The organism is Cognatishimia coralii (assembly GCF_037478305.1).
GTDB classification, from domain to species: domain Bacteria; phylum Pseudomonadota; class Alphaproteobacteria; order Rhodobacterales; family Rhodobacteraceae; genus Cognatishimia; species Cognatishimia coralii.
The window spans coordinates 164,007-221,677 of the sequence record NZ_JBBGAZ010000005.1; the positions used below are offsets into that span (position 1 = coordinate 164,007).

A 57,671-nucleotide genomic window follows, 5' to 3' on the forward strand; every position below is an offset into this window, starting at 1 on the left:
GGCCGCACCACAACCCAACGTTTGTCTTGCTCGGGTTGATAGCTGTCTTCCACCAGTTCGAACCCCAGAACGTCAACGTAGAAGGCAATCGCCTCATTATAGTCGCGAACCACCAATGAAATATGGGCCAGAGTCTGCATAAAGCTGCTATTATCACGAAACGCGCCCGGGCACAGGGCCCGGGCGATGTGTCACCAAGGGAAGTGGCCAACTTTTGGGGAGCGGCCGGGTGACACAGGGGAAGGCCGTGTCTCGGGGACAGGTTGAACACGGCCCGCTTTCTGCTCGAGGTCGGGTCTCGTTCCCGTTGCTGTATGGGAGTGATACGGGCGACGCGACGCGTTCCGTCGCACGATTGAAAAAAATTTCAAAAAAAGAAAAGGCGCCCTGAAACGAGCGCCTTTCAATAATTCTACCAGCGAGCGTTAAACGCCTGCGTCGACGATCGCTTTCGCCAAAATCGGCACAGATTTGTCATTCAGGCCCGCGATATTCATGCGGCTGTCGCTGACCATATAGATCGCGCTGTCCACGCGCATCTTTTCCACCAACTCTGGCGTTGTGCCGATCTGACTGAACATACCACGGTGCTGCGCGATAAAGCCAAAACGATCAGAACCGGAACGCTCCCGCAGCTCCTCGGCCAGTTGCTCCCGCAGCCCCAGCATCGAGAGGCGCACCTCTTCGAGTTCGGCAGCCCAATCGGCACGCAGCTCTGGATCCGTCAGAATGGTGGTGACTACACGCGCACCGTGATCCGGTGGGAAGGAATAGTTCTGACGGTTCAGGAAATTCAGGTTCTGTTGCACGATTGGCGTTTCAGCGTCAGCCGAGATTGCCATCAGAATGCCGGTACGTTCACGATAGATGCCGAAGTTCTTGGAACAGCTGCCCGCGATCAGAACATTCGCCACGGAGGAGGCCACAAGGCGCACAGCCTGAGCATCTTCTTCCAGACCGTCGCCGAAACCCTGATAGGCAATATCGACCATCGCCAGCAGCTTTTTCTCGTTGATCAGATCCACAACCTTCTGCCACTGCGTCAGGTTCAGGTTCGCGCCGGTTGGGTTGTGGCAACAGCCATGCAGCAGAACGACATCGCCCTCGGCGGCCTTGCCGAGATCCTCAAGCATGCCCTCGAAATCAACACCGCGTGTTTCCGTATCAAAATAGCGATACGGAACCGCCTCGATGCCCACATACTTCAGGATCGACACGTGGTTTGGCCAGGTTGGGTTGGACACGTGCACTTTAGCGGCAGGATTTGCGATTTTGATCAGCTCAAATGCCTGACGCACCGCGCCCGTGCCACCCGGAGTGGCCACCGCTGCGATGGAGTCGCGCGCGACGCTCTCGCCCAGGATCAGGCCGATCATCGCATCCGCATATGCAGGGTCGCCCGCCAGAGCCACATAGCTCTTGCTTTCCTGTGTCTCCACCAGACGGCGCTCTGCTTCTTTCACAGCCCGCATAACAGGCGTCACGCCCTCTGCGTTTTTGTAGACGCCAACGCCCAGATCCACTTTGGCAGGACGCGGATCTTCGCGATAGGCCGCCATCAGGGTCAGGATTTTGTCTGCCGGTTGTGCTTTGAGGTTGCTCAGCATTATGCGTCTCCAGTCGCAATAGGAACTGTGGGGAAGGCGCCCCATTCAGTCCAAGATCCGTCGTAAAGGGAATGATCAGTCTTGCCAAAGCGCTCCATGGCAAGACAGAGCACCGCGGCTGTCACACCAGAGCCGCAAGAAGTGATTGCGGGTTTTGCCAGATCAACCCCGGCTGCTTCGAAGATTTCTTTCAAAGCCTCGGGGTCTTTCATGGTTTTGTCAGCGTTCAACAGAGTGCTGAACGGCACATTGCGCGCGTTCGGGATATGACCTGCGCGCATGCCCGGACGCGGCTCGGCTGCCTCGCCTTTGAACCGATCAGCGGCGCGGGCATCGATGATCACATAGTCCATCAACTTAGAGGCTCGGCTGACCTCGGTCACATCCTTAACCATCTCATAACGCGGACGCGCAAACATGTGGCGATCTCGGATTACAGGAGGCTCGTTGGTTACTGGCCGTCCCTCGGCGGTCCATTTCGGCAAGCCGCCGTCAAGCACCGCGATATTGTCGTGCCCCATCAGCTTGAAAAGCCACCATACACGCGCAGCGGAAAACAACCCCGCGCCGTCATAGACAACGATCTGGTGCCCATCGCCCACGCCCAACTCACGGATGCGCGACAGAAACTTTTCCACCGGTGGCACCATATGGGGCAGGTTCGAGCGGTGGTCAGAGATATCTTCGATGTCAAAGAACCGCGCGCCTGGAATGTGGCTTGCGTCAAATTCCGCTTTCGGATCCCGAGACTCGGTCGGCAAATACCAAGAGGCATCCAGAATACGAAGATCTGGGTCCTTAAGATTGGCGTTCAACCAAGCCGTCGAGACAATCGTTTTTGGATCATCCTGTGCCATGCTGCACCTTTTGAGGAAATCTGGCTTTGCCTACTACCAGAGGGCTAGAGTCGCAAGGGAACTCCTCAAATTTCCCCGTTCAGCGCGTGCAAATTAGAATCACTGGGTGAAGACCACACGCAAATACAACCTTTACGTGTTATTCAACACAGGTGGTTTTCGACACCAATAATTGGCCCCGGGTTCAATGATTGGGAACAATGAGATCGCCTATCGTCGTCTAAGACCGACTAAGTGCTTTTGTGCGCTTTGTTTTTCAGATATTTAAAGCGTATTGATCTATACAATAGCTTTTCAACGGCACAAGGAATCTCAAGAAACCTGTTTCCAAGTTACTGATTAAAGGCTAAAATTATAGGGTAAGACGCGGTAAGATTGTTTTTATGCCGTTGCGTGCGCGCTTAATCATATGAATTATATGGCAAAAAGCGCCCCAGAATCTCAGGAATTCCGCCTTTGATGCGGACCGTAATACGAGTGCCAGGGAGTTACGAGTACCCCCATGCTGCCCCGCGCAGCATGGGGATTTTCATTTCTGGCGCCTCATATGCGTAAATTTCTATCTTTGTGTTGCTCAACTCTGGACGCGCTTACGCTACGTCAGGATTGCTGGATGGATTTTGGATCTAACCCCGTCCGAGATTAGTCACCGTGCCGCAATAGACGCTGCTTCTGACGGCCCCAATCGCGCTTCGCCTCGGTCGCACGCTTGTCGTGCAGCTTTTTACCTTTGGCGATGCCGACCTTCAGCTTCACATAGCCCTTGTGATTGAAATACATAACAATCGGCACAATGGTCATGCCTTTACGCTGGGTCTCATTCCACAAGCGCGCAAGTTCGCGTTTGCTTACCAAGAGCTTGCGGCGGCGTCGTTCCAGATGAGCAAACATCGCCCGATCATAGGGCGCGATATAAGAGTTCACGAGCCAAAGCTCACCGTCTTTCACCTCGGCATAGCTCTCGGCAATGTTAGAGCCGCCGTTGCGCAGGCTTTTAACCTCTGATCCCATCAGCACGACACCGCATTCGATGTCATCCTCAATGGCATAGTCAAACCGCGCCCGCCGGTTCTCGGCGATCACTTTGTAGTTCGGGTCTGATTTAGGTTTCTTAGCCATGGTCGGGATTGCTTACATCTGCAGCTTTGGGCTGTCCATCGGATTCCCCATATGGGGACCGGGCTGGGGCAATCAACCTTCATCTTGCCCTAAATACTCATTCCGAGCCCGCCACATCCACCGGCGTCAACTGGTCCCGCAACAGAGCCACCGGATGGGCCTTGAGGCTCAACCGCATAGACACGTAATCCTCCACCACCTGCTCGCCCAAGGTCATTGCAGGCAGATTGGCAGGCGCCTCAAAGATCGCCTCGCCATCCATATCCGCCTCAAACAGCGGCAGAGGCTTGTCCGACCGGATCGCCTTGGCCTCCCACAGGGCCTCGCGGCGCACGAAACCAAGCCCTGCGAATACATCTGCCTCAGCCAGCCGTGTGATGACCGCAGGGCCTATCCCTGCCCGCCGCCAGACCTCTTCAACGCTCAGATAGCCATTGCCGCGCGCCGCTGTGATCCAGGCGGCGTCCTCTTCGCGAATGCCTTTGATCTGGCGAAAGCCCAGCCGCAAGGCCAGACCGCCCTGCCCGTCAGGCTCCATGACGTTGTCCCAGAAACTCTCGTTGATATCGACGGGCCTGACCGTCACCCCATGTTCCCGTGCATCGCGCACGATCTGGGCGGGGGCATAAAACCCCATGGGCTGGGAATTGAGCAGCGCACAGGCAAAGATCCCGGGATGATGGCATTTGATCCAGGCGCTGGCGTAAACCAGCAAGGCAAAGCTGGCGGCATGGCTTTCGGGGAAGCCATAGGATCCAAAGCCCTCGATCTGGGAAAAACAGCGGGCGGCGAAGTCTTCGTCATAGCCGTTCTTTTTCATCCCGCGCATGAACCGTGTGCGGAATTCGCTGACGTTGCCATGTTTCTTGAAGGTCGCGAGGGAGCGCCTCAGACGATCCGCCTCTTCCGGTGAAAACCCCGCACCGATGATGGCGATCTGCATCGCCTGTTCCTGAAACAGCGGCACACCGAGTGTTTTGCCCAGCACTTCGCCCAACTCATCTGAAGGAAACTCGACCTTCTCCTCGCCATTCCGACGCCGGATATAGGGATGCACCATGTCGCCCTGAATGGGGCCCGGTCGGATGATGGCGACCTCGATCACCAGATCATAGAAATGGCGCGGGCGCATGCGCGGCAGAAAGTTCATCTGGGCACGGCTTTCCACCTGAAACACGCCGATGGAGTCCGCCGCGCAGAGCATGTCATAGACCTTTGGATCCTCCTGCGGCAGGCTTGAGAGCGTGTAGGTCTGACCATGATGCCGTGTCATCAGATCAAAGGCTTTGCGGATACAGGTCAGCATCCCGAGGCTGAGCACATCGACCTTCAGGATGCCAAGGCTTTCAATATCATCCTTGTCCCAACAGATGACCGTGCGGTCCTCCATCGTGGCGTTTTCAATCGGGACCAACTCATCGAGCCGCCCCTCGGTGACGATGAAGCCGCCGACATGTTGGGAGAGGTGCCGTGGAAAGCCGATAACTTCATAGACCAGCGCCATGGTTTGGAGAAGGCGTTTGTCGCCCGGATCAAGCCCGATCTCGCGCATGCGGTGTTCTTCCAGCCCATTGGCCGAGAAAAAGCCCCAGAGCTGCGAACTCAGCGCGGAAATCGTGTCCTCGGTCAGCCCCATGGCACGGCCGACCTCTCGGATGGCACGTTTGCCGCGATAGTGAACGACCGTGGCACAGAGCCCCGCGCGGTGGCGGCCATAGCGTTCATAGATCCACTGGATGACCTCTTCGCGCCGTTCGTGCTCGAAATCGACGTCGATATCAGGCGGCTCGTCTCGGGCCTCAGAGACAAAGCGCTCAAACACCATCGTGCCGATTTCGGGGCTGACCGAGGTGATGCCGAGGCAGTAACAGACCACCGAGTTGGCCGCAGACCCCCGCCCCTGACACAGGATATCGCGGGAGCGGGCGAAATGGACGATATCGCGAACAGTCAGGAAATAAGGCTCGTAGTTAAGCTTCGCGATCAAGGCGAGCTCATGTTCGAGCATGCCCCGCACCCTTTCAGGCGCACCGTATTTATAGCGCCACTTGAGGCCCTCGTAGGCGAGCCGTTTCAGGCGTTCGGTCGCGCTTTCCCCCTGTGCCACTTCCGAGGGGTATTCATAGCGCAGCTCTCCCAGCGAGAAGGTGAGCGAGCCCGCGAGCGTGTCCGCCCGAGCGAGCGCCTCGGGGTGGTCCCGAAAGATCCGCGCCATATCCCGCGCGCTGCGCAGGCGGTGTTCTGAATGGGCTAAGGCTTCACGTCCCAGGGCTTCGACCTTGCACCCCGAGCGCACCGCCGCCAGCACATCCGCCAGCTTGCGACGACGCCCGTGGTGCATGCGCGGGGTGCAAGACGCCACTGTCGGCAACCCCAGATGCGTGGCACGTTCCACGATGGCCGCAAACCGTGGCGCATCCTGCCCGTCATATCGGGGACTGAGCATCACATCGATACGCCCTGCAAAGCGGCGCGTCAGGCGTTTGGCTTGCTGCTCCCAAGTGGACGCGCCGCGGGGCTGATGATGCGCATCCGGCGCGGGTTGCAGGATCAGGTGGAGGCCGTCGTGATGACTCGTAAGGTCCTCAAGCCTGAGAATGCAGCTGCCTTTTTCAGCCCGAAGCCGTCCGAGAGAGAGGATACGACAGAGGCTCCCCCAGCCTTTACGATTGATCGGCAGGGCCACCACTGGACCCGCGTCCTCAAACAGCAGCCGCGCGGCGGGAATGAGGCGCGGGACATCGTAGATCGGGAAGGACTGCGGATCGGGAAGGTCTAAGGGTTTGGGGGGCCCAATGAGCCCATGTTCATCGTCAAAGCGCTGCCGCTCTTTGACCCGCCGCGCGATATCTTTGGCCTCGGTATAGGCGCGCACGATGCCGGCCACGGAATTGTCATCGGCGATAGCGATGGCACTGAGGCCGACCTCGAGCGCACGTCGCATGTACTCCTCGGGGTGAGAGGCCCCGGTGAGGAAAGTAAAATTGGACATGGCGCAGAGTTCGACCGGCATGCCCTATTATATGTTCTTATTTTGTTCTTTTTGGAGTCGAAAAATTAGTGCCGTTGGATTCTGAGTATTTTTTGCAAGATGAACTCAGACGAAGGGGGTAAATTCCGCGACGACCTGCTCGTAAACTTCACGTTTAAACGGCACGATATTGGCAACCAGTTGATCCACCGGCAGCCATCGCCACTCAGAAAATTCCTGATGGTCGACCTCGATATTGATCTGGTCGTCCGTGCCGTGGAAGCGATAAAGGAACCATTTCTGTTCCTGCCCCTTGAAGCGGCCCTTCCAGATTTTTGGCACGATGTCGTGGGGCAGATCATAAGCGATCCAGCCCTTGGACTCAGCCAACAATGTGACCAGATCCGGCGAGACACCCGTTTCTTCCTCAAGCTCGCGCAGGGCTGCCGCGGCAGGCGTTTCACCCTTGTCGATCCCCCCTTGGGGCATTTGCCAAGCCGCGACTTCGCTGTCCAAACGTTGGCCGACAAAGGCCTCGCCCGCCGCATTGACCAGCATCACGCCGACATTCTGGCGATAGGGGAGTTTGGCGATCTCTTCGGGGGTCATGTGGGGCTCCTGTGTCTGGTGGCTTTAAAGCCCATGGGCGAAACGGGAGCAAGGGCGCAAAGAAAAACGCCCCGCGAAGTGCGGGGCGTTGGACTTGTGTTTTGAGGCTTATTCCTGCGGTCCCAGCGCGCTGAGACCCTTCAGGATGTCGATCGCATAGGCGAGCTGATAGTCATCCTCGCGAAGTTGCGCAGAGGCCTCGGCCACGGCTCGATCCTCTTCAATCTGACGGATTTCGTCTTCGCTGAGGCTGTCGTTTCCAAGGCTGCCGCGTAGATCCGCCTCGGAACGTGTGCGACGCTCTTCCTCTTCCTCGGTCTGAGGCTGGCGGCGTGGCTGTTCCACGATGATATCTGGCGACACGCCCAGCGCCTGGATCGAGCGGCCCGACGGCGTGTAATAGCGCGCTGTGGTCAGACGCATCGCGCCTTCGCCGCGCAGAGGCATGACGGTTTGAACCGAGCCTTTGCCGAAGCTCTTGGTGCCAACGACAATCGCGCGACGGTGGTCTTTCAGCGCACCTGCGACGATTTCAGAAGCCGAAGCAGAGCCACCGTTGATCAGAACCACAATAGGCTTGCCTTGCATCAGATCGCCCGGGGTTGCGTTGAAACGCTCGCCATCTTCGACAAAGCGGCCACGGGTCGAGACGATTTCGCCCTTTTCCAAGAACGCATCCGAAACACGGATCGCTTGGGTCAAAAGGCCACCCGGGTTGTTGCGCAGGTCCAGCACGAGGCCGTTGATATTGTCGATGCCGCCCGCCGCGTCGATCTGTTCGGCGATACCTTCTTCCAGGTTCGGCGTGGTTTGATCGTTAAAGGTGGTCACGCGAAGAACGATGCTGTCGCCTTCGGTGCGCGAGCGTACAGCCGTCAGTTTGATCGTGTCGCGGATGATGGAGACATCAAACGGTTCGGTCTCGCCTTCACGCGCGATGGTGATGATGATTTCAGAGCCAACGGGGCCGCGCATCATGTCGACGGCTTCGTCCAGAGTCAGGCCCAAGACGCTTTCGCCATCCACATGGGTGATGAAGTCGCCCGCTTCGATGCCCGCTTCTGAGGCTGGCGTGCCATCAATCGGAGACACGACTTTCACAAAGCCCTCTTCTTGGGTGACTTCGATACCAAGGCCACCAAATTCACCACGGGTTTGCAGACGCATCTGGGCCGCGTCATCTGGCGACAGATAGCTGGAGTGCGGATCCAGCGACGTCAGCATGCCATTGATGGCCGCCTCAATCAGATCGCCTTCGTCGACTTCTTCGACATATTGGCTGCGGATGCGTTCAAAGATATCGCCGAAAAGGTCCAGCTGTTCGTAAACACTTGCGTTATCCGCGCTGTCTTGGGCTAGCAGAGGGCCAGCAATCTGGGTCGTCGCCAGAATTCCGGCCAAAGTACCGCCCAGCGCGGCCACGACGAATCTTCTCATACTCATCTATCCTTGTTGATGTTGAACCACTCTGAGGGATCAACAGGGGTCTTGCCATCTCTGACTTCTATATAGAGCGTTTCTGTGCGGTCCTGACCAGAGCCCTCACCAGACTGTGACAGAATGGCATCGATTTTCGGATCATTTCCGCCCATCAAGCCAAGCGGTGCGCCGGTGGGGATGACTTCGCCGACCTCGCCAAAAACGGCACCAAGGCCCGCGAAGACAAAAAGCAGGCCGGGCTGAGGTTCCAGCACCATGACATTGTCTAAATCCAGAAGCGGGCCACGATAGCGTATGGTGGCAGCAACAGGGCTTGAGACCAGCGTATTTGCGCGGGTGGCCAGCGTGATGCCCGGGCGGGTGACGCCGCTGGCATCGGTCTCATCGGGGTAAAGCAGGATCTCGGCCTCAAGCGGCAGATCAAGCTTACCGCGGCGGTGGGAAATGTCTGGCAGCGGCGCGAGGCCTTCGGGTTCGGGCGACATATCCGTGAGGCCACTGGCGAAACCTTCGAGCGTTTCGGTGGCAGCGATCAGCAACGCGGTTTGCACCGGATCTTCGATGAAGCGTTTCGGTGGGTCGGTGCGATCCGAGATGGCTTTGGACAGTGCGGTACGGGCGGCTTGCGCGCCGTCGAGGCCGGATTGAAGGGTGTCGGCCGCACCAAGCTGCAACTCGCGGAGGATGCGGACTTCTTGCAGAGCGTCTCGCAGCTCGGCAGCTTCGGCGTTGAGCGCGGGCATCACATCGGCCAGCATCATACCGGCGCGAGCAGTACCTGTCGGGCCTTGCGGGTGCAGAAAGAGCGTCGGGCTGTTGTTGTTGCCTAGCGTTTGTAGTACGCCGATCAGTCGCGCGATTTCGGCTTCTTGCTGCACCAATTGTGCCTCGAGGCGCTGTTGACGGATCACCGCGCGGCGGAGGCCTTCGCGTAGGGCGGCCAAGCCATCCTCATAGGATTGCACGACCTGCGTAAGCGCTTTGATCCGGTTGCGAGAGCTTTCTGCCTGTTGCAAAGCCACGGCCGCTTCTTCCAGATCCCGCGCTGCGTCACGTGCCTCGCTGGCCGCATCGCTTTGGGCGATGGCCGCAGAGGCTGTGAGAGACAGCGAAAGAAGAAGCGCGGTCAGTTTCATCGCTGAATAAGGCTCTCTCCGGTCATTTCCTCGGGCTGAGGCAGGCCCATCAGATCCAGCAGGCTCGGTGCGAGGTCCGCCAGACGACCCGCTTTCAACGTCGCGCCTTCGGGGCCATTGACCAAAATGACGGGTACGAGGTTGGTGGTATGCGCGGTGTGCGGGCCTTTGGAGACAGGGTCGATCATGACTTCGCAATTGCCGTGATCCGCGGTCACGATCATGGTGCCGCCTGCTTTGATGAGCGCCTCTTGGACGGCTTTCAGACCGGTGTCGACCGCATTACATGCGGCCATCGCAGCATTCAGGTCGCCAGTGTGACCAACCATATCGGGGTTGGCGTAGTTGGTGACGATCAGGTCGTAGCCTGCTTCGATTGCGTCCACGAACTTCTCGGTCACTTCGGCCGAGGACATTTCGGGTTGCAAGTCATAGGTCGCGACTTTGGGCGACTTGGGCATATAGCGATCTTCGCCCTCAGACGGGGTTTCTTCGCCGCCATTCAGGAAGAAGGTCACATGTGGGTATTTCTCGGTTTCCGCGAGACGAAACTGGGTTTTGCCCTGTTTCGCGACCCACTCACCAAGCGTATTAACGATCTCTTTCTTGGGATAAGCCGAAGTCATATAGGTTTTGTGGTCGTCGGAATAGTCGACCATGCCCAACATGGTGAGGTTGGGTCGCGTGCCGATGTCGAAATCGGCAAAACCGGGTTTACCCATCGCTGCCAAGATTTCGCGCGCGCGGTCTGCGCGGAAGTTCAGACAGAAAATGCCGTCACCGTCTTTCGCGCCGGCATAGCCACCCAGAACGGTCGCCTGAATGAACTCGTCGCTTTGGTCACGGTCGTAGGCTTCGCTGATGGCTGTTTCGATACTAGCCGCCGAGAGACCCTGGCCGTGGATCATGGCGTCATAGGCTTTGGACACACGCTCCCAGCGATTGTCGCGGTCCATTGCGAAATAGCGGCCAGTGAGCGTGCCAATACGCGCGCTTTCGGGCAGCCCCGCATGTAGCGCGGACAGATAGCTTTCAATCGACTGTGGGGCCACATCGCGGCCGTCGGCAATCGCGTGCAGCACGACGGGCACGCCTTGATCCGTCAGTGCTTTGATCGCGGCGAGGATATGGGTGATGTGGCCGTGAACGCCTCCGTCAGAGATCAGGCCCAAGAGATGTGCCGTGCCGCCGGTGGCTTTCAGCTGGGCAGCAAAATCAAGGATCGCTTGGTTTTCAAAGAATGAGCCATCCTCAATCGCGAGATCAATTTGCCCCAGATCCATCGCCACAACCCGTCCCGCGCCGATATTGGTATGCCCGACTTCGGAATTGCCCATCTGACCACTCGGCAAGCCCACGTCCGGTCCATGGGTGATCAATGTGGCAGAGGGGCAGTTCGCCAGCATTGCGTCCATCGTTGGCGTATCCGCCAAAAGAGGGGCGTTGCCCTCGTTGCTGTCGCTAAGGCCCCAGCCATCCAGAATGCAGAGAACAACGGGTTTGGGGGCAGTCATTGGATAGGCTCCTCAGCTTGGAATTATCAGGGTCTTACCCTGTCACGCCGATGGTTTGAACCGTTATTTCCCTTGGTGTTCGAGCAATCGATTTCTTTGAAAGAAATCGGCGTCGGAAACTTTCAAAGTTTCCGGCACGTCGTCAGAAATCAACTGCGGCCTTCGCGCAGCCAACCTCCGACAACCAAAGCCGAAATGATCAACAAAACCAGCCAGGCGGGCATCAAAGACATCCGCGCAACGCTTTGCACCTCATAGGCCTCGCGCGGCACGATTCCGATCCAGTTTCGGCCACTCGCCGGACGACCCAGACGCACATTGCGAATACCCGGAACGCCGTCTTCCAACCGATGCACGCCACCGCGCAGCTGATCCACAGCGGGTTGCACAATGGCAGAGGTCGCGATCACCTGAGCAAACTCGCGGGGTGCCGCAGGTCCAAGCCCGATGACGGACTCCTGATCTCCGTTGCGCAAGCGATAGAGGCCAATCTCTGAACCTTCAAAACGCGCTTCAAACCGCCCGGGTTCCTGTTCTGTCAGCGCCAAAACCTCAGTTTCGCCAGAGGGGGTTATCACCTCGACCTCGCCGACAGAGTCCTGCAGCGACCGCCTTATAATGCGCATGCTCTGGCCATTGGCCTGCGCCGACAGGGATTCCTCTTCAAGCTCGGGCTCGCCCATCATCCAATGCGCCAAGCGCCGCAAAAGTTCGAGCTGAGGCCCGCCACCGTCATACCCACGCGCCCAGAGCCACGCCTGATCAGAGGCTAAAAGCGCGATACGCCCCTCTCCTTTACGGTCCAAAACCAGCAGGGGACGGTCGCCTGCCCCTGTCATCACAACATGCCCGCTTTCTGGTGCAACATCGACGAGGCGCAACCATTCACCCCAGCCACCCGCATTGGGCAATCCCGCCGTCACCGGATGGCGCGCGCCCACGTCGCTGATCAGCGGCACATAAGGCTCTTCGACCACCAGCGCTGTCGGTCCTGCAGGTAAAATCCGCGCCAAAGGAGAACGGTATATACTGTCAGCCGAGGCGAAATCCGGCCCCGCCGCCACAAGAACCGCACCGCCCTCTTCCACATAGCGCACCACATTGTCCAAATAGGCCGAGGGCAAGATCCCGCGTCGCTTGTAGCGATCAAAGATGATCAGATCGAAATCTTCGATTTTTTGCAGGAACAACTCTCTGGTCGGAAAGGCGATCAGGGACAGTTCATCCACAGGCACGCCATCCTGTTTTGAAGGAGGTCTCAGGATCGTGAAATGCACCAGATCAACCGAGCTGTCTGATTTCAACAGATTGCGCCAGGTACGCCCGCCGGGATGAGGCTCACCGCTGACCAAAAGAACACGCAGCCGGTCCCGCACGCCGTTCATCTGGATCAACGCGGTATTGTTGCGATCCGTCAGTTCATTCTCGGCACTCGGCACCGTGAATTGGATCACATTGCGCCCGCCATGCGTGAGGGTCAAAGGCACGTCGATGTCTTCGCCAATCGGAATGGTGAAATCCAAAGGCGGCGCGCCGTCGACCGAGATCTGAAGTGGCGCAAAGTCGTCAATTGGCGCAGCACCGCTGTCCTCTACGCGCAAGGTCAGAGTAATCGGCTCGCCCAAAATGCCAAAGGCAGGCGCGTTGCGAACAATGATGCGGCGATCCCAGTCCGATGCCTCTCCGGTTTGCAAAACATGCAGGGGGGCTGGCAACGTCGGTGCTGCGTCCATGTCATGCACCACCCCATCTGACACAGCGATGATGCCCGCAACCCGACCGGCAGGCTCTTTTGCAAGCGCCTGAGAGATCGCGCCCATCAGTTCCGTGCCAGCATCGCCATCGCCGTCATTTAGTTTGATCCTGCGAATTTCCGTGTTGCGACGTGCTGCCAAACGCTGCTCCAACACCGCCAAAGCCTCTGCGGTTTGCCCCCCGCGATCTCCCAGCGACTGGCTGGCCGTTGCATCTTCCACGAGTAGAATGACATCAGACAAAGGCGCCCGGTCCTCGCGGTGCAGAACCGGACCGGACAGAGCCACCAATATCACCAATGCGCCCAGCCCACGCAGCAACCAGCCCGAAAGACCCCGCCAAGCGGCAAAGCCCGTGGTCAGCGCAAAGACTGCGGCCAAGATATAGAGGATTTGCCAAGAGATCAGCGGCTCAAACAGGACGGAATTGCTCATTGGCCCAACCGATCCAGCAGAGCAGGCACGTGGACCTGATCGGACTTATAGTTTCCAGTCAGAACATGCATGATGAGGTTTACTCCGAAGCGGTAGGCAATCTCGCGTTGTCGCTCGCCTTGCAGGCCGCGCCCGACGGGGTTGAGATAAACACCAAACTCATTCGTCGCCCAGGCCGAGGCCCAATCATTGCCGCCGATCACCACCGGTGTCACACCATCGTTCAGGTTGCGAAACGGCATGCCCTCGACTTGCGCGGCATCTGCCGGGGCCGCTTCGACCCAGACTTCGCGGCTTGCGTAGCGGCCCGGAAAATCCTGCAAAAGATAGAAGGTGCGCGTCAGGACATGGTCCTTGGGCACCACCTCTAATTGAGGAATGTCCAAAGGCTGCGCCAAGGCCTGCAATTTACGCCCGTTCGGGCTGCCGGAACCTAGTCGCGCGACGTCGGCGTCGCGGGTGTCAAAGAGGATCATGCCGCCGGATCGCAGATACTGGTTCAACTTGGCATAGGCCTCGCCCGATGGCACCGGCTGATCGGGGCTGATCGGCCAATATAGGAATGGAAAGAAAGCAAGCTCTGATGTTTCCAGATCGACCGCTTCGGGCGGAACAGGCTCGATGGATGTGCGGCTGAACAAGACGTTGCTAAGCCCATAAAGCCCGGCGTATGACATATCGTCGATGCGCTGATCTCCGGTCATCACATAGCCCAATGCGATCTCATCCGTGAGGCTCGGAGCCTCTTGCGCCCCAAGGTCCGTCGATGTCGCACCAAGAAGCGCCAGCGCAGCGAGCGCCGAGGGGGCCGCGCGCAGGCCAGACAAACGGCCAGACAACATCAGAGACAAAATCGTATCAATCGCCAACAACGCCAAAGCGGCAATCAGGAACCACGAGGTCAGATCGCGGGTCACATCCTGTTCAAGCCCCTCGATTGTGACAGAGGCAGGCCAGTCAAATGCCCTAAGGTCGTCATCTGGCGCAAAGACATTGCGCGCAAAGACCTCTTCGCCATTTTGATAAAGTCCGGGCAGCACATCCGGCCCGAGGGCCTCTTGTGAAATCACCTCTCCGGCAATCCCTGACAGGGTCTTGGCGTCGGACAAGCGCCCAAGCCCATCCATAACCTGCAACGGCTGCCAAATCGTGCCCTCCATCACATCCGCCGCGCTGCCGCTTTTGGCCGACAGGACCGCCAGCCGATCAAGCATCTGCACAAAGAGCCCCGATAGTGGCAGCCCCGACCACTCTGCATTTGCCGAGACGTGAAACAGCACCACCTGACCTTGCCCTACCGCTTTGCGCGTCACCAAAGGCGTGCCGTCCGAGAGTTCTGCCAATACGCGATCCGCAAGGCTTGGGTCGGGTTGTGCAACCACTTGCGCTGTGACGCGGACATCCTCTGGCAAAGGCAGGCCAAAGAACGGGCTGTCCTCGGTAAAGGGCGCGAGGGTTTTTGGCTCGCCCCAGCTCATCGCACCACCGACACTGCGCCCGCCTGCACGCAGACGCACGGGCATCAACGGGTGCTCCTCGGACCGGCTTAGATCGCTTGCCGCCATTTGAGGCCCCGCGAACCGCAACAGCAAGCCGCCGTCTTGGATCCATTCGATCAGAGCTTCTTCTTCGGCAGGCGCAAGCGTCGCAATATCGGCCAGAATTATGACGTCTGGATTGGCTGGAATGACGACAGGAATTGCAGCTTCGATCAGCTCGGTTGTCTCGACCAAGGCCTGCCGCAGATAGTGGCTAGGCGAGAGCAGTTCCAAACCCTCACGGTCGTCGCGGGTCGAGATGATCGCAACCTCGCGCCGCTTTAGCGCATCGTCGGTCAGGTAAACCGCACCTGCAGACCGCAGCCCCTCGATTGCAAATTGCGTGATCCGTCCACGCAGTTCCGAGGGCAGGGAAAAACTGACATCCGTCTGTAGATCCGCGCCATCAAATCGCAGAGCCGCGCGCGCCAGAGTACGGTCGACTCCGTTGGGATCCAGACCTTTCACCTCAATCTGACGCTCGACAGAGGCCACTGGCACCGACCGGCGCACGGTTGCCGTCAGGATCCCGTCATCAAAGCCAACGGACTGAATCGCCAAAACCGGATCAGAGCTTTGGACCACGCGCAACTGCCCTGCCGCCTGCAAGGCCGTGCGCAGCCGGTCACGGCCCTCAAAGTCCAATCCATCCGAGAACCAAACAGTATCAAAGGCACGGCCTTCAATCTCTGCCAAGACGGACTGAACATCTGCTTCATCGGGCAACCAAGCGAGGGGCGCGGTGTCGGGAATACGCCTGACCAAAGCTCCGGCTGGCAGAAATTCTACAGCTTGGGGATCTGTGAGGCGCAGCAAAGCGGCGTCTCGTCCAGATCGGTCGGCCTCCCTAAGCGTGCTTTCCAAAAGCTCACTCTGCTCTGCCCAAGCAGGACCAGAAGCCCAGCCGCCGTCCAGCACAACCAGCAAGGGCGCATCGCTATTGGACCGTTCTTCGGGGTTCAAAACAGGGCCCGCCAAACCAAGGATCAGCGCCGCAATCAAGAGCATGCGCAGCAGCAAGAGCCACCACGGCGTGCGATCCATAACGCTTTCGTCGTCTTGCAGCCCCAACAGCAAGGCCACGCCTGGAAACCGCAGCCGGATCGGCGCCGGGGGCACGGCCCGCAACAAAATCCACAGCACAGGAAGCATAACCAAGGCGGACAAAAGCCAGGGCGTGGTGAAGGCGAGCGGCAGACCGAACATCAGCGCTCTCCTTCCATGGCGCGATAGAGCCACAACAGCGCTTGCTGCACAGGGGCGTCGGTCAGATGCGTGGCGAATTGCCAACCCGTGACTTTGGCGAGGTGTTCCAGTGTTTCACGCCGTTCGGAAAGGCGCTCAAGATACCGGTCGCGCAGGTCGTTCGCCTTGCGCGTTTCGTGCTCCAACGTCGCGCCCATGCTTTCGAAGATGGCGCGCCCTTGAAAAGGAAAGGCTTCTTCGATCGGGTCCAGAATTTGCAGCAAAACGCCCCGCACGCCGCGATCTGCGGCTTTGGCGAGCGCTTGCTGCACAGCCGCGATGTCCCCCATGAAATCGGACACAAACAAAGCGCGCGTCCGTGGGATCATCGCGCGCGCTTCGGGCGTGCCATAGTCGCCCTCGCCCTGCGCCAAAAGCGCCTCACAAAGGCGCCAGATCTGACCATCCCCTCGACGGGGTGGCAGATCGGTTCCCGCCAGCCCCACACGTTCTCCGGCACGGATCAGCAGGATCGACAGGGCCAGAGCCAAGACCTGAGCCCGGTCCGATTTCGGCGCAAGATCTTTGCTTGATGTATAGGACATAGAGGCCGACCCATCGACCCACAGGCTGACTGACTGGGCAATTTGCCATTCCTTTTGCCGCACAAACTGCGCATCAGATTTGGCCGAGCGCCGCCAGTCGATCATGCGAAAGCTGTCGCCGTCCTGAAGCGGGCGATACTGCCAGAAATCATCTCCTGATCCAGAACGCCGCCGCCCATGGTCCCCCAGCAAAACGGTATTCGCCAGATGCTCTGCCCGCGCCAAAAGCGGCGGCAGTTTGGCAGCCGCAGCTTCGGCCCGCCGTCTGAGCTGGGGCTGCGAACTCACGCAGCGGCCTCTTTCCGGTCTGCGGTTTCAACCACGCTTTGGATTACATTGGTGATGTCTTCACCGCGCGCGCGGGCCGCGAAGGTCAGCGCCATGCGGTGTTTCAGAACCGGACCCGCCAGAGCCATGACATCCTCGGCCGACGGCGCAAGACGCCCATCCAGCAAGGCCCAGGCCCGCGCCATCATCATAAAGGCCTGCGCTGCCCGAGGACCTGGCCCCCAGGCCACAACATCGCGGATATGAGCGCTGCTGCTGTCGTCATCCGGACGGCAGGCGCGCACCACATCAAGGATCAACTCCATCACGCTTTCACCCACCGGCATTTGCCGCAACAGGTTCTGTGCGGCGATCAGTTCTTCGCCGGAAAATACCGCCTCAGCCTCGGCCTCTTCGGCCCCTGTAGTCGCCAAAAGGATATCCCGTTCGGTATCTCGGTCGGGATAAGGCACATCGATCTGCACGAGGAAGCGGTCAAGCTGGGCCTCTGGCAACGGATAGGTGCCCTCTTGTTCAATCGGGTTTTGCGTCGCGAGCACGTGGAAGGGCGCGTCCAGGGCGCGATCTTCGCCCGCGACCGTCACTTTGCGCTCTTGCATTGCCTGCAACAGCGCCGATTGCGTCCGAGGGCTTGCGCGGTTGATTTCATCCGCCATCAAAAGCTGACAAAAGATCGGGCCCGGCACGAATTTAAACGCTTTGGAGCCGTCCTTGCCGGTCTCAAGCACTTCGGAGCCCAGAATATCCGCGGGCATCAAATCCGGCGTGAACTGCACGCGATTGCCGTTCAGCCCCATCACGGTGGACAGCGTGTCCACCAATCGTGTTTTACCCAAGCCCGGCAAACCGATCAGCAAGGCATGGCCACCGCACAGCAAAGAGGCCAGGGTGAGATCAACGACCTTCTCTTGTCCGATGAAACGCCGCGAGATGATAGATTTCGCCTGCCCGAGCCTTTCGCCCAGCGCCTCGATGTCGCGCAGCATTTCCTTGGGGTCGGACATGACAAGTCTCCTGAAAAACAGTTATCTACCTGAAAGTGTATCGCGCGCAGCGCAAATGGCAAAAAGAATGACGTCACAAATGAGTGTAAATCTGTCTAAAGGCGGGCTGGAGCAGGTGCAAAACGCGGCAACCGGCAAAGACTTGCCACCGGTGCATCTGTGGAACCCGCCGTTTTGCGGCGATCTGGATATGCAGATCAAACGTGACGGAACTTGGATTCATGAAGGCGGCCCGATCAATCGCCCGGAAATGGTCCGGATGTTCTCTTCGATCCTAAAGAAAGAAGGCGCCGATTACTTTCTCGTGACCCCTGTTGAGAAAGTGGGGATCACCGTTGAGGATGCCCCGTTTGTCGCCGTAGACATCGATGCGTCCGAGAGCGGCGGCACGCAATCGCTGAGTTTCACAACCCATGTCGGAGACGTGGTCACGGCGGACGAGAGCCACCCCATCCGCTTCACCAGCGATCCCGCAACACAAGAGCCATCGGTCTATGTCATGGTGCGTGCAGGTCTTGAAGCACGCCTGGACCGCAAGACATTCTACCGTTTGGTCGAACTGGGCCACGAACAGAAGGTCGACGCGACGGTGATGTTTGGGGTCACGTCAATGGACGCCTTTTTTCCCATGATGCCCGCTGAGGACCTTGATTAGGACTGAACCACGCACCCGCGGCGGCGCAATTGGGCGACAACCACACCAAGAATCACAATTGAGGCTCCGATTGCGGCTGGCCAATCCCATGAGGCCCCGAGAAACAGCATCAGGATCATGACATAAAACGGTGTCGCATTGATATGGAACGAGGCAAGCGCGACGCCGATCTGGCCGACAGCCGCCACCCACAACAGCTGTGAAATCGCGAGGCCCGCGAGGGCGTAGATCACCAGCCAAACGATCTCGGTCGAGCTGATATGATGTCGTGGGATCACATCGAGACCATAGGCAATCATGCCAATATAGATCGTTGCCGTTACAATCAGCCCTCCCACAAGGGGTAACACAGTATGGCCGAGCGGTGTCACTTCGGGGAAATTTCGAACGGCCAGATAACTTCCAACCGCAAAAAGGACCACGGACCCCAGCATTGCCAATGCGCCCCACCCAAGCGAGACTGCTTCAATCTGCCCAGTGGCGACAATCGCGCCAACTACAGAAAGCGCCAGGCCCAGAACGAAAGTGATGCGCAACTTGCGTTCTCCGGTAACTACTTCGAGCAATGTGCTTACAATCGGAAGGGTCGAGGCCAGAATGGCCGCCGTAATCGCAGAGGTCAGATCTTGGGACACCAGCAGCAGATATGGCGCGATGCCAAAGGTCGGGCCTCCGATCAGAATGCCACGCAGCCATGGGGCGCTACGCACCTTTTGCCAGCCTTCGATCATGATCCAGATCGGGATCAGAAAAAGGACCGAAAGCACGAAACGAAACAAGGTCAGCGCCATTGGGTCCCAGGACTTGAGTAGGATGTCAGCGGCCGGAAATGCCATCGACCAGATCAGCATCGAGGACAGCCCCAAGGCGTTCCCGCGCAGCATCAGTGCGGGGCTCAGTTCGTAGTGATGATGTGCAACGGCCATGCGAATCTCCCAAATCGCAACGCGCCGAGTGTCGTTCCAATTCGCGAGGCCGTCTGTTCCATTTTCGACCAGGAGTCGTTTTCAGGCCGCGGATCCTTTGAAAGGATCCGACGTCGATTTCTTTTAAAGAAATCGGGATATTCTAATGTGCTTCGGCCCAGTTGTCGCCTATGCCGGCATCCACGACCAACGGCACATCGAGTTTGATCGCTGGTTCTGCTGCGCCCTGCATGATGTCGCGCGCCACCGAAATCGTGTCTTCGACGGCGTCCTCGGACACTTCGAAAATCAATTCGTCATGTACCTGCAAGAGCATCTTGGCCGGCAGGTCCTTGATCGCCTCAGGCATGCGCACCATGGCGCGGCGAATGATATCGGCAGCTGTCCCTTGGATCGGCGCATTGATCGCCGCGCGCTGTGCAAATCCCGCATGCGGGCCCTTGGCATTGATCTGCGGCATATGGATTTTGCGCCCAAAGAGCGTCTGCACGTAGAGGTTTTCTTTCGCGAACGCCTTGGTGTCGTCCATATAGGTGCGGATGCCCGGGAAACGCTCAAAGTAGCGGTTGATAAAGTCCTGTGCCTCACCCCGCGGGATCCGCAGATTGCGCGCCAGACCAAAGGCCGAGATCCCATAGATGACGCCAAAGTTGATTGCCTTGGCCTGACGGCGCACATCAGGGGTCATCTGATCGAGCGGCACGTCAAACATCTCAGACGCGGTCATTGCGTGGATGTCATGCCCATCGCGGAAGGCCTGTTTCAGCGTGTCGATACCAGCAATATGCGCGAGGATGCGCAGTTCGATCTGGCTATAGTCGAGGCTGATCAGCTTGTTGCCCTCAGCGGCCACGAACGCTTCACGAATGCGACGGCCCTCCTCGGTGCGCACGGGGATGTTTTGCAAGTTCGGATCGTTGGACGAGAAGCGGCCCGTGTTCGCGCCGGTCTGAGAGTAAGACGTGTGCACGCGGCCCGTGTCTGGGTCGATGTGGTCCTGCAAGGCGTCCGTGTAGGTGGATTTCAGCTTTTGTAGCTGGCGATAATCCAAAACACGTGCGGGGAAATCATGCGTGGCCGCGAGGTCTTCGAGCACATCGGCTGGGGTGGACCATTGGCCGGTCTTGGTTTTCTTGCCGCCCTCAAGCGCCATGTCTTCAAAGAGGATCTGCCCGACCTGCGCGGGGCTTTGTACGTTGAAAGGCTTGCCCGCCATCTCATGCAGTTCGGCCTCAAATCCCGCCATTTTTTGAGCAAAGGAATTGGACATGCGGCTGAGCGTGTCTCGGTCGACCAGCACACCGTGCATCTCCATTTCAGACAGAACCGGAACCAATGGGCGCTCAAGCGTTTCGTAAACCGTCGTGACTTGCTTTTGGTGTAGTTGCGGCTTGAACTTCTGCCATAGACGCAGGGTGATGTCGGCGTCCTCCGCCGCATATTTCACAGCGTCCTCAAGCGGCACCTTGTCAAAGGTGATTGCGGATTTCCCGGTGCCCAAAAGCGTCTTGATCGAGATCGGGTTGTGGCTGAGATAACGTTCACTGAGCACGTCCATACCGTGGTTATGCTCGCCTGCATTCATCGCGTAAGACATCAGCATCGTGTCATCGATCGGAGCGACCGAGACTCCATAGCGCTTGAAGATCTTGCAGTCGTATTTGGCGTTCTGGAAGATCTTGATGATGGCGGGATCTTCGAGCATCGGCTTCAGGATATCCAGCGCCTCATTCAGGCCCATCTGTCCCTCGGCCAGATCATCGCTGCCAAAGAGGTCGTCGCTCGCGCCTTTTTTATGGGTGAGCGGGATGTAGCAGGCCTCGCCTGCCTCGACACAAAGCGAGATCCCGACCAGATCCACCTGCATTTCATTGAGGCCCGTGGTTTCAGTATCCACAGCGATCCAGCCCCGCTTGTGAGCCTTGGCGACCCATTCGTTCAAGGCGGCGGCATCCGAGACACAGGTATAGCTATCGACGTCAAACGGCAGCTCATCCGGCGCTGCCGCTTCCGTTTTCGCGGGCGCCGCCTCGGCAATCACAGGCGCCTCGACACCGAGCTGTTCAGCAATGCGTTTAGTGAGGGTGCGGAACTCCATATCTGCGAGGAAATGCATCAGAGTTTCTGGGTCTGGATCCTGTACTTCAAGGCTTTCCAGACTGAAATCCAGCTCCATCTCGCAATCAAGTTGCACGAGCTGGCGCGACAGTTCGATCTGGGCTCGATTGTCGATCAGGGTCTGGCGGCGTTTGGGCTGTTTGATTTCCTCGGCGCGATCCAAGAGGCTGGTGAGATCGCCGTATTCGTTGATCAGAAGCGCTGCGGTTTTCACACCGATCCCGGGCGCGCCGGGCACATTGTCGACGCTGTCGCCGGCCAGGGCCTGTACGTCCACAACGCGGTCCGGGCCAACTCCGAATTTCTCGACCACGCCGTCGCTGTCGATGCGTTTGTTTTTCATTGCGTCGAGCATTTCGACACCATCGCCGACAAGCTGCATGAGATCTTTATCAGAGCTGATAATGGTACAGCGCCCGCCCGCATCGCGCGCCTGACAGGCAAGGGTCGCGATGATGTCGTCGGCCTCAAAGCCTTCGATCTCTTTGCAGGCGATGTTGAAGGCGCGGGTGGCGTCGCGGGTCAGCGGGAATTGAGGGCGCAGATCCTCGGGCGCGGGAGGGCGATTGGCTTTGTATTGATCATAAAGGTCGTTGCGAAAGCTCTTGCCAGAATGGTCAAAGATCACCGCCACATGGGTTGGCGCATCCGGCCCCGTGTTACCCTCAACATAGCGGTGCAGCATGTTGCAAAAGCCAGCCACGGCGCCAATTGGCAGGCCATCAGATTTTCGCGTCAACGGCGGCAATGCGTGATAGGCGCGAAAGATAAAGGCCGAGCCGTCGATCAGATGCAGATGACACCCTTTGCCGAATTTCGCCTGTTCACCCATGTCGCGCCTCCTTGCCGTCCTCATGTCTTTTGCCACGGGGCCGCCCCCTTAGAAAGGGTCGAAATTACGGCTCCTGCCGAAAGCGGGTGTTTGAGTATTTTTGGCAAGATGAAGACGACGGCTCTGTACAGTCGCAACCTTGGAGTTAGAGTGCGATCTGGGCAATGCGAATAGGAGAGCCTGTCATGGCGCATATCTGGCTGAGGGCAGAGCAACGGGACAACGAAAAAAGGGTCGGGCTTACGCCTGAGGGTGCGAAATCCCTGATCGCGCGCGGCATTCACGTCACCGTCGAAGATAGCCCGACGCGGGTCATCCCACTGGAGCATTATGTGCAAGCAGGCTGTGACGTGGCCGATTTTGCCTCTTGGCCGTCGGCCCCGTCTGATGCTGTGATCTTTGGGCTCAAAGAGCTGCCTGAAGACGGTACACCCTTGACCCATAAACATATTCTTTTTGGACATGCCTATAAGGGTCAGGCCTCGGGTCGTATTCTGCTGGAGCGGTTTAGGGCAGGCGGTGGCACACTCTTCGATCTGGAAAGTCTTGTAGATGAGACAGGGCGGCGCGTGGCGGCCTTTGGCTATTGGGCAGGCTATGCAGGAGCCGCTGTCAGCGTGATGGCATGGATAAGCCAACAGACCGGCGATATTTGCGGGCCAGTTTCGGCCTATGAAAACAAAGATGCCTTGCTGGCAGACCTGAACGCGCGATTGGCAGATGTCGGTGATGCGCGGCCCAACTCAATCGTAATAGGCGCCAAAGGGCGTGTTGGCAGTGGGGCCAGCGATCTGCTTGCGGCGCTCGGATGTGATGTCACGCCTTGGGACATCGAAGAGACCGCCCACGGTGGGCCATTCCCCGAAATTCTGGCGCATGATATTTTTGTAAATTCGATCTTCGCCCGAGAAGGGACGCCGGTTTTCGTACCGCATGATGCTTTGACCGCTCAGAGGCAATTGAGCGTCATTGGCGATGTGGCTTGCGATCCTGACAGTGCTTTCAATCCAATACCGATCTACGACCGAGCCACCACTTGGAGCGCACCGGTTTTGCGCGTCGCGCAAACGCCTGTCCTGGACGTTATGGCCATCGACAATCTGCCGTCGCTTTTGCCTCTTGAAAGTTCTGAGGACTATGCCGCACAGCTACTGCCAACCTTGCAAACGGTGGGTGACTTGAGCGGGCCTGTCTGGACCCGCGCCTTGGCGGAATTTAACAAGCACATCAACGTGCTTTAGGGTTTCCCAAAGGTCTAGCTCGTTCCAATCCCAGCCAAGAAAGCAAAAGAGTGATCCAAACCGCCCCTCTTCCCTCAGCTCAACTTCGGCACATTGTGTCGGAAGTTGTGCCTTGGACTGCAGATGGGCAATGGTCAGTGCTGTTTGGTGGCCGAACCAACACGACATGGCAAGTGTCTGGTGGCGATCAATGTCTGGTGCTGAAGCTCTATCGCGCGGCAAGTGGCAATCCGCTTTTTCCCAACGATGCCCAGGCCGAAGGTGTGATGCTGCGGCATCTCGCAGGTCTTGGCATCGCACCGGAATTGGTCACGGAGTTCGATGCACCCGAGGGATACTGTACGCTCTATCACGCAATTCCGGGCGATCCTTGGCGTGAGAGCGTCGCAGAGGTCGCCGACATGATGCAGAAACTTCATGCGCAGCCAGTGCCTTCTGGGCTCAGGCGGATCCCAAACGGGAGTGCCGAGATCCTGGAGCATGCGGATCACATCCTCAGCCGGTGTCACCAACACACCGAACTCTCTGAATTACGGCCCCTTTTGGATGTGCCCCCGACGGATGAAACCGTGTTGCTTCATTGCGACATGGTGCCGGGGAATTTGATCACGAATGAAGCAGGCCTGTATTTGATCGACTGGCAATGCCCCGGCGTTGGAGACCCTTGCGAGGACATGGCGATCTTTGTGTCTCCGGCGATGCAGGGCCTCTATCGTGGCTCTGTCTTGAGCGCGGATGAACTGGATGGGTTTCTCGCCTGTATACCGCAGCATGAAGCGCGATATCGATCACTCGCGCCCGCCTATCACTACCGAATGGCTGCCTATTGTGCCTGGAAAGTCGAACAAGGCACGCCTGACTATGCAGCGGGCTATGAGGCCGAAGTCGCTGCGTTGAAGGGATGAGCGCGGGTAATACCTTAGCGCATGCCCTTTAACAAGTTGAACGACGCATAGCCGTCTGGCACAAATCCCCGCCCGAGCTGATAGGACCGCACCGCGTCAATCGTAATCGGACCGATCAGGCCATCGACTTTCAGATTACCATGTCCGCGTTGGTTCAATCGACGTTGCAGCTCTTTGCGCTCATCAAAGGTCAGGGCTCGGTCGCCATAAGGCCAGCCAGATTTAAACGCCCCCCCGCCAGTGATGCGATCGCTGAGGTGACCGACGCCAATCACATAGGCATCCGCGGTGTTGTATTTTTCAATGGCTGCGAAATTGTCAAAGACCAGAAGAGCCACGCCTTGATGCCCTCCGGGTAAGAGAACAGCGGCCTCTCCGAAATTACGCACGGGCTTTCCGTCCAGCCCGACAACTCCCAAACGCGCCCATTCACTTGGCGCTTTGGTGATCTTTCGATTGGCAAGCTTGTAGTCAAACGACGTTGGCAGCTTGACCTCTACGCCCCAGGGTTGGCCTTTGGTCCAGCCCGAGCGTTTCAAATAGGCTGCCGTCGACGCCAAAGCATCAGAAGGGTCATCAGACCAGATATCTCGACGTCCATCTCCGGTGAAATCAACGGCAAAGGACTGAAAGGACGTTGGGATAAACTGAGTATGCCCCATCGCGCCGGCCCAACTGCCTTTCATGTTGGCGGGGCTGGTGTGGCCATCCTGAAGGATCTCCAAAGCGGCCAAAAGCTGTGCTTCAAAGAATTTGCCTCGGCGGCCATCAAAGGCCAGAGTCGCGAGCGCTTCGATCACGGGGATATCGCCCTTGAATGTCCCGTAGGCGCTTTCAAGGCCCCAGACCGCGACCACGACTTCTTTCTCGACGCCATATTTGCGTTCAATCGCATCCAGCTTTTGGCGATGATCCCGCAGAGCCGCTTTGCCGTTCTTGATCCGCGTTTCAGAGGCGGCGCTGTCCAGATATTCCCAAACGGTCTTGGTGAACTCGTTCTGATTGCGGTCCTTGTCGATGACATAGGCGTTATAGGTCACGCCTTTGAAGGCACGATCCAAAGTCGCTTGCGAAATCCCGTTCCGCTTGGCACGATTCTTGAAACGTTTGATCCACCCCTGAAACCGGACCTCGCTGATCTGTTTCGTGTCACCAACCGAAATGCGCTGAAGGCCTGGACGAACCACGGGTCGTTTGGAGCTTGGCAAGAATGTGGCCGAAGCGAGTTTGACCTCTGAGATGTCCACACGCGCCACAGGGCGCAGCGAGCTTGTGGGTGCCTCGGCCAAAGCCGGACTCCCGATCAATGCGGCCCAACCCGCCAAACCAAAAAACAACTTACGCATTGCTCGCCTCATTCAGTTTCACCTGAGACTTATTGCCCCCAGACTACCCCGAATAGGCGAAAGTAGAAAGAATTCTATCGGTTGGACCTAATGCTCGGCATCCTGATGCCGCAGGATTTCCATGTATTCCCGCAACATACGTACCCGGTTTGGGCGGAAGGATGCGTCCAAGACCTCGAGATCCTGCATGCGATCCAGGCGAAACACCCTGTAATCCTTGCGCAAATGGCACCATGCAAAAAGGCAAGAACTCATTTGCATGTAGACGATACTCAGCGGATCCACCTCTCGGCGAGTTTTTGCGCCTTCGGCATCGCTATAAGAGAAATGAATGCGCCGTTCGTCCCAAACAGCCTTGCGAAGAACACTGGCGTCGATACCCGGCTCGGGTGGGCGTTCCCAACGCTGCGCCGTCAAAACCGCATGCTGCAGGCGGTTGGCCTGCGCCGAAGGCAGGCGTGCTTTCAACTTTGCCAAGGCGGCATTTGCGGCTTGAGCCAGCGCGGGGTCGCCGACAACCATGACCTCTCTCAATCCCAGAACCAAGGCTTCCAGCTCTTCGGGTTCAAATCCAAGCGGAGGCAACGCTGCATCTTCGATCAGCGTATAGCCAAAACCCGCCTCGCCGTCGATCACGGCGCCAAGTCCGCGCAGACTGTCGATATCGCGATAGATGGTGCGGATCGAGACACCCATCTCATCCGCCAGCCCCTGTGCGGTGGCGGGGCTGGGCAGGCTACGCAAGGCTTGCATCAATTGAAAGAGGCGCGTGGTACGGGACATAGGGCGTTGATACTGCGCCGCCCTGACAGTTTTTGGCAAGAGCCTCACGCAGAGCGCTCAATTCAAACCTTTGGATTGAGTATTTTTAGCAAGATGAAATGGCGTGGTTTCATCTTGCCCAAATACTCTGGGGGGAATTGGCCAAAGGCCAAGGGGGCAAAGCCCCTAGCTGCGGCGTTTCCGAGACACCTTGCGTGCTGTCTTGGCTGCGCGTTTCTTGTGAGACGAGGCTTTGCGTTTCACAGGTCGCCCCCGTCCGCGCTTGGGGCCTTGGCTTGGTTTCTTGCCGTCGATTTCCAACAAGTCGAGCACTACACCACCGGTCACAGGAGCAGCTTCGGCCAATCGAACAACGACTCGCTGGCCAAGGTGAATGACCTGCCCGGTGTCTGAGCCAACCAGTGTATTGCTGTCTTTATCGAAATTGAAATATTCGCGGCCAAGTTCTCGCATCGGGACAAGGCCATCTGCGCCTGTTTCGTCGAGCCGAACAAAAACGCCAAACTTGGCAATGCCCGCAATCTTGCCGGTGAATTCGTTGCCCAACCGCTCGCTCAGATAGGCTGCGAGGTAACGATCTGTCGTATCGCGCTCCGCCAGCATCGAGCGGCGTTCGGTCTCAGAAATATGACTCGCGGTCTTTTCCAGATTTTCAATGTCTTGGGACGACAAACCATCCTCGCCCCATCCATGCGAGCCCACAAGCGCACGGTGCACGATCAGGTCGGCATAGCGGCGGATGGGAGAGGTGAAATGGGCATAGGACTGCAGCGACAGGCCAAAATGCCCGAAGTTCTGCGGCGAACAATAAGCCTGCGTCATCGAACGCAGTGTCGACATATTGATGAGTTCGGCCTCATCCGATCCCGCTGCCTCATTCAGCAGCCGATTAAGGTGTGCCGTCTTCAGCACCTGCCCTTTGGCCAGATTGAACCCAGAGGCCCGCGCCACCTCGCGCAGGCTGTCGAGTTTTTCAGGCGCTGGCTCTTCGTGAACCCGGAACAATTGCGGTGCGCCGCGCGCGATCAGGGTCTCGGCGGCGGCGACATTGGCGAGGATCATGAATTCCTCGATCAGGCGGTGGGCATCCAGTCGATCTCGGAAATTGATCGACGCGACCTCGCCTTCGTCCGTTAGTACGACCTTGCGCTCCGGCAGATCCAACTCGAGAGGTTGACGTTCCGCACGCGCGATTTTGGTCGCTTCATAGGCCGCATAAAGCGGTGTAATCACATCGTCCATCAAGGCGGCACAGCGTTCGTTCGGATTGCCGTCCTGTGCCTCTTGCACTTCCTCGTAGTTCAGCGAGGCCACAGATTTCATCATAGCCCGCATGAACCGATGCGAGATCTTATGGCCCTTTGCGTCAAGCTTCATCCGAACTGCTATACAGGCGCGCGGCACGCCTTCGTGCAGCGAGCAGAGATCCCCCGACAACCGATCCGGCAGCATCGGCACAACGCGATCAGGAAAATAGCTGGAGTTGCCGCGCTTCTTGGCCTCTCGATCCAGTGCTGAGCCGGGCGTCACGTAATGGGCCACATCTGCAATCGCGACCCAGACGATGTGACCACCCGGGTTTTTGGGATCATCATCGGCTTCAGCCCAGCAGGCATCATCGTGATCGCGTGCATCTGCGGGGTCGATGGTGACCAGGGGCATCTCGCGCAGGTCCGTGCGATCTCCGAGGCCTGCGGGCTTGGCCGCATCCGCCTCGGCAATGACCTCATCTGGAAAGTCATCGGGAATGCCATGTTGATGGATCGCAATCAGCGACACCGCTTTGGGTGCAGTGGGATCTCCGAGTCGGTTCACGATCCGCGCGCGGGGCAAGCCCATACGGGACTTTGGTCCTGCTTGTTCGGCCTCAACCAACTCGCCATCTTTGGCGCCATTCACAGCGCCCTCGGGCACCTGCCATTGTTTGTCGTCGCCCTTGTCGATAGGCAGGATCCGTCCGCCTTCTGACGTTTTGCGGAAGACGCCCAAAACCCGACGAGGATTGGTGCCGATGCGGCGGATAAGGCGGCCTTCATAGGCGTGATCTTCGCCTGAAACCTCAGTTAGCCGCGCCAGCAGGCGATCCCCCGGCCCCAACGCTGGATCGCTGGGTTTCAGCATCATCAGAATGCGCGGCTCTGCGCCCTCGCCCTGCCATTCCATCGGGCGGGCAAAGAGATCGCCGTCGCTATCAATCTCGGAAACCTGCAGCACGCTCACAGGCGGCAGTTTGTCGGGATCGCGGTAGGTTTTGTTGCGTTTCTGCAGATGGCCCTCGGCCTCGAGCTCTCGCAAAAGGCGTTTCAGATCGATCCGCGCAGCGCCTTTGATGCCAAAGGCTTTGGCGATGTCACGTTTGCTGGTGAGGGTCGGATTGTCAGAGATCCACTCAAGGACCTCTTCTTTTGTCGGCATCTGCATATCTGCCGCCTATCACGGCAGGATTGGGGCGTCACCGAGAAAGTGACTTGAGATCGGCCAAGGTGTCCACGTCCCGCAGCGTTGCCACATGGGCAATCGACAAGCCCTTCATGGTCGCAGCGCTGTCCGCCAAGGCCGTGTCCGTCGACCAGCGCACGCCCTCAAACAGCTGTGGTGGTACAGGACGCTGGCGTTTCATCCCAACCAGCCAATAGCCACCGTCTGGCGCGGGCCCAAAGACCGCATCATGATTGCCCAGCGCCTTGAAGGCCTCGCCCACCCGCGCGCGAGTGATGCCTGGAATATCCGCGCCAATAATGCAAACAGGCCCTTTGGGCATGGTGCGAAACACGCGTGCCATGCGATCGCCCAGATTGCCCGGTCCTTGCGGTAACCGCGGCAAATGTTCGGGCCAAACACGGCTTTTCAACCCTTCGACATCAGGAGCAACCGCCAGAACAGTTTCCCAGCGTGGATCTTCGATGCGTCGCAGCAAGGCCGCGACTTGATGGCGGAACCACCATGCGGAGGACGTCAGTCCGATATCGCGGCCGAGTCGGGTTTTAACACGACCCGGATGCGGTTCTTTGACCATGATGACCAGCGTGGGCTTCACAGGGAGCGCTCCATATCGCGATGTGGAATGCCTGCGTCCATATAGGTTGCCCCAAAGGCGACAAAGCCCAGACATTCATAAAACCCAATGGCATGTTCCTGAGACCCGAGCATGGCGCGTGTGACATCCGGCACCGTGCTCAGATAGGCCAAGGCCGAGCGCACGAGACTTGCGCCACAGCCCGTACCACGTGCAGATTGCACTACACAGATACGACCGATTTTTCCCGTATCGCCTTTGATCAGTATCCGAAGGGTGCCAACGGGCGCACCGTCAATGCTGGCCAGAAAATGCACGGCCTCGGGGTCGAGCCCGTCCTGCTCTTCTTCCAAGGACACATTCTGCTCAACGACGAAAACCTCATGACGCAGTGCCAGACAGGTCTCTAGATCATCGCTGCGCTCAATCAAAAGACTCACGCGAAATAGTCCTTGAGGATGCGGCTATAGATCGCTTTGAGCTGGTGGATTTGTTCCACAGGCACGTTTTCGTCGACTTGATGCATGGTCTTGCCTACAAGGCCAAACTCCACAACAGGGCAGTGGTTTTTGATGAAACGCGCATCCGAGGTGCCGCCGGTGGTGGACAGTTCGGGCACCAATCCGGTCTCAGCCTCAACCGCGCGGCCCACAAGGTCAGACAAAGCGCCGGGTGGCGTAATGAAACTCTCGCCCGAGATTTTGACGGCTATCTCGATCAGGATCCCTGTCTCGTCTGTCACTTTCTGAACCAAGGACTGCATCCACTCGGTCAGGCTTTCGCCAGTATGTGCGTCGTTGAAACGGATGTTGACGGCCGACGCACATTCCGCCGGGATCACATTGGTCGCCTCATTGCCGGTGTCCATAGTGACAACCGCCACTGTGGAGGTATCAAAATGCTCGGTCCCTTCATCCAGAGAATGTGAGGCCATCAGATCCATCAGTTTCGCCATCGCTGGCAGCGGATTGCGCGCGCGATGCGGATAGGCGGAATGGCCCTGCTTTCCGCGATAGGTAAACCACGCCGTCATCGAGCCACGACGGCCGATTTTAATCATGTCGCCCATGGTCTCAGGGCAAGTTGGTTCCCCGACAAGACAGACGGACATTTTCTCGCCTGTCTCCGCCATGTGATCGAGAATAGCTGTCGTCCCATGCAAAGCAGGGCCTTCTTCGTCGCCCGTCACTGTGATCAGGATCGCACCATCAGGCGGGGTGTCCTGCACCAGATCAATCGCAGCCGCCACGAAGGCCGCGACACCGGACTTCATATCCGTCGCGCCACGCCCGTACATGATGCCGTCTTTGATTTCGGCGCCAAAGGGATCGACCGTCCAAGAAGCCTCATCCCCCACAGGCACCACATCGGTATGGCCGTTGAACCCGAAGGTTTTTGCGTGCCCTTTGGTACCCCAACGCGCCACCAGATTGCAGACCTCTCCTCGGTCTGCGCGCGACACCTCGAAACCCGCCTGGGTCAGCATTTCACCAAGCAAAACCAAGGCCCCACCCTCTTCGGGCGTCACTGACGGGCAGCGGATAAGATCTGCTGTAAGCTGGGCTGGATCAATCTGTGTCATGCGCGACCTCATGTTCTTTGGCCATTGGGTAACGCGCTTTGACCAAAAGGGCAAACAGACCGTTCGCGCTTTCTCTTGCTAAAAATATCCCGGGGTGAGGGGGGAAGGATCGTCAGATCCTGCACTCGAGGGGCAGCGCCCCTAGTGCTCGACCTCGTCTGAGGTGCTTTCTTCGCCATTGAAGAACGGCGTCATCTGGGCCACCACCACAGAATTTTCATCCAAAGCGCGCTGCATCAATGCACGCTCGTCGTCGTGAATCTCATGCCCCTGCGCCTCGCGCTCAGCCAATGTGCCATAGCCTGTCACATCCAAAGGCGCGAGGTCCGCTTGCTTTAGAATCGCGACCGTCTCACGCACCGCTTCGGCCTCATCCACGCCGGAGGCGTAGATCATCAAAGCACCACCGGTCGCGCCCTCCGGCAGCCCGTCGCCATCCTTGCGACCGACCTGAACCAAAAGGGTGAACGCCTGCTGACGAGAGGGTTTTTTGCGTGGCTTATCCATAGGTCTGCTTTGTGCGCGGCGCGCGCAAATGTCAAGCGAGCCGGAAACGGGCTTGCGCTTGTATGTTATGACATTACATATACGACACTCCGTAACGCGACAGAGTTTGATGACCAAGAACCTCCGCACCAGCCTCAGAAAAAACCGACGCTCTGCCCACCCTATGGCAGAGTTTGATCGCTTGCCCTGCGAGCTGCGCAAATGGCTGGCGAGCGCCGATCTGCCGTGGTCTGCGAAATCAACACTCAGGCTCTGGCACAAGGCTCTCAGCAAACACAATGGGAACCGAGACGCGGCGCTCAGCTACCTGACCCACTGCGAGGTCTCCAAAATGAAAAAAGACGCGCCCGAGGTCTGGGGCGCGTCCTATCCGATTGACGATTTGCGCAGCGCTTAGTCGCGCAGCAACTCGTTGATGCCGGTCTTAGAGCGAGTCTTTTCGTCCACGCGCTTCACGATCACCGCGCAGTAGAGGTTGATACCGTTCTTGGATGGCATGGAACCCGCAACGACCACCGAATAAGGCGGCACTTCGCCATACATAACTTCGCCGGTTTCACGATCCACGATCTTGGTGGACTGGCCGATAAAGACGCCCATGCCCAGAACGGAACCTTCGCGGACGATACAGCCCTCGACCACCTCAGAGCGCGCGCCGATAAAGCAATTGTCTTCAATGATGGTTGGGCCTGCCTGCATAGGCTCCAGTACACCACCGATGCCAACGCCGCCAGAGAGGTGCACGTTCTTCCCGATCTGCGCGCAAGAGCCGACGGTGGCCCAAGTGTCGACCATCGTTCCTTCGTCAACATAAGCGCCGAGGTTCACGAAAGACGGCATCAGAACCACGCCAGGCGCGATAAAAGCAGATTTGCGAACAACAGCGTTCGGCACCGCGCGGAAGCCTGCTGCAGACCATTGGTTTTCGCCCCAGCCTTTGAACTTGCTGTCGACTTTGTCCCACCAGCCGGAACCCTGAGGGCCGCCAGATTGCTCTTCCATGTCTTTGATGCGGAAGCCCAGCAGAACGGCTTTCTTGGCCCATTGGTTCACGTGCCAGCTGCCATCTTCCAGCTTTTCCGCGACGCGCAGCCGACCACCGTCCAGCGCGTTCAGCGTGTCTTCGATGGCTTCACGGGTTTCGCCTGTGGTAGCAGGCGTGATGGTGTCGCGCGCCTCCCAGGCGGCTTCGATGGCAGTTTCGAGCTGTGCATTGGACATGAGAGTCGCTCCGATCAAATAAAGTTGCGTCTTGATAGCGAAAGCCTAAGGCGGCGTCACCCGCAGAATCGGGCGTTTATCGCAGGAATTGCGACATCGCGCGGTTGTGGCTGGTCACGGATGCGGCCAGCGGCTAGCTTGACCAACAAAGAAGAGTATTTTGTTGCAGGACCCATTCATGACCACAGATCCCCGCACCCCGTTTCGCGATGCCCATACGGACCGCAGCTCGGCCAAACACGTGCCTGACACGCCCCAGACGCGGCATCCGGCCTATCGTCTGGCCTTCGCGGATGATGATTTCCTGTGTCAGGACGCGCTAAGGCCGGTTAGATTGCAACTGGAACTGTTGAAACCTGAAATGCTTCAGGACGAACAGGGGATCGTAAGCACGATTGTTCTGTTTGGCGGCGCGCGCATTCCTGAGCCGTCCAAAAAGGACCAAGCGCGCACACAGACTTTGGCGGATCTGTCAGAGTTCTACGACGAGGCGCGTGAATTCGCGCGGCTGATGACCTTGAAGTCCATGGAAACCGGTGGGCGCGAGAACGTGATCGTCACCGGCGGCGGGCCTGGCGTGATGGAAGCAGGCAACCGCGGAGCCGTGGATGCGGGTGGCAAATCAATTGGCCTCAATATCGTACTGCCGCACGAGCAAGCGCCGAATGAGTATGTGACGCCCGAGCTGTGTTTCAACTTCCATTATTTTGCGATCCGCAAGATGCATTTCCTGATGCGCGCGCGGGCGATCACGGTGTTTCCGGGCGGCTTTGGCACGATGGACGAGCTGTTTGAGGCTCTGACCCTCATTCAAACCGGCCGCATGGAACGCGTGCCGTTCTTGCTCTTTGGCCGCGCCTTCTGGGAAAAGATCATCAATTGGGAAGCCCTGTCGGATGCAGGCACAATCTCGGCAGATGATCTGGAGCTTTTCCAGTTTGTCGAAACCGCGCAAGAGGCCGTGGAGGCGATTGAAAACTGGGGTGCAACCGGCAAACGCGACGCGATCCCGGGAAGGTAAGAAAGAGCTGATATGAAAAAAACCTTTTCCTTTGCAGGTCAACCGACCGAAAGAACGCTTACGCTGAAGTGCCTGCGCGACGGAAAAGGCAAGCGCAAGTTTACCCAGACGACGGCTGTGAACGCCGAGCAAGCCTCCGCTGCGGCCGAGGCGGGCATCGACATGCTGGTAGGTAGCGCACCGATTTTGGCAGAGATGCGAACAGGTGCGCCCAAAATGTTTATAACCGCCGGAGTTCACATGTGGAACTTTCCAACCGCGGGCGAGGTCTTGCGGCAGGCCTATAAGCTGCTCGAAGCAGGCGCGGATGCGATTTATTGCCCCCGCGAACCACAAGTTGTCGAAATGCTTGCGACTGCGCAAGTTCCTGTCATGGGACATTTGGGCTTGGTACCCCGAACATCCATGTGGACTGGCGGAATTCGGGCGATGGGGCGTTCTGCCGAAGAAGCCATCGAGCTGTATCAGGCTTTCAAAGATCTGGAGAACGCCGGAGCCGTGATGGTCGAGGCAGAGGTTATCGCATCGGATGTTTTGACTGAAATCGCCAAGAGCGTCTCTTTGTCCGTTGTGTCGCTGGGTTCTGGCCCTGGCGGTGACATTGACTATTTGTTCCAGGAAGACATCTGTGGCGAGGCGGCATCTCGTCCGCGTCACGCACGCGCATATGCCGACTTACACGGCCTGCACCAGCAAATTTATGCAAAGCGCGTCCAAGCCATGTCTGCGTATAGGCAATCGGTGCAAGACGGTAGTTTTCCAGATTCGTCTGAAACTGTGCGCATGAAGGAAGGGCAGTTTGAAGTCTTTCAAAATGCCCTTGGTAAGCTGACGTCCTCAACCTAACCCGGCTTCAGACTCGATCTGTTTGCGAGACTTTCGGGCGCGCTCCGTTGCTGATTTCAACTGGCCACAGGCCGCCATGATGTCGTCACCGCGGGTCTTGCGGATCGGGCTAGCGTAGCCTGCTTGATAGACAATATTGGCGAACGCACGGATCCGGTTGTTGGAGGACCGTTTATAGGGCGCACCGGGCCATTCGTTGAACGGGATCAGATTGATCTTGGCGGGAATGTTGTGGCGCTTGATGTGATCGATCAGACGATGCGCGTCCTCATCGGTGTCGTTCACCCCATCGAGCATCACATATTCAAAGGTGATCCGCTCGGAGTTGGAAACCTTTGGATAGGCGGCCAGCGCACCCAGCAGCTCTTCGATATTCCAACGCTTGTTGATCGGCACCAAGACATCGCGCACGTCATCCGTGGTTGCGTGGAAAGAAATCGCCAAGAGGCAGCCGATCTCTTCAGCAGTCCGGGCGATCTCTGGCACAACGCCAGAGGTCGAGAGCGTAATACGGCGACGGCTGAGCGCAATCCCCTCTGGATCCATCGCGATCTTCATCGCGTCGCGCACGTTCTCGAAATTATAGAGCGGCTCGCCCATGCCCATCAGCACGATATTGGACAGCAAGCGCGTTTCGTCCTTAGGTGCGCCCGGCACAGGCCATTCCTCTAGATCATCGCGCGCCATCATCACCTGCCCGACGATCTCACCGGCAGTCAGGTTACGCACCAGTTTCTGCGTGCCCGTGTGACAGAAGGAGCAGGTCAGCGTGCAGCCAACCTGAGACGAAATACACAAAGTGCCGCGATCATCCTCGGGGATATAGACCACCTCGACCTCATGACCGCCCGCGATCCGCACCAGATATTTCCGTGTTCCATCGGTTGAGACCTGTTTGCTCACGACCTCTGGGATCTCGATCACGAATTTCGCATCCAGCTCGGCCCGATAGGCTTTCGCCAGATTGGTCATTTCGTGGAAATCGCGTACGCCCCATTGGTAGATCCATTGCCAGATCTGCCCCACGCGCATCTTGGCCTGCTTTTCCTTGGTGCCGTGCTCAATCAACACCGCGCGCAGTTGATCCCGCGTCAACCCGACGAGGTTGATCTTGCCCCCTTCGGGGGTCTTGCGAGGAATGGTCATAACATCCTGCGTGATCGGTGCGCTGGCGGACATGGCTTGGTCTCCGGGAAATCAGAGGCGTCAGATACACGAACTATAGCGAAATGCAACGCTTTGCGCAGCTGTCATTGGTTGACGGGACGCTATGAGAGGCTCAGGACTGCAACATACACAGGAGGAATACATGCCCGTACTTGAAACCGTCCGCTATCGCACGAAACCCGGTGTCGCTGTTGAGGCCGCCGTCGCGGCGTGGCACGACAGCCAGTCCTTCGCCACGGCCCAACCCGGTTTTCTGTCGCGCAAAATTGCTGTGACTGAGGACGGAGAGTTCCTTGATCTGGTCGAATGGCAAAGCATGGCGCATGCCAAAAAGGCCGCTGAAAATTTCAACCCGGCCAAATTTCCAGAACTTATGGGATTGGTCGAAGTGCTGGATGAAAGCACCATGGTCATGACCCACTATGAGGTGCAGGCCACGACCTGAGCGTTAGCTACAGCGCTTGCCCGCGTCATCTACAGCAGCGGTGAAGCCCAACAAAGAGAATGTGTCTTGGGTGCGCGTCCCGCGACCCGAGACACCGACCAGAACCGCCTGTTTGCCACGCTTCATGGCAGCGACGATCTTGGCGTCTTCGTCGGCAGTAGAGGGCCATGCCCATTCGCCTTCAGTAAAGAGGTCAAAGCTGTCATTGTCGATTTTCAGATTAACCGTCGAGCCAGATTTAAACGGATAGCCGCCGGTAAAGCCCACTTGGCCGCGCACGCCCGCCTCTGGACGGTAGAAGACCATCAACAAGGTCTGGGTTCTGCGCACAGCAACCACCGCGCCGTCGCGGGTGTTCACGCTTTCCTTAAAGGTGGAAACAGCCCAGCATTCCTTGGGGTTCACATCCTCAAACACGCTCCAGTCGGTCTTGGCCGCCACTTGGTTCGTACTTTCCTGAGCCGCCGCCTGCATGCCAAACACACATGCTGCGCCCAAAAACGCCCCGCCAATCACTCCGCGCATCTTTGCAAATCCCATATCGCCAGCCTCCAAGCCTTGGCTTATCCTCAACCGCGCCCGCCGCCACTTGTATCTTTTATCAGCGCAGGCATTTTCTTCTCGATGCAGCTACACTACTCTGATTGTGCCGCCTGGATAAAGCCCCGTTGGCGGTAATTTGCCATAAATTGAAGGTTACCATGACCCAATCCGTGCCTTTGGTCGACATCACACGCGGCCCAATTCTAGAGAGCATCCATTACGGGGATGCGGTTGTCTGCAATGCGCAAGGTGAAATCGTGCATGCTTGGGGAGATCCGGATAAGGTCGTGCTGCCGCGCAGCTCTGCAAAAATGCTGCAGGCCTTGCCTTTGGTCGAAAGCGGTGCGGCGGATGCCTTTGGTCTGACGGATGCGCAAATTGCGCTGTCTTGCGCGTCACATGGCGCGCAACCGATCCACACGGAAAGCGTGGCGTCTTGGCTGTCTGACCTTGGCCTGAGCGAAGCCGACCTGCGGTGTGGTAGCCATGAACCCAGCCACAAGGAAAGCCGTCGCGCGATGTTGCTCGCGGGCGAGACACCTTGCCAGCTGCACAACAACTGCTCGGGTAAACACGCAGGCTTTCTGACGTTGAACAAACACCTTGGCGGGCATTCGGAATATATCGAGATCGATCACCCCGTGCAGCAAGCCTGCTTGAGTGCTTTCGAAGAGGTCACCGGAGAAACCAGCCCCGGCTTTGGTATCGACGGCTGCTCTGCGCCCAACCACGCAGTGAGCCTTGTGGGGATGGCGCGGGCTATGGGATTCTTTGCGGGAGCAAATCCCGAAGGCGACGCGCGCAACCGCGCCGCCTATCGCATCCATCGGGCTATGGCGACATACCCCGTTCTGATTTCCGCCGAAGGGCGCGCCTGTGAACGCCTGATCAACGCTGCAGACAACAAGATCGCTGTCAAAACCGGGGCCGAGGCCTTTTTCATCGCAATCCTGCCAGAACAAAAACTGGGTGTCGCGCTCAAGATCACAGATGGCTCCACCCGAGCGGCCGAATGCGCTATCGCTGCAATCCTCGTGAAGCTCGGCGCGCTTGATCCGGCGCATCCGCATGCCCAGCGCTATATCAACTGGGACATCAAGAACGCGAACGGCTGGTCGACCGGCCACATGCGGCCCTCAGCAATTTTGAATTAACCTTTTGGAATTGCAGCCACTCACGTTAGGATGATCCCAACAGTCAAACCAACTCGGCAGCGCTCTGTTCAGGGGCGCCACCCAAAAAGAACGACATGACGGCAGGGACCAAAACACCTCGTTTCACCTTTATTCTGATGCCCGGATATTCCGCGCTGTCCTTTACGCATGCCTTGGTGGTGCTGCAGCTTGCCAATAAACATGGCGAAGGCGCGCCTTTTGAGATCCGTGTGCTCAGCGAAGACGGCACGCCCGTGGCGGATGCGCTGGGCGGTAGTTTTCCCATCGACGGCCCCTTGGACGAGCCGCAACGCGAAGACTTTGTCGTCCTCGTGACCGGAGACGATGTAGAGCGTCAGAACCTTTCCGCGGTCTCGGGATTTCTGCGCAAAGCGGACCGGATCGGCGCAACACTTTGCGCGCTTTATACCGGCGCATATGTTCTTGCGAAGGCGGGCCTTTTGGACGGCAAACGCGCGACCATTCATTGGGAAAAGCGCCAGGCCTTCATGGAAGAATTCCCCGAGGTCGATTTGACCGAATACACCTTCACCTCCAGCGCGTCGCCCTATTGTTCATCGGGTGGCACCTCGGCGATTGATCTGATGCTGTTTCATGTCTCGCAATTGCGCTCTGAAAAGCTGGCCAATCTGGTCGCTGGGTTCTTGAATTACACCAGCATTCGTGTGATCCAGCATTCCGCGCGTATTCAGGCCGCAGACCGCGTCGGCTTCCGCCACCCCAAGCTCTCTGAAATTCTGGCGTTGATGGAAACCAATCTTGAAGAGCCCTTGCGCCCTTCGGATCTGGCCAAGACCGTGAATATCTCGACACGCCAACTGGAACGCCTGTTCCGCCGGTATCTGAGCGCGACGCCCAAGAAGTATTATACCGACCTACGCCTGCAGCGCGCGCAACAACTGCTGTTGCAGACAAATATGACGGTAACGGCTGTGGGCGTCGCTTGTGGGTTCAATACCGCCAGCCATTTCTCGCGCCTGTTCCGAGCGCGGTTTGGTACCTCGCCGCATCGCCTGCGTGGTGATCCTGAAAAGGACTAGACCAGAACTTCGCTGCGTTCCTGTACGCCGACACCAAACACGCGTTTGTAGCGTTCGACCTGATCCGCCGGCCCCATCGCTTTGTTTGGGTTGTCCGAAAGTTTCACCGTCGGGCGACCATTGGCGGCAACCGCTTTGCACACCAGCGAGAACGGTGCGAGTTGATCTTGCGGTGTCAGCCCGCGGAAGTCGTTGGTTAACAAGGTGCCCCAGCCAAAGGACACGCGCACGCGGTCTTGGAACTGTGCCTGCAGCTCTGCGATCTTTTCCACGTCCAAACCGTCCGAGAAAATCACCAGCTTTTGCGAAGGATCCTCACCACGGTCCTTCCACCATTTGATGGCGATCTCAGCGGCGCCTGCGGGGTCGCCACTGTCGATACGAATACCGGTCCAACCCGCGAGCCAATCTGGTGCTTTGGCCAAGAAGCCCTCAGTGCCGTAGGTGTCAGGCAGGATGATCCGCAGGTTCCCGTCGTGCTCTTCATGCCAGTCGGCCAGAACCTGATAGGGCGCCTGCGCGAGTTCCGCATCGTCTTCGGCCAAAGCCGCATAGACCATCGGCAATTCATGCGCGTTGGTGCCGATGGCCTCAAGATCATGGCGCTTGGCGATCAGGCAGTTGGACGTGCCGACGAACTTTTCCCCCAGCCCCTCGCACATGGCCTGCACCGCCCAATCCTGCCACAGATGGCTATGACGCCGCCGAGTGCCAAAATCCGCGATCCGAAGGTTGTCGACCTTCTGCAAAACTTCGATCTTTTCCCAGAGTTTGGTCATGGCGCGGGCATAAAGCACCTGAATCTCAAATTTCTTCATCGAATGCAGCAGCGCCCTGCCCCGCAGCTCCATCAGGATCGACAGCGCTGGGATCTCCCAGAGCATCACTTCGGGCCAAGTGCCTTCAAAGGTCAGCTCATATTGATCTCCGATCCGCTCCAGATGATAGGCGGGCAGGCGCAGGTTTTCGAACCATTCCATGAAGTCGGGACGGAACATCTGGCGTTTGCCGTAGAAGGTGTTGCCGCGCAGCCAGGTGCTTTCACCGCGACTAAGCGACAGCGAGCGCACGTGATCAAGTTGCTCGCGCAGCTCACCTTCGTCGATGAGATCTGCCAAGGGCACCGAGGTCGTGCGGTTGATCAAAGAAAACTGCACCTGCGTGTCAGGCCGATTGCGAAACACGCTTTGACACATCAAGAGCTTGTAGAAATCCGTGTCGATCAGAGACCGGACAATCGGGTCAATCTTCCACTTATGGGTCCAGACGCGGGTGGCTATGTCGACCATAGGGGTCTCCGGGAAATGCTTTGGAAGGAGTTTGCAGCGCGCAGCCGCCTCTGGCAAGCGGAGTTAGATAAGCGACACACCTGTGTCTTCCATGGCCGTGGTTGCGGCGGCGAGCGATCCATCCAGATCAATTGCGCGACACAGGTCCATGCGCACGGAAACCTTCAGCCCAAGTTTCGCGGCATCCAGGGCCGAGAAATTCACACAGAAATCCGTCGCCAGCCCCACCATCGTCACATTGGAAATCCCGCGCGTCTTGAGATATCCTTCAAGCCCCGTAGGCGTGGTCTGGTCATTTTCGAAAAACGCTGAATAGCTGTCGATGGCTGGGTTATAGCCTTTGCGGATAATCATATCCGCGCGGGTGGTATCGAGGTCTTTGTGGAAGTCCGCCCCGCTAGAGCCTTGCACGCAGTGATCAGGCCACAGCACCTGCGTGCCATAAGCCATCTCTACTGTCTCGTAAGGGCCTTTGCCCGAATGACTGCTGGCAAAAGAACTATGCCCCGCCGGGTGCCAGTCTTGCGTCAGAATCACCGCATCAAACTCTGGCATCAGTGCGTTAATTCCTGTGACGATCTGATCGCCCTCTGGCACCGCCAAAGCCCCGCCCGGGCAGAAATCATTTTGAACATCAATCACGATCAGTGCGTTACGCATCCCGCCCTCCGGTTGGTCTTTGTGCGACAACCTAGTCCTTGAAGTTACAGGCCTCAAGGCGTATGCCGCGGCGCATGTATACCGTATGCGCGCTCTATCACTTTACCTCTTTTGAGGATCATCAGGCTTTGCGTCAGCCGCTGCTGGATCTGTGTCTCGCGAATGAGATCACGGGCACGCTGCTCTTGGCGCATGAAGGCATCAACGGCACGATTGCCGGGCCGCGCAAAGGCATCGATGCGGTGATCGCTCATATTCAATCCCTGCCGGGCTGTGCGAACTTCGAATGGAAAGAAAGCACCGCCAGCGAGAAACCTTTCCCGCGTATGAAGGTGAAGCTGAAAAAAGAGATCGTCACACTGGGCCAGCCCAATGTGGATCCGACGGCGCATGTTGGCAATTACGTGGATCCTCAGGATTGGAACGAGCTGATCCAGTCGCCTGATGTGGTCACCATTGATACGCGCAACGACTATGAGGTCTCAATCGGTACTTTCCAGGGTGCTGTGGATCCAGAGACCGCAAGTTTCCGCGAGTTTCCCGCCTGGTGGGAAGAGAACAAAGACCGTTTTCACAACAAGCGCATCGCCATGTTCTGCACCGGCGGCATTCGTTGCGAGAAATCGACGAACTATCTCTTGGGTCAAGGGGTTGAGGACGTCTATCACCTCAAGGGCGGCATCCTGAAATACCTTGAGGAAGTACCCCAAGAGGAAAGCACTTGGGAAGGCGAATGTTTCGTCTTTGACGGACGCGTCTCGGTCGGCCACGGACTGAAAGAAGGCCCGCATTTGCTGTGCCACGCTTGCCGCCGTCCGATCCTGCCAGAAGATGTCACGAACCCGGCCTATGAACAGGGCGTCAGCTGTCATCACTGTGTCGATGAAACCAGTGAGCGCGACAAAGAGCGGTTCCGCGAGCGTCAGAAACAGATGGTTCTGGCGCGGGCGCGTGGCGAGCAGCACATCATCGGGCTGGACTGAGTTTAGAGCCTCATGTTTGATGCCCAAACAGGAGGCATCATGCAGGCAGCTTTACGGATCAGCAATAAACAGGCGCGTTGGCTTTGGCTTGCCTCGCAGGGGTTGTCAGAGACGCCCACCGGCCCGCTTGATGTCTATGGGATGATCGAAAAGCTCGGCTTCGTGCAGTTGGACACCATCCAAACCGTCAGCCGCGCGCATCATCATATCCTGTGGTCTCGCAATCAGAATTACCGCGAGAAAATGCTCAATCCGTTGTTGGCCAAAGATCGGCTGATCTTTGAGCATTTCACTCATGACGCCTCAGTTATTCCAATGAAGGCCCTGCCCGCCTGGCGACGCCAGTTCCGCCGGATGGAGAAGAAAGCCAACCATTGGTACACCGAAGTCGCGGGCACCGATCTGATGCGCGACATCAAAGCCCGCATCACGGAAGAAGGCGCCCTATCTACCCACGCCTTTGACACTAAGAACGACCGCCCCAAGGAAATGTGGGCGCGGCCTCCACACAAACGCGCGTTGGATTACATGTGGCTCACCGGAGAGCTCGCAACCTGTTTTCGCAAAGACTTCACCAAGTTCTACAACCTGCCGGAACGCGTCTTTCCCGAAGAGCTGCGCAGGCGCGAGATGTCCGAAGACGCAGAGCTGGACTGGCTCTTGGGCGAAGCGATTGACCATATCGCCGTTGGCACCGCCAGAGAGATCCAGCGTTTTTGGGATGCCAGTACATCTGTGGAAACCAAAGAGTGGCTAAGTAAAGCCAATCTCATCCCCGTCGAAATCGAGAACGCGGACAAGACGATCACCCAGGCCTATGGCGCCCCAGACATCGAGGCCCGCCTTGCGGATCTCGTCGCGCCGTCTTCCCGCCTGCGCATTGTAAACCCTTTCGATCCGGTCACCCGAGACCGTGCGCGCCTTGATCGCCTCTTTGGCTTTGACTACCGCATCGAAATGTTTGTTCCCGCCGCGAAACGAAAATGGGGTTACTACGTCTATCCAATCCTCGAAGGTGACCGCTTTGTCGGGCGCATCGAGGTCAAAGCCAATCGCGCGAAATCAGAACTCACGGTCATCAACTTCTGGCCAGAAACCCGTGTGAAATGGCCAGCGGCACGACAAAACAAGCTCCACGCCGAACTGGACCGTTTGGGCCGCTTTGTAGGCTGCGGGCAGGTCACTTGGGGCACCCCTTTTTCTCTTGCTTAAATATCCCGGGGTTTGGGGCAGCGCCCCAAGACACCGCAAAAACAAAAAGCCCCGCATAAAGCGGGGCCTTTCAAATGCGTCTCACCTAAAGCTTAGGCAGACGTCTTTTTGCCCTTGTGCGGCGCCCAGATCTTCTTGTTGGTCAGGTAAAGCAGAACAGACAGAATCGCGAGGATGAACACCCCGATAAAGCCTGCTTCTTTACGTGCCATCATCTTAGGCTCTGCGGTCCACATCAGGAAGGCAGAGACATCTTCTGCCATGTGGTGCAGCGAATTGTCGTGACCGTCGTCAAAGTCGACCAGACCGTCTTCCAGTGGAGGCGCCATAGCGATCCAGCCACCTGGGAAGGCGGTGTTTTCGTAGAAGGTCGTGCCAGCCTGAGTTTTCTCTTTGCCAGTGTAGCCGTCCAGAATGGAGTAGATGTACTCACCGCCGCCCATGCCTTTGAAGAACTGGTTGATGCCAGAGCCGTAAGGGCCGTGGAAACCAGCACGCGCCTTGGCCATGAGGCTCAGGTCAGGTGCGTTCTCAAGGTTGGATCCTGGGAAGAAGTCCGCAGGCTTGGCCGCGCGGAAATCATCCAGCTCGGCGTCAAAGACTTCGAAGTTATCTGCTGCATACTGACGTACCTCAGCTTCAGAGAAGTGAGGACCACCCTCGTCTGCCAATGTACGCAGAGGCACATACTGCAGGCCGTGGCAGGCAGCGCAGACTTCGGTGTAGACTTTCAGACCACGTTGAAGCTGGTTCTGATCGAAGGTCCCGAAAGGACCTTCGTAAGAGAAGTCAACGTCGTGCACGTGACCAGCGCCACCGGCGGCCATAGCAGCACCCGAAGTCAAGGTCAGGGCGGCAACTGCGGAGATCGCGAGTTTCTTAAACATTATCCCGTTTCCTCTTATTCAGCAGGTTCTGCTGGTTTGCCGTAATGGGCATTGAAGTCGTCTTCGATGGTCTCTGGCTGAGGCAGAGGCTTCTCGATCACACCCAGCAAAGGCAGGATGACCAGGAAGTATGCGAACCAGTAGGTCGCACCGATCAGCGAGATGGTGGAGTATGGAGGCTCTGCTGGCATCGCGCCGGCCCACATCAGGACAACGAAGTCCAGAAGCAGAAGGCGATACCACCATTTGAACATCGGGCGATACTGACCAGAGCGCACACGGGATGTGTCCAGCCAAGGTGCCAGCGCCATGATCGCAATCGCACCAAACATCGCCAGAACACCAAAGAACTTGGCGTCGATGATGCCGCCGGTGATCCAGCTTGCGAACATCACAACCCAGACGTCGCCGGTGAAGGCACGCAGGATCGCGTAGAACGGCAGGAAGTACCATTCAGGAACGATGTGCGCTGGTGTCGCCAGAGGGTTGGCTTCGATGTAGTTGTCTGGGTGGCCGAGGTAGTTCGGCATAAAGCCAACAACCGCGAAGAAGATCACCAGAACGACTGCCAGACCAAAGAGATCTTTGATCACGAAGTATGGCCAGAATGGCAGCGTGTCTTTCGCCGCTTCTTCTTTGGAGCCGCGACGCACTTCAACACCCGTTGGGTTGTTGTTGCCGGTGGTGTGGAAGGCCCAAATGTGAACGATCACGAGGCCTGCAATCACAAACGGCAGCAGATAGTGCAGCGAGAAGAAACGGTTCAGGGTTGCGTTATCCACCGCAGGGCCACCCAGAAGGAAGGTCTGCAGCGCATCGCCAACGAAAGGAACCGCACCGAACAGGCCGGTGATCACGGTCGCGCCCCAGAAGGACATCTGACCCCAAGGCAGAACGTAGCCCATGAAACCAGTCGCCATCATCAGAAGATAGATGATCATACCGATGATCCAGGTGACTTCGCGAGGAGCCTTATAGGAACCATAGAAGAGACCGCGGAACATGTGGATGTAGACAGCAAGGAAGAACAGCGACGCGCCGTTCATGTGCATGTAACGGATCATATGGCCGCCATTCACGTTGCGCATGATGTGCTCAACGGAAGCAAACGCCAGATCCACATGCGGGGTGTAGTGCATCACCAGAACAATACCAGTGACGATTTGCAGCGCCAGGCAGAACGCCAGAACGATGCCCCAGATCCACCACCAGTTCAGGTTCTTTGGGGTTGGGATCATCAGGGTGTCATAGAGCAGACCAACAACTGGCAGGCGGCTGTGCAGCCACTTTTCGCCGTTAGACTTTGGCTCGTAATGATCGTGAGGAATACCAGACATTCTTCGCGCTCCTTAGCCGAGGACCAGTTCGCTGCCCTCAAAGCGGGCAACAGGAACAGGAAGGTTTTCAGGGGCCGGACCTTTGCGGATCCGGCCGGATGTGTCGTAGTGAGAGCCGTGGCATGGGCAGAACCAGCCACCAAAGTCACCGGCGCCATCGCCCAGAGGCACACAGCCAAGGTGTGTACACACACCCATCATGACCAACCATTCACCGTTTTCATCCATCGCACGGTTCTCATCCGCAGCGTCGGTGCCTGGTTTGTTGTCGTTGCGGGACTCGGCATCGATGCTCAGGTCCGCCAAAGGCACAGCGCGAGCCTCATCGATCTCTTCTTGCGTACGGCGACGAATAAAGACCGGCTTACCAAGCCATTTCACAGTCAACTGCGTGCCCGGCTCGATGCCAGAGGTGTCCACGCGAATCGAGGCCAGAGCCTTGACGTCTGCGGAGGGGTTCATCTGATTGACGAGGGGCCAAACGGCCGCGCCTGCGGTCACTGCACCTGCGCCTGCGGTCGCATAATAGAGGAAATCCCTCCGGGTGCCTTCGTGATCATCTACGTGGGACACGTGGTTTACTCCAATTTTCGCGGCCGAATTCGGCCAATATGGGACTCAGCCGCAGTCTCCTGCAGCTTCTCCTTCGGTGCTTATTAGCGAAGCGTTTGTGGTGCGTCCAGCGCACATTCGCCATAAGTGGGCTAGAGCGTTGATCTGTCGCGCTTGAGGGCGCTAGAATTTGTCCCTATGTAGTCAAGAAAATCTTCATTTTGGACACTGAGGGCCGTCAAATGAAAAAATTCCGCAACGTTTTGGCGGCCGTGGCCGTGATTCTCGCAGGCCCCGCCTCCGCGGATATCGAACTCAGCTTTTACCTCGGAGCGCAGACCTCCCCTCACAGCCGGCTAACAGGCTCGTTCAACAACGGTGGTGGCACCACGAATGTGAATCGCCTGATCACCTGGGAAGGCAGAAGCTTTGAAACGCCGCCATACTATGGTGTCAAAGCTATGTACTGGCGCGAAAGCGGCTGGGGGTATGGTGTCGAAATGACCCATGCCAAGGCCTACATGTCGGATGCAGATCTGGCCGCTCTTGGTCTGAACCGTCTGGAATTTACCGACGGCCACAATATCCTGACAGCAAACATCAGCCGCCGTTGGGATGGTCGCTGGTGGGATGGGCGATTGTCTCCATTTGTGACTGGAGGTCTCGGTTTGGCGATCCCGCATGTGGATGCACAGCCAACAGGTCTGGCGCGCACATATGGCTATCAGGTAACCGGACCGGCAGCGCGGATTGGAGCCGGTGTGTCTATGGAATTGAATGAACGCTGGGATGCCTATGCGGAGTACCAGTTTACCTATTCCAGCAATTCCTTTGATCTGGACACGGGCGGCACCTTGGAAACCAACCTGATAACCAATGCGCTGAACATCGGTATCACTTACCGGTATTAATGGTCCGGACCCTTGGTCTGAAACTGCGAAAGGCGGCGTGCTGTGCACACCGCCTTTTTTCATGGGCTGCGCCCAGAGTTTTTTGGGCAAGATGAAGTCAGGAAGGCGTGGTTGTCTGAAACGACTCGCGCTGACTAAACGTGGCGAACCAATCCGCCAAGGTCTCGTGCCCCTCGCGCCACTGGCGGGCATCGTGGCGGAAATCGATATAGCCCAGCGCACAGGCGATCCCGATCTGAGTGATATTGAGTGGGCCGCTCAGGTGACTCATCCAGCGCGCCTCCACCGCATCCAAAGCGCGCTTGGCTTTGCCCCATTGGGCCTCGACCCAGGCTTCGCTGCGCTCGCCGTCTTGGCGGACACGAGCTTCATAGGTCATCAGAACCGCAGCCTCCATAATCGCATCGGCAGTCGCTTCGAGCGTGAGGAGTTCCCATTTCGCAGTTTCGGGATAAAGGTCGCCCTCGGCATGCGCGTTTAGGAATTGCGTGATGACTCGGCTGTCATAGATCGCCGGGCCTTCATCACGGATGAGCGCTGGGATTTTGCCTAAGGGATTGGCCGCAAGGACTTCGGGCGCTGAGGCGAGCGGTGTTGTTGCAACAGAGAGGACTTCGATTTGGTCATCCAGACCAAGCTCTTTCAAAGCCACCACACATTTGCGCACAAAAGGAGAGGTCGGCGAGCCAATAAGTTTCATTCTGAGGTCCTCATTAAATCAAGCTGTGGTCAGGTTGCGACGCAGGTTCTCTATTTGCAACCAGATGTCGCGCTAAGGGAATAAAGTCGGCGCATCCTCGGACGACCAAACTGGGTATTTCGGCATGATATGCGCGAAAAGTTCTGAAGCCAAAAAGCTTTCCAGCCAGCGTTTCAGGTTGCCCAAGGGCTCTGCGTCAAACCTGGTTTTGTCCACAAAGGCGAACTGGCGCACGAAAGGCAGGATCGCCATATCCGCAAGGCTTGGGGTGTCTTTGAACAGAAACGCTTTGTCGCCAATTTGGGCGTCGAGTTTTGCTAAAAACACATTCGCCTTGGCGCGTTCTTCTTCGGGATCTGAGCCATAGCGCGTGTGGTATTTCGTGCGATCAAGCGCCGTCTTAAAGGGGCCATCTGCCTCGGTAATGAGATCGCGACCCTCAGGTGGCATATCAAGCCAGCCTTCTGGATCAGATTGCTCAAGCGCCCAGAGCATGACGTGGAGCGATTCATCCAGAACCTGCTCCTCAGTCTTCAGGCACGGCACGGTTGCCGAGGGGCTGGTATCCAAAAACGCCTGCGCTTTGTCGCGCAGAAGGATTTCGCGCAGTTCAACGGGCGTTTTCGACGACGCAATCGCCAGCCGCGCGCGCATGGCATAGGGGCAGCGGCGGAAACTATAGAGGATGGGCAGGTCAGTTTGCGTTGTCATAGCGATCCAGATAGGCTGCGTTGGAACTGAGACTATAGTCTTCTCCCAAATTTAAGGCACTCTCTTTATGCAGGGCATTCTTCTGCGATTGGCCGCTATTGCGCTCATCACCGCCATGTCAGCGATCATTCACCAACTGGCAAAGACCTTGCCGGTCGGGCAAATCATGGCCTGGCGCTCGGGCGTTGCGACCCTTGTGATTGTGACCTTTGCCCTGCGGTTTGGAGGGGCGCAGAGTCTGGTTCCCAAGCATCTTGGCAACCATGCGATCCGTGGCCTGCTTGGGGGTCTCGCCATGGCCTTCTCATTTACGTCTCTGGCTTTTTTGCCGGTCGCGAATGCATCGGCGCTAGGATACCTCGCCCCGCTGATTTCATTGCCATTGGCCGCATGGTTGCTAGGCGAGCGGATGACTCGCTGGCTTGTGGTTGCAGCGATGTTGGGTCTGCTTGGCATTGGGCTGATGCTCTGGGCCGAGCTGGAACGTCCCGACTTTTCGCGCGGCAGCCTGATTGGCATGGGGGCAGGATTGGGATTCGCGCTGACATGGGCGATGGTGCGCATTCACGTTAAGCGTATGTCCTCTCATGAGAGCGCAGCGTCGATTTCCCTGAGTTTTGCCCTGGCGTCTATGGCAATGGGCCTTGTCACATGGCCATTTGGGTGGAACGGCCTGACCTCGACGTCGTTATTTCTGTTGGTCTGCGCAGGGCTTTTAGGAGCATTTGGCCATATTCTATCGGTCGAAGCGGTGAAACGGGTCAAAGTCTCGACACTTGCGCCGTTTGATTATTTTGGCCTGATCTTTGCGCTTGGCATAGATGCGGTGGTCTTTGCTGTTGTGCCCGGAACGCTGGCGTTCCTGGGAATGGTGGTGATCGTCGTGGCAGGCCTCATTGCAGTCTTGCAAGAGGCGCGCGCGCAGCGTCACACAGTCAGCTGATTTGCCGCCTGTCCAGTGATGGTGGCCTTGACGATATCGCCCTCGATTTGGGGCGTTGAGAAATGCACTTCGGAGAATTGCTCGGTCCGGCCCATATGCGGGTTTTCCATGAGGATGCTGTGGGTTTTGCCGATCTGAGCTGCCAAGTGCTTCGCGACTTGGGCTTCTCCAGCAGCGCGCAGTTGGGCGGCGCGGGCTTTGATGGTTGGGCCTGAGACCTGGCTCGGGATCTTGGCCGCCGGTGTTCCCTCGCGTTTGGAATAAGGGAAGACGTGCAGCCACGTCAGGTCGCAATCCTTCACGAGCTTCAGAGAGTTCTCGAAATGCGCGTCTGACTCGGTTGGAAAGCCTGCGATAATGTCAGCGCCGAAGGTCATGTCTGGCCGCAGCTTCTTGGCGTCCTCGCAAAAGCGGATCGCGTCGTCGCGCAAGTGGCGGCGGGCCATGCGTTTGAGGATCAGGTCGTCTCCGTGTTGGAGCGAGAGATGGAGGTGCGGCATCAGGCGCGGCTCGGTGGCGATGGCGGCCATGAGGTTCTCGTCGACTTCGATTGAATCGATTGAAGAAATTCGAAGGCGAGGCAGATCAGGGACCAGCTTTAAGATCCGCATGACCAGATCGCCGAGTTTTGGCTGGGCCGGAAGGTCTGCGCCCCAAGAAGTGAGATCGACGCCGGTCAGAACGACTTCGTTAAAGCCCTTGTCCACAAGGCGTTTGATCTGATCGACCACAACACCGGCGGGCACCGAGCGCGAATTGCCGCGGCCGTAGGGGATGATGCAGAAGGTGCAACGGTGGTCGCAGCCGTTTTGGACCTGCACATAGGCGCGGCTGCGGGTGCCGAAACCGTCGATCAAATGACCTGCGGTTTCCGTGACCGACATGATGTCGTCGACCTGGACCTTTTCGGTCTCGCCCACGAAATCTGCGGCCATGTTCTTCCATGTCTCCGGCTGCATTTTCTCGGTGTTGCCGATGACCCGGTCGACTTCGCCCATTTTCGCAAAAGTCTCGGGTTCGGTTTGCGCAGCACAGCCGGTGACGATCAGAGTCGCCTCTGGGTTTTCACGCCTCAGCTTGCGGATTTCCTGCCGCGCTTTGCGGACGGCCTCGGCGGTCACGGCGCATGTGTTCACGATCACAGCATTGCTGATCCCAGCCTCTTGGCTGAGCTCTTTCATCGCTTCGGTCTCATAGGCGTTGAGCCGACAACCGAGCGTCGTGAACTTGGGGGGCGTGCTCACTTGGAGGCCTCTAGAAAGTCATCCGTGAAAGCCCCTTGGAAGACGGTCATCGTCGGCCCGGTCATCCAGACGCCGTCCTCACGCCAGTCGATCCAAATGGTGCCGCCGTCAAGGTCTATCTGAACCTGACGCCCTGTCAGTCCGCGACGCGCGGCAGCCACTGCGGTTGCGCAGGACGAGCTGCCCGACGCGAGCGTCACGCCCACGCCTCGCTCCCAGACGCGCATACGCAGGTGGTTCTCTCCGATCACAGACGCGAATTGCACATTGGTGCGTTCAGGATAGAGCGGGTGGTGCTCGAACCCAGATCCTAGTTTTTCCAGATCAACCGCCTCGGCATCCTCCACAAAGAAGGTGCAATGCGGATTGCCCATGCCGGTGGCCGTCGGGCCTCCGTCAATCGGGAGTTCCAGCGTATCCATCTCTTGAGCGAGCGGCACCTCATGCCAGTCCAGTTGCGGATGCCCCATATTGATGGAGGTCAGCCCGTCGCCTGCGTCTTTGGCATAAAGCGTGCCGCGTTCGGTGGTGAGCGTCAGCACGTCCCGCCCTGATTCCGTCATCAGCTTGCGGGCAATACAGCGAGTCGCGTTGCCGCAAGCCGCCGAGGTCGAGCCATCTGCATTATAAAATACCAGATGCGCGTCCTCGGACCCTTTTTCGATCACAGCGAGTTGGTCAAAGCCGACACCCATATGGCGATGCGCGATGGCTTTCACCAAGGCCTCAGACAGCCCATCCGGCCGCTCTCGGGCGTCTATGACAACGAAATCATTGCCCAAACCGTGCATTTTCTCAAACTGGATCATAGTCCCATCCTAGACTCGCGCTGGGGGCATATAAAGCCGCGCGCCAACTAATTCCAGTCACTGTAATTTTTTGTGCGTTTATGGCTTGACCCCCCCCGCCGTTGTTCTTAGAAGCCCCCTCACGCACAGCGAAGTGGGCCGTTAGCTCAGTTGGTAGAGCAACTGACTTTTAATCAGTGGGTCATAGGTTCGAATCCTATACGGCTCACCACTGTTTTCAAAGACTTAGCTGCATGTCTTTGATGATCATCTTCCGACTGGAAGCCACATGGAAGCCACGGCAACTAAACTGTGGCAGGCTTGACTTCATTCAACCAGAGTGCCTGAGCGAGCAAGTTCAGCACAGGGACGCTGCTATAAATTTTGGATATGGATAGTGAGTATACAGCGTCGCTTACTTCCGACCGGTACGAGTCTCATTGCTTTTCGTTTTTTATTGAAACAATCGATGTTGTGCCGCGTATTTCACTCTTCAAGAACAAAGCTTGCATGCCACGTCGTGAAACAACACTACTTTCAAGTCGAATTGAGGCTAACTTGACAACTCAAAAGAACAAAAAGCTGTTAGGTATTCGTGCCAACTAAGACAAACCGCTCCGGGAAATTTGTACTCGTCTATTTCTTCAGACATCACGGTGCACACAATTCGTTACTGGAGATTTGGTTTCGAATTATGAGAAACAGTTTTTCTTTGATTAAACGTCTATCACCTGCGAAACGATTTGGTTGCCAGCGCTATCCGCACGCAGCTCGAGATTTTCCGCGGTTGAGAGCACGAAACCAAGACTATCGCCGAGGCCGAAGGGATAGATCACTGGTTGGGTGTCTAGTGTCCCTAGACCTATCGGACGCCCCTCGGTTTCAAGAACGGCCGTTGCCATCCAGCGCATTAGATCCGGTTCTTCTAAGGCAATGGCTTTTTTCCTAGTTAGGGTTTTTCCGTTGTCACTGCGATTTAGCAGTCCCCAGTCTATCTGGGACTGAAGGACCATGTTGGTCATTCTTCTCGTACCTTCGCGCTCGCCGTAGATTTCTGCCATCCGACGGTGCACTTCAGCGGTGGTGCAGTCGCCTTGGAGCGAGGTCAATCGGCCAACGATTTCCGCCACTTTGGCAAAGAAGGGATATGTCACTATGGCCATGCCCCACGTAAGGGCAGCTGGTGATGTAGACGGTGACGATTGGAAAAGTTCCACGGCGCGTTGAGCAAAAGGCTCCAGATCCTTCCGCGGCTCTAACCAGAGGCGGTTCAGTACGGTTCTGGTCTTTTTCTTGGCGGATGGGCCTGAGTGAGCTTCATCCAGGAGAACATCAAGCTCGTCGAGCTCAGTGAGACCAGCTCTGACTTCCAGAGCTCTTTTTGCCCATTCAAGGCGGATGAAACGGTCAAATCCTATCTTAGGCGCTGTCGGTCGCATGCTCTTCTTTCTTCATTCTTATTTTCACAAACGGCACAATCAGTTCCTCTAACGCCATTCCTCCGTGAGCAACAACCATGTTCCCTTTGGGCACAAACGCGCCGCGTTCATTCGCGTAAACGGGCAAGAAGTCGGGCGGAAGTCCTGGACCGCTAAACTGAAATGCATCGATCTCTTGCGGAACAGACGCCGCGAGGTCCTCACTGCGATACGCTCTGACGCGTTCCCCCTTCATCTCTGATACAACACCCTGGCTAAGCCGTCCAATGCCCGCAGCATCAACATTGCCATGATCAGCAGTCAGGTAGATATGGTAGCCATGCCTACATAGCATTTGAAACAGTGTTTCGATGAAGCCGGTATCACACCACTCGCGAATTTGGCTCGCAATCCCGCGCTTCCCGAGCATTGCGCCATGGACGATTTGATCGACCATGTCGACAACAAGGCCTGCAACTTTGGTAGTAGGCTTCGAAAGCACTTCTTCCAGTCCTGTCAATTGTTCAGAGTGTTTGAGCCCTTTCTGGAACACGACTTCAGGCTGCTTGAGCTCGTTCTCCTGCCAGAACTTAGTCCACAGAGAAGGCTCCTTCGCCGTTGTATCCATCGAGCCTTGAAACTCCCGTGGCTTAAGGCCCGAAAAGAGCGCCTGGCGAGAGATTGAGGTTAGCGTGGGCAGCCACGCAAAGCAGCCACCTTCGTCGGCGGAAAAGTCGGGAAGCTTGGCCGACAGGTGTTCCCTGATCTGAGCCCACTGGTCTAATGCCAGACCATCAAAGACAAGAAGAGCAATTCGATCTTCGCCAAAGCCTCTGCGCATCGCGAGATAGCGCGGCACGTGATGAACCATCACTGGCGCCTTTGAGACAGGTAGCGAGGGCAAGTCTGCAAAATGCTGAAGTACCCAATCCTTGAGGCGGGCATCGGCATCTCTTTGCAAGATCTGGAGCTGCCCCCGCAGGCTATTTGCATCCACCGCCTTTAGTTCGTTGAAGCGGTAGATGAGTTCTCCAAGACGCCGTGCCGCTTCTACCCAATCTCGATGCGACGCCCCCTCCGAGGGTAGACTCGCTGCGTTCCTTTTCGCTCCCTCCGACACCAAATGCGCAAGTGCCTCAGGGTCATCTATCAGACCAACCTGTATCCAATCGGGAAGGTGCTTAGGACGGACACTTGCCTCAATAGGCTGAAGGGCTCCCTCGAGGAACATGGTATCCATGATCACCCTTACGTCGGGGTGATCAAAGGGCACGTCAAACGCATGGCCTTTGACCGACTCCTGATCCCTGACGCGGGCATCAGGTTCAACGCCATATTTTGCGACGAAACGCGCCCAAGATTCCTGTATTGCGCGGAGCATAAAGGGTTTTGAGGCAAGCAGTTCACTAATCGGAAGGCTTCCAAGGGACGTGTCCCGAAGAACGGTTGCGACATGGTCTGCAAATAGGCTGGGAAGGCCAGCCCCGCGATAGTGAAGCCGCAGAGCTTCTCGCCAGAAGTCCTCCGGTCGATTCAGAAGATACGGGCTAAGCCTGAAGATGTGCGTGAGGACAAAATTTTTAGTCTCAGCCTGACCGAGCAGCTGCGTCACATGCTCCTGGTAGGCTTGGAACAGCCCTTCATGGTGTTCAGAGTCGAGCTTGCGGACGACACCATAATTCAGGTTGGGGAATAGATCAGCCAAGCTGAGGCTGACTTGTCGTGCTGCCCTGAGGTAGTCCCAAGGGAGGGAGTTGATGTCCGCGCCCCGCCACTGCAAGATGAGTGCCTTAGCGGTACCTTTCTCACCCACATCCCATGCAGATCGATAACGCTCTTCATACTCGGTTCTAAACGAAACAGAATCTTCGAACGGGAGAACCTCAAAATCGCGTTCGCGAAGCCCGAGCAGAATGTTCTCATCCAAGAGGAGGCCATCCGGATCCAAGGCGATCCAGAAGCGAGACAGATCTGCGGGAAACTCCCGCAGGATACGATCAGCCCAAATACTCATCGTGCACCAGCCACCGTTTCGCCAATTCGCAACACGAGGAGGGCATTGAGATCAGGCGAGTAAGATGCCGCGGCATCGAGCTGCACCATTCGAGCTTCATGTTCTTTCTGCAGGCGCTTCCGCCGATAATCGCGAACAGTCTGCAGCCCCACTCTGCCTATCGCCTGGTGTCGAGCTTCGAAAGCGTAGAGTGCGCGTTCGCGTTCTTCATCGATCCGGGCCTTGTGCTCTGTCACAAGATCGGAGAACACCCGCTCTCCTTGCGTGACCGCAGCCCCTTTCGATCTCTCGAACCAGTCGCGCGGCGCCTCGATCTGAGGCGCAGCAATCGGCTCGATCTGCTCCGTCAGAAGCACATCCCAAATGCGTTTTGCCGTCGGTTGGAAGGCGCGCCCTTCATCATTGACGAAGACGGATAGGAAGCGGCGGCGGCTGAAATCGTCAGCTGCCAGACTGACTTCCCAAAGCGACCAAACGCCTTTCACACTATCAGGCAGACCTGATATGCGTACGGCGGGGACGGGTTGACCAGCAATGCAACGCGGAAGATCTGCAATCAAAGACTGCGCTCTTGGATCTTCCAGCGTGACCCACTCAACTTCGGGCCGATCTCCGGCGGTGCGCGCATCAAAACACACCGAAGATGACTCTGTGCCATCGGCCCACCGTATCCGCCAAGTATCGCCTTCCTTCTTGGCTTCTCCCCCCCGCGCAGGAAGTCCCGTTGTGATGGCGCGCTCCAGCCAATACTGTGCCGGATGGTCTCGCCATTTGCGCGCATCATCGGCTTCTAGTTCATGGCCGTGGGCGAGCAGATCACTATTCTTACGGTTCTCTGCCAACGAGGATCGAAGCTGCGTCAGAACGGCATCGCATTCGGTTTCGATCGATGCCGGTTCTTGGATCCCCTGAACAAAGAGTTCGTCGAACAGTGGCTCCGCCTCGACCGAATCCATCACATCGGCAACTTTGTCCACGCCGAATTCTTCGGCGATCACAGCGAGCTTTGTTTCGAGAACTTCACGAACCCGATGCTCAACGGTGTCTTCGAGTACGAAATTGATGGCTCGCACAATATGCGGTTGCCCGATGCGATCCACGCGCCCAATACGCTGCTCGACCCTCATCGGGTTCCACGGCATGTCGAAGTTGATGATGACATGGCAGAATTGGAGATTGAGGCCCTCGCCGCCAGCGTCCGTCGAGATCAGGATACGCACATCTTTCGAGAATGCCCGCTGCGCGCGACCACGCGCCTCAAGGTCCATGCTCCCATTGAGCGTTGCAACCGAGAACCCCCTGCTTTCGAGAAATTCCGCGAGCATGGCCTGGGTCGGAACAAACTCGGTGAAAACCAAAACCTTGAGTTCAGGATCGTTTTCCTCCTGCTGAATCTTGTAGATCTGCTCAAAGAGTGCTTCGGCTTTTGCGTCTGTTCCTTGCGCCTCTGTCTCACGAGCGAGGAACAAGAGTGCCTCAACGTCTTTTCGCTCGTCATCCAAGGCATCGAACGCCACGGCGATATCGATCTGGTCATCACCCGTTAGCTCATGCCAGTCTCCGACACCTTCGGTGGAAAAGAGCTGAAGCTGTCGCTGGTCGTCGTCCAGGGCGAGGAGGCGCTTTTCCAAGGTTGCACGGATGGCTGCGGTGCTGGACGTCACCAAACGCTGCATAAGGATCATCAAGAAGCCGATGTGCCGCTGCTTCGATGCCATGGCTTGGTTATAGCCGTGGCGAACATACTCAGTGATCGCTTCGTACAACCCTTGCTGTGCTTTGTGTCGGTCAAGCCAGGCGACAGCCTGAATGCGGGTCATTCGTGGCTTGAACAGAGGCTTGCCTTCAGCATCGATCGCAAGCCTCTTCTCTGTCCGCACAACGAACGGGCGCACGCGGTCGCTCGAGACGCTGTTCTCATCGGGAAAAGAGTCCCGATCCAGCAGCTGCATCAGACGGTGGAATTGATCCGTTTTCCCTTGGTGCGGCGTGGCTGACAAAAGCAGAAGGTACGGGGCGGCTTCGGCAAGTGCCGCGCCCAACTTGTACCGCGCAACCTGATCCGTGCTGCCTCCCATTCGGTGAGCCTCGTCGATGATCACAAGGTCCCAGTTGGCCGAGATCAGGTCTTCGAACCGTTCACGATTGTAGGTGCTGAGTTGCTCCGCGCTCCATCCGCGCCGCCCTTCGAGCGGTTTCACCGAATCCAGCGAACAGATCGCCTGATCGTGCAGCCGCCAGAGATTCTCCTCATCATCGCGGAACTGACGGTATGCCGAAAGCTGTGACGGCTCGATGAACTGAAAGTTCTCACCGAAGTGCAGGCGCATCTCGGCCTGCCATTGCCGCACCAGACCCTTGGGCGCGACGACAAGGATGCGCTTGGCCATGCCGCGAAGCTTCAACTCCCGAAGGATCAGACCAGCTTCGATGGTCTTGCCGAGCCCCACCTCATCCGCAAGCAGATAACGGATCCGATCCCGGCTCATGGCGCGGTTCAGGGCATAGAGCTGATGCGGCAAAGGAACGACGCTCGACTGGATCGGCGCCAGAAGCAGATTGTCTTCCAGTGCATCCAAGAGCTTTGCCGC

50 protein-coding genes and 1 tRNA gene (2 of these 51 cut by a window edge) are annotated in these 57,671 nt (G+C 57.5%); 14 read left to right on the plus strand and 37 right to left on the minus strand.

Features of this window, described 5'->3' with window-relative positions:
* The 13 genes from WG622_RS11120 to WG622_RS11180 all read right to left on the minus strand — a co-directional run.
* Positions 1 to 140 carry the start of a VOC family protein gene (locus WG622_RS11120; protein WP_339403640.1) on the minus strand. Its footprint begins 259 nt before the window's first position, so the window shows 140 of its 399 coding nt (coding positions 1–140); it begins with the start codon at positions 138 to 140; the stop codon falls past the left edge of the window.
* Between the two features lie 285 nt (positions 141 to 425).
* Positions 426 to 1,607 (minus strand): amino acid aminotransferase, encoded by a 1,182-nt coding sequence (locus WG622_RS11125; RefSeq protein ID WP_339403641.1) that lies wholly within the window; start codon positions 1,605 to 1,607, stop codon positions 426 to 428.
* Positions 1,607 to 2,464: a 3-mercaptopyruvate sulfurtransferase gene (gene sseA / locus WG622_RS11130; RefSeq protein WP_339403642.1), complete on the minus strand. Its 858-nt coding sequence runs from the start codon at positions 2,462 to 2,464 to the stop codon at positions 1,607 to 1,609. Before sseA ends, WG622_RS11125 begins: the two co-directional genes overlap by 1 nt.
* A gap of 642 nt (positions 2,465 to 3,106) precedes the next feature.
* The gene (gene smpB, locus WG622_RS11135; RefSeq protein ID WP_339403643.1) at positions 3,107 to 3,583 is read right to left on the minus strand and encodes an SsrA-binding protein SmpB; all 477 of its coding nucleotides are present in this window, start codon (positions 3,581 to 3,583) and stop codon (positions 3,107 to 3,109) included.
* A 97-nt stretch (positions 3,584 to 3,680) separates the two neighbouring features.
* Entirely contained in the window at positions 3,681 to 6,596 is a 2,916-nt protein-coding gene (locus WG622_RS11140; RefSeq protein WP_339403644.1) for an error-prone DNA polymerase, read from the minus strand.
* 84 nt (positions 6,597 to 6,680) lie between these two features.
* Positions 6,681 to 7,163 carry an RNA pyrophosphohydrolase gene (locus tag WG622_RS11145; protein ID WP_339403645.1) on the minus strand — a complete coding sequence of 161 codons (483 nt, stop codon included), beginning with the start codon at positions 7,161 to 7,163 and terminating at the stop codon, positions 6,681 to 6,683.
* Positions 7,164 to 7,271: 108 nt separating this feature from the next.
* The gene (locus WG622_RS11150; RefSeq protein WP_339403646.1) at positions 7,272 to 8,600 is read right to left on the minus strand and encodes a S41 family peptidase; all 1,329 of its coding nucleotides are present in this window, start codon (positions 8,598 to 8,600) and stop codon (positions 7,272 to 7,274) included.
* A 2-nt stretch (positions 8,601 to 8,602) separates the two neighbouring features.
* Positions 8,603 to 9,739: a murein hydrolase activator EnvC family protein gene (locus tag WG622_RS11155; RefSeq protein WP_339403647.1), complete on the minus strand. Its 1,137-nt coding sequence runs from the start codon at positions 9,737 to 9,739 to the stop codon at positions 8,603 to 8,605.
* Positions 9,736 to 11,253, minus strand: a complete 1,518-nt coding sequence (gene gpmI, locus WG622_RS11160; RefSeq protein ID WP_339403648.1) for a 2,3-bisphosphoglycerate-independent phosphoglycerate mutase — start codon at positions 11,251 to 11,253, stop codon at positions 9,736 to 9,738. Before gpmI ends, WG622_RS11155 begins: the two co-directional genes overlap by 4 nt.
* A 149-nt stretch (positions 11,254 to 11,402) precedes the next feature.
* Complete coding sequence (locus WG622_RS11165) at positions 11,403 to 13,442, minus strand: hypothetical protein (protein ID WP_339403649.1); 2,040 nt, start codon at positions 13,440 to 13,442, stop codon at positions 11,403 to 11,405.
* Positions 13,439 to 16,186 (minus strand): DUF4159 domain-containing protein, encoded by a 2,748-nt coding sequence (locus tag WG622_RS11170; RefSeq protein ID WP_339403650.1) that lies wholly within the window; start codon positions 16,184 to 16,186, stop codon positions 13,439 to 13,441. The genes WG622_RS11165 and WG622_RS11170 overlap by 4 nt, the downstream gene beginning before the upstream one ends.
* Entirely contained in the window at positions 16,186 to 17,058 is an 873-nt protein-coding gene (locus WG622_RS11175) for a DUF58 domain-containing protein (protein WP_339403651.1), read from the minus strand. Before WG622_RS11175 ends, WG622_RS11170 begins: the two co-directional genes overlap by 1 nt.
* Positions 17,055 to 18,062: an AAA family ATPase gene (locus tag WG622_RS11180; RefSeq protein ID WP_339403652.1), complete on the minus strand. Its 1,008-nt coding sequence runs from the start codon at positions 18,060 to 18,062 to the stop codon at positions 17,055 to 17,057. The genes WG622_RS11175 and WG622_RS11180 overlap by 4 nt, the downstream gene beginning before the upstream one ends.
* Positions 18,063 to 18,141: 79 nt before the next feature.
* Here WG622_RS11180 and WG622_RS11185 point away from each other — a divergent pair, with 79 nt between their 5' ends.
* A complete protein-coding gene (locus WG622_RS11185) occupies positions 18,142 to 18,717 on the plus strand; it encodes a DUF1285 domain-containing protein (protein ID WP_339403653.1) in 576 nt (191 codons plus the stop codon).
* On the opposite strand, the gene WG622_RS11190 is transcribed toward WG622_RS11185, so the two are convergent.
* Both WG622_RS11190 and polA read right to left on the minus strand, forming a co-directional pair.
* Entirely contained in the window at positions 18,714 to 19,643 is a 930-nt protein-coding gene (locus tag WG622_RS11190) for a DMT family transporter (protein WP_339403654.1), read from the minus strand. The genes WG622_RS11185 and WG622_RS11190 overlap by 4 nt on opposite strands.
* Positions 19,644 to 19,785: 142 nt before the next feature.
* A complete protein-coding gene (polA, locus tag WG622_RS11195; protein ID WP_339403655.1) occupies positions 19,786 to 22,593 on the minus strand; it encodes a DNA polymerase I in 2,808 nt (935 codons plus the stop codon).
* Positions 22,594 to 22,778: 185 nt separating this feature from the next.
* On the opposite strand from polA, the gene WG622_RS11200 reads away from it, so the two are divergent.
* Positions 22,779 to 23,834, plus strand: coding sequence for a saccharopine dehydrogenase (locus WG622_RS11200; RefSeq protein WP_339403656.1), 1,056 nt, complete (start codon positions 22,779 to 22,781; stop codon positions 23,832 to 23,834).
* A 50-nt stretch (positions 23,835 to 23,884) separates the two neighbouring features.
* On the plus strand, positions 23,885 to 24,739 hold the full coding sequence (locus WG622_RS11205) for a phosphotransferase (protein WP_339403657.1): 855 nt from the start codon (positions 23,885 to 23,887) through the stop codon (positions 24,737 to 24,739).
* 14 nt (positions 24,740 to 24,753) lie between these two features.
* Here the strand turns inward: WG622_RS11205 and WG622_RS11210 are convergent, their stop codons facing one another.
* The 7 genes from WG622_RS11210 to WG622_RS11240 all read right to left on the minus strand — a co-directional run bounded on the left by WG622_RS11210 (position 24,754) and on the right by WG622_RS11240 (position 31,973).
* Complete coding sequence (locus WG622_RS11210) at positions 24,754 to 26,085, minus strand: lytic murein transglycosylase (protein ID WP_339403658.1); 1,332 nt, start codon at positions 26,083 to 26,085, stop codon at positions 24,754 to 24,756.
* Between the two features lie 87 nt (positions 26,086 to 26,172).
* On the minus strand, positions 26,173 to 26,868 hold the full coding sequence (locus WG622_RS11215; protein ID WP_339403659.1) for a helix-turn-helix transcriptional regulator: 696 nt from the start codon (positions 26,866 to 26,868) through the stop codon (positions 26,173 to 26,175).
* A gap of 165 nt (positions 26,869 to 27,033) precedes the next feature.
* Positions 27,034 to 29,289: a ribonuclease R gene (gene rnr / locus WG622_RS11220; protein ID WP_339403660.1), complete on the minus strand. Its 2,256-nt coding sequence runs from the start codon at positions 29,287 to 29,289 to the stop codon at positions 27,034 to 27,036.
* Positions 29,290 to 29,320: 31 nt separating this feature from the next.
* Positions 29,321 to 29,905, minus strand: coding sequence for a TIGR04282 family arsenosugar biosynthesis glycosyltransferase (locus WG622_RS11225; protein WP_339403661.1), 585 nt, complete (start codon positions 29,903 to 29,905; stop codon positions 29,321 to 29,323).
* A complete protein-coding gene (locus WG622_RS11230) occupies positions 29,902 to 30,324 on the minus strand; it encodes a GNAT family N-acetyltransferase (RefSeq protein WP_339403662.1) in 423 nt (140 codons plus the stop codon). The genes WG622_RS11225 and WG622_RS11230 overlap by 4 nt, the downstream gene beginning before the upstream one ends.
* On the minus strand, positions 30,321 to 31,466 hold the full coding sequence (gene dapE / locus WG622_RS11235) for a succinyl-diaminopimelate desuccinylase (RefSeq protein ID WP_339403663.1): 1,146 nt from the start codon (positions 31,464 to 31,466) through the stop codon (positions 30,321 to 30,323). The genes WG622_RS11230 and dapE overlap by 4 nt, the downstream gene beginning before the upstream one ends.
* Positions 31,467 to 31,607: 141 nt before the next feature.
* Complete coding sequence (locus tag WG622_RS11240; RefSeq protein WP_209355165.1) at positions 31,608 to 31,973, minus strand: DUF8846 family protein; 366 nt, start codon at positions 31,971 to 31,973, stop codon at positions 31,608 to 31,610.
* Positions 31,974 to 32,082: 109 nt separating this feature from the next.
* Here WG622_RS11240 and WG622_RS11245 point away from each other — a divergent pair, with 109 nt between their 5' ends.
* Positions 32,083 to 32,370, plus strand: a complete 288-nt coding sequence (locus WG622_RS11245; protein WP_339403664.1) for a DUF6525 family protein — start codon at positions 32,083 to 32,085, stop codon at positions 32,368 to 32,370.
* Here WG622_RS11245 and dapD read toward each other — a convergent pair.
* Positions 32,367 to 33,194, minus strand: a complete 828-nt coding sequence (dapD, locus tag WG622_RS11250; RefSeq protein ID WP_339403665.1) for a 2,3,4,5-tetrahydropyridine-2,6-dicarboxylate N-succinyltransferase — start codon at positions 33,192 to 33,194, stop codon at positions 32,367 to 32,369. The two genes, WG622_RS11245 and dapD, sit on opposite strands and share 4 nt — an antisense overlap.
* A gap of 178 nt (positions 33,195 to 33,372) precedes the next feature.
* Between dapD and WG622_RS11255 the strand changes: the two genes are divergently transcribed.
* Complete coding sequence (locus WG622_RS11255) at positions 33,373 to 34,215, plus strand: LOG family protein (RefSeq protein WP_339403666.1); 843 nt, start codon at positions 33,373 to 33,375, stop codon at positions 34,213 to 34,215.
* Between the two features lie 12 nt (positions 34,216 to 34,227).
* Positions 34,228 to 35,061 (plus strand): 3-methyl-2-oxobutanoate hydroxymethyltransferase, encoded by an 834-nt coding sequence (locus WG622_RS11260; RefSeq protein WP_339403667.1) that lies wholly within the window; start codon positions 34,228 to 34,230, stop codon positions 35,059 to 35,061.
* On the opposite strand, the gene rlmN is transcribed toward WG622_RS11260, so the two are convergent.
* The gene (rlmN, locus tag WG622_RS11265) at positions 35,053 to 36,240 is read right to left on the minus strand and encodes a dual-specificity RNA methyltransferase RlmN (protein WP_339403668.1); all 1,188 of its coding nucleotides are present in this window, start codon (positions 36,238 to 36,240) and stop codon (positions 35,053 to 35,055) included. The two genes, WG622_RS11260 and rlmN, sit on opposite strands and share 9 nt — an antisense overlap.
* A gap of 130 nt (positions 36,241 to 36,370) precedes the next feature.
* Between rlmN and WG622_RS11270 the strand changes: the two genes are divergently transcribed.
* Positions 36,371 to 36,673: an antibiotic biosynthesis monooxygenase family protein gene (locus tag WG622_RS11270; protein ID WP_339403669.1), complete on the plus strand. Its 303-nt coding sequence runs from the start codon at positions 36,371 to 36,373 to the stop codon at positions 36,671 to 36,673.
* A gap of 3 nt (positions 36,674 to 36,676) precedes the next feature.
* On the opposite strand, the gene WG622_RS11275 is transcribed toward WG622_RS11270, so the two are convergent.
* Positions 36,677 to 37,147, minus strand: coding sequence for an invasion associated locus B family protein (locus WG622_RS11275; protein ID WP_245168803.1), 471 nt, complete (start codon positions 37,145 to 37,147; stop codon positions 36,677 to 36,679).
* Between the two features lie 227 nt (positions 37,148 to 37,374).
* Here WG622_RS11275 and WG622_RS11280 point away from each other — a divergent pair, with 227 nt between their 5' ends.
* Together WG622_RS11280 and WG622_RS11285 are read left to right on the plus strand one after the other, a co-directional pair.
* On the plus strand, positions 37,375 to 38,370 hold the full coding sequence (locus WG622_RS11280; protein ID WP_339403670.1) for an asparaginase: 996 nt from the start codon (positions 37,375 to 37,377) through the stop codon (positions 38,368 to 38,370).
* A 95-nt stretch (positions 38,371 to 38,465) separates the two neighbouring features.
* Entirely contained in the window at positions 38,466 to 39,431 is a 966-nt protein-coding gene (locus WG622_RS11285) for a GlxA family transcriptional regulator (RefSeq protein WP_339403671.1), read from the plus strand.
* Here the strand turns inward: WG622_RS11285 and pncB are convergent.
* Both pncB and pncA read right to left on the minus strand, forming a co-directional pair.
* Complete coding sequence (gene pncB / locus WG622_RS11290; RefSeq protein WP_339403672.1) at positions 39,428 to 40,720, minus strand: nicotinate phosphoribosyltransferase; 1,293 nt, start codon at positions 40,718 to 40,720, stop codon at positions 39,428 to 39,430. The two genes, WG622_RS11285 and pncB, sit on opposite strands and share 4 nt — an antisense overlap.
* A gap of 63 nt (positions 40,721 to 40,783) precedes the next feature.
* On the minus strand, positions 40,784 to 41,380 hold the full coding sequence (gene pncA / locus WG622_RS11295) for a bifunctional nicotinamidase/pyrazinamidase (RefSeq protein ID WP_339403673.1): 597 nt from the start codon (positions 41,378 to 41,380) through the stop codon (positions 40,784 to 40,786).
* Between the two features lie 74 nt (positions 41,381 to 41,454).
* Here pncA and trhO point away from each other — a divergent pair, with 74 nt between their 5' ends.
* Together trhO and WG622_RS11305 are read left to right on the plus strand one after the other, a co-directional pair.
* Positions 41,455 to 42,363 carry an oxygen-dependent tRNA uridine(34) hydroxylase TrhO gene (trhO, locus tag WG622_RS11300; RefSeq protein WP_339403674.1) on the plus strand — a complete coding sequence of 303 codons (909 nt, stop codon included), beginning with the start codon at positions 41,455 to 41,457 and terminating at the stop codon, positions 42,361 to 42,363.
* A gap of 39 nt (positions 42,364 to 42,402) precedes the next feature.
* A complete protein-coding gene (locus tag WG622_RS11305; RefSeq protein ID WP_339403676.1) occupies positions 42,403 to 43,575 on the plus strand; it encodes a winged helix-turn-helix domain-containing protein in 1,173 nt (390 codons plus the stop codon).
* A 92-nt stretch (positions 43,576 to 43,667) separates the two neighbouring features.
* On the opposite strand, the gene WG622_RS11310 is transcribed toward WG622_RS11305, so the two are convergent.
* Genes WG622_RS11310 through petA form a run of 3 tightly spaced genes read right to left on the minus strand, consistent with a single transcriptional unit; the run spans position 43,668 to position 46,372 of the window.
* Positions 43,668 to 44,462 carry a cytochrome c1 gene (locus tag WG622_RS11310; protein WP_209355152.1) on the minus strand — a complete coding sequence of 265 codons (795 nt, stop codon included), beginning with the start codon at positions 44,460 to 44,462 and terminating at the stop codon, positions 43,668 to 43,670.
* A 14-nt stretch (positions 44,463 to 44,476) separates the two neighbouring features.
* Positions 44,477 to 45,799 carry a cytochrome b gene (petB, locus tag WG622_RS11315; protein ID WP_209355151.1) on the minus strand — a complete coding sequence of 441 codons (1,323 nt, stop codon included), beginning with the start codon at positions 45,797 to 45,799 and terminating at the stop codon, positions 44,477 to 44,479.
* 12 nt (positions 45,800 to 45,811) lie between these two features.
* A complete protein-coding gene (gene petA, locus WG622_RS11320; protein ID WP_209355150.1) occupies positions 45,812 to 46,372 on the minus strand; it encodes a ubiquinol-cytochrome c reductase iron-sulfur subunit in 561 nt (186 codons plus the stop codon).
* Positions 46,373 to 46,593: 221 nt separating this feature from the next.
* Here petA and WG622_RS11325 point away from each other — a divergent pair, with 221 nt between their 5' ends.
* Positions 46,594 to 47,262, plus strand: coding sequence for an outer membrane protein (locus WG622_RS11325; RefSeq protein WP_339403677.1), 669 nt, complete (start codon positions 46,594 to 46,596; stop codon positions 47,260 to 47,262).
* A 97-nt stretch (positions 47,263 to 47,359) separates the two neighbouring features.
* Here WG622_RS11325 and WG622_RS11330 read toward each other — a convergent pair whose 3' ends face one another.
* Positions 47,360 to 47,962, minus strand: coding sequence for a glutathione S-transferase (locus WG622_RS11330; RefSeq protein ID WP_339403678.1), 603 nt, complete (start codon positions 47,960 to 47,962; stop codon positions 47,360 to 47,362).
* A 72-nt stretch (positions 47,963 to 48,034) separates the two neighbouring features.
* Positions 48,035 to 48,673 (minus strand): glutathione S-transferase, encoded by a 639-nt coding sequence (locus WG622_RS11335; RefSeq protein ID WP_339403679.1) that lies wholly within the window; start codon positions 48,671 to 48,673, stop codon positions 48,035 to 48,037.
* Between the two features lie 67 nt (positions 48,674 to 48,740).
* Between WG622_RS11335 and WG622_RS11340 the strand changes: the two genes are divergently transcribed.
* Positions 48,741 to 49,616, plus strand: coding sequence for a DMT family transporter (locus tag WG622_RS11340; RefSeq protein ID WP_339403680.1), 876 nt, complete (start codon positions 48,741 to 48,743; stop codon positions 49,614 to 49,616).
* On the opposite strand, the gene mtaB is transcribed toward WG622_RS11340, so the two are convergent.
* Positions 49,601 to 50,860 carry a tRNA (N(6)-L-threonylcarbamoyladenosine(37)-C(2))-methylthiotransferase MtaB gene (mtaB, locus tag WG622_RS11345; RefSeq protein ID WP_339403681.1) on the minus strand — a complete coding sequence of 420 codons (1,260 nt, stop codon included), beginning with the start codon at positions 50,858 to 50,860 and terminating at the stop codon, positions 49,601 to 49,603. The genes WG622_RS11340 and mtaB overlap by 16 nt on opposite strands.
* On the minus strand, positions 50,857 to 51,669 hold the full coding sequence (dapF, locus tag WG622_RS11350; RefSeq protein ID WP_339403682.1) for a diaminopimelate epimerase: 813 nt from the start codon (positions 51,667 to 51,669) through the stop codon (positions 50,857 to 50,859). The genes mtaB and dapF overlap by 4 nt, the downstream gene beginning before the upstream one ends.
* Before the next feature lie 135 nt (positions 51,670 to 51,804).
* On the opposite strand from dapF, the gene WG622_RS11355 reads away from it, so the two are divergent.
* Positions 51,805 to 51,880 (plus strand) — tRNA-Lys (locus WG622_RS11355).
* A 484-nt stretch (positions 51,881 to 52,364) separates the two neighbouring features.
* Here WG622_RS11355 and WG622_RS11360 read toward each other — a convergent pair.
* The 3 genes in view from WG622_RS11360 to WG622_RS11370 are tightly spaced (each overlapping or abutting the next) and all read right to left on the minus strand, a layout consistent with a single transcriptional unit that may run on beyond the window.
* A complete protein-coding gene (locus tag WG622_RS11360; RefSeq protein ID WP_339403683.1) occupies positions 52,365 to 53,087 on the minus strand; it encodes a hypothetical protein in 723 nt (240 codons plus the stop codon).
* The gene (pglZ, locus tag WG622_RS11365; protein ID WP_339403684.1) at positions 53,068 to 55,080 is read right to left on the minus strand and encodes a BREX-3 system phosphatase PglZ; all 2,013 of its coding nucleotides are present in this window, start codon (positions 55,078 to 55,080) and stop codon (positions 53,068 to 53,070) included. Before pglZ ends, WG622_RS11360 begins: the two co-directional genes overlap by 20 nt.
* On the minus strand, positions 55,077 to 57,671 hold the 3' portion of the coding sequence (locus WG622_RS11370) for a DEAD/DEAH box helicase (protein ID WP_339403685.1). It continues 219 nt past the right edge of the window; 2,595 of the gene's 2,814 nt are visible here — the last part of the coding sequence; its start codon lies beyond the right edge, outside the window — the gene reads right to left on this strand; it ends in the stop codon at positions 55,077 to 55,079. Before WG622_RS11370 ends, pglZ begins: the two co-directional genes overlap by 4 nt.

Coding starts and splice junctions, on each gene's coding strand:
- WG622_RS11125 (WP_339403641.1), bottom strand. CDS start 1,607: ATGCTGAGCAACCTCAAAGCACAACCGGCAGACAAAATCCTGACCCTG.
- sseA (WP_339403642.1), bottom strand. CDS start 2,464: ATGGCACAGGATGATCCAAAAACGATTGTCTCGACGGCTTGGTTGAAC.
- smpB (WP_339403643.1), bottom strand. CDS start 3,583: ATGGCTAAGAAACCTAAATCAGACCCGAACTACAAAGTGATCGCCGAG.
- WG622_RS11140 (WP_339403644.1), bottom strand. CDS start 6,596: ATGCCGGTCGAACTCTGCGCCATGTCCAATTTTACTTTCCTCACCGGG.
- WG622_RS11145 (WP_339403645.1), bottom strand. CDS start 7,163: ATGACCCCCGAAGAGATCGCCAAACTCCCCTATCGCCAGAATGTCGGC.
- WG622_RS11150 (WP_339403646.1), bottom strand. CDS start 8,600: ATGAGAAGATTCGTCGTGGCCGCGCTGGGCGGTACTTTGGCCGGAATT.
- WG622_RS11155 (WP_339403647.1), bottom strand. CDS start 9,739: ATGAAACTGACCGCGCTTCTTCTTTCGCTGTCTCTCACAGCCTCTGCG.
- gpmI (WP_339403648.1), bottom strand. CDS start 11,253: ATGACTGCCCCCAAACCCGTTGTTCTCTGCATTCTGGATGGCTGGGGC.
- WG622_RS11165 (WP_339403649.1), bottom strand. CDS start 13,442: ATGAGCAATTCCGTCCTGTTTGAGCCGCTGATCTCTTGGCAAATCCTC.
- WG622_RS11170 (WP_339403650.1), bottom strand. CDS start 16,186: ATGTTCGGTCTGCCGCTCGCCTTCACCACGCCCTGGCTTTTGTCCGCC.
- WG622_RS11180 (WP_339403652.1), bottom strand. CDS start 18,062: ATGTCCGACCCCAAGGAAATGCTGCGCGACATCGAGGCGCTGGGCGAA.
- WG622_RS11185 (WP_339403653.1), top strand. CDS start 18,142: ATGAGTGTAAATCTGTCTAAAGGCGGGCTGGAGCAGGTGCAAAACGCG.
- WG622_RS11190 (WP_339403654.1), bottom strand. CDS start 19,643: ATGGCCGTTGCACATCATCACTACGAACTGAGCCCCGCACTGATGCTG.
- polA (WP_339403655.1), bottom strand. CDS start 22,593: ATGGGTGAACAGGCGAAATTCGGCAAAGGGTGTCATCTGCATCTGATC.
- WG622_RS11200 (WP_339403656.1), top strand. CDS start 22,779: ATGGCGCATATCTGGCTGAGGGCAGAGCAACGGGACAACGAAAAAAGG.
- WG622_RS11210 (WP_339403658.1), bottom strand. CDS start 26,085: ATGCGTAAGTTGTTTTTTGGTTTGGCGGGTTGGGCCGCATTGATCGGG.
- WG622_RS11215 (WP_339403659.1), bottom strand. CDS start 26,868: ATGTCCCGTACCACGCGCCTCTTTCAATTGATGCAAGCCTTGCGTAGC.
- rnr (WP_339403660.1), bottom strand. CDS start 29,289: ATGCAGATGCCGACAAAAGAAGAGGTCCTTGAGTGGATCTCTGACAAT.
- dapE (WP_339403663.1), bottom strand. CDS start 31,466: ATGACACAGATTGATCCAGCCCAGCTTACAGCAGATCTTATCCGCTGC.
- WG622_RS11240 (WP_209355165.1), bottom strand. CDS start 31,973: ATGGATAAGCCACGCAAAAAACCCTCTCGTCAGCAGGCGTTCACCCTT.
- WG622_RS11245 (WP_339403664.1), top strand. CDS start 32,083: ATGACCAAGAACCTCCGCACCAGCCTCAGAAAAAACCGACGCTCTGCC.
- dapD (WP_339403665.1), bottom strand. CDS start 33,194: ATGTCCAATGCACAGCTCGAAACTGCCATCGAAGCCGCCTGGGAGGCG.
- WG622_RS11255 (WP_339403666.1), top strand. CDS start 33,373: ATGACCACAGATCCCCGCACCCCGTTTCGCGATGCCCATACGGACCGC.
- WG622_RS11260 (WP_339403667.1), top strand. CDS start 34,228: ATGAAAAAAACCTTTTCCTTTGCAGGTCAACCGACCGAAAGAACGCTT.
- rlmN (WP_339403668.1), bottom strand. CDS start 36,240: ATGTCCGCCAGCGCACCGATCACGCAGGATGTTATGACCATTCCTCGC.
- WG622_RS11270 (WP_339403669.1), top strand. CDS start 36,371: ATGCCCGTACTTGAAACCGTCCGCTATCGCACGAAACCCGGTGTCGCT.
- WG622_RS11275 (WP_245168803.1), bottom strand. CDS start 37,147: ATGCAGGCGGCGGCTCAGGAAAGTACGAACCAAGTGGCGGCCAAGACC.
- WG622_RS11280 (WP_339403670.1), top strand. CDS start 37,375: ATGACCCAATCCGTGCCTTTGGTCGACATCACACGCGGCCCAATTCTA.
- WG622_RS11285 (WP_339403671.1), top strand. CDS start 38,466: ATGACGGCAGGGACCAAAACACCTCGTTTCACCTTTATTCTGATGCCC.
- pncB (WP_339403672.1), bottom strand. CDS start 40,720: ATGGTCGACATAGCCACCCGCGTCTGGACCCATAAGTGGAAGATTGAC.
- pncA (WP_339403673.1), bottom strand. CDS start 41,380: ATGCGTAACGCACTGATCGTGATTGATGTTCAAAATGATTTCTGCCCG.
- trhO (WP_339403674.1), top strand. CDS start 41,455: ATGTATACCGTATGCGCGCTCTATCACTTTACCTCTTTTGAGGATCAT.
- WG622_RS11305 (WP_339403676.1), top strand. CDS start 42,403: ATGCAGGCAGCTTTACGGATCAGCAATAAACAGGCGCGTTGGCTTTGG.
- WG622_RS11310 (WP_209355152.1), bottom strand. CDS start 44,462: ATGTTTAAGAAACTCGCGATCTCCGCAGTTGCCGCCCTGACCTTGACT.
- petB (WP_209355151.1), bottom strand. CDS start 45,799: ATGTCTGGTATTCCTCACGATCATTACGAGCCAAAGTCTAACGGCGAA.
- WG622_RS11325 (WP_339403677.1), top strand. CDS start 46,594: ATGAAAAAATTCCGCAACGTTTTGGCGGCCGTGGCCGTGATTCTCGCA.
- WG622_RS11330 (WP_339403678.1), bottom strand. CDS start 47,962: ATGAAACTTATTGGCTCGCCGACCTCTCCTTTTGTGCGCAAATGTGTG.
- WG622_RS11335 (WP_339403679.1), bottom strand. CDS start 48,673: ATGACAACGCAAACTGACCTGCCCATCCTCTATAGTTTCCGCCGCTGC.
- WG622_RS11340 (WP_339403680.1), top strand. CDS start 48,741: ATGCAGGGCATTCTTCTGCGATTGGCCGCTATTGCGCTCATCACCGCC.
- dapF (WP_339403682.1), bottom strand. CDS start 51,669: ATGATCCAGTTTGAGAAAATGCACGGTTTGGGCAATGATTTCGTTGTC.
- WG622_RS11360 (WP_339403683.1), bottom strand. CDS start 53,087: ATGCGACCGACAGCGCCTAAGATAGGATTTGACCGTTTCATCCGCCTT.
- pglZ (WP_339403684.1), bottom strand. CDS start 55,080: ATGAGTATTTGGGCTGATCGTATCCTGCGGGAGTTTCCCGCAGATCTG.